The following is a 55,684-nucleotide window of genomic DNA, read 5'->3' as shown; positions in this document are numbered from 1 at the left end:
TCGTAGCATCAGCAATCTCAACAAGTCTCTCGTACTCGAGTACGCGGGTCGTGAGGCTTCTGCTGCACCTGCTTGTGGTTATGCGTCGATGCACGCTGAGCAGCAGGAAAAACTGCTGCAAGACGCCTTTACTGTTTAACGCCTTCGCGCACCTGAAACCGAATTTAAGGACCCACAGATAATGGCTATCGAAATCAAAGCCCCCACCTTCCCGGAATCGGTTGCCGATGGCACCGTTGCCACTTGGCACAAGCAACCGGGCGACGCTGTAAAGCGTGACGACCTGATCGTCGACATCGAAACCGACAAGGTTGTGCTGGAAGTGTTGGCGACTGCTGACGGCGTACTGGGCGCTATCGTCAAGAACGAAGGCGACACCGTTCTGTCCGACGAAGTCCTGGGCTCCATCGAAGCGGGCGGCGCTGCTGCTGCCCCGGCTGCCGCTGCTGCTCCGGCCGCTGCACAAGCTGCTGCTCCAGCCGCTGAAGGCGAAGACGATCCTGTTGCTGCACCGGCTGCTCGCAAGCTGGCTGAAGAAAACGGCATCAACATCGCTTCCGTTGCCGGTACCGGCAAAGGCGGTCGTGTGACCAAGGAAGACGTGGTTGCAGCGGTTGCTGCCAAGAAAGCCGCTCCGGCTGCCGCGCCTGCCAAGGCTGCTGCTCCTGCTGCCGCTGCTCCTGTGTTCGCCGCTGGCGACCGCATCGAGAAGCGCGTTCCGATGACCCGCGTTCGCGCTACCGTGGCCAAGCGTCTGGTAGAAGCTCAGTCGAACATGGCGATGCTGACCACTTTCAACGAAGTCGACATGACCGAAGTCATGGCCCTGCGTTCGAAGTACAAGGACCTGTTCGAGAAGTCCCACAACGGCGTACGCCTGGGCTTCATGTCGTTCTTCGTGAAAGCGGCCACCGAAGCGCTGAAACGCTTCCCGGCTGTCAACGCCTCGATCGACGGTGCTGACATCGTTTACCACGGCTACGCCGACGTTGGTGTTGCTGTTTCCAGCGACCGTGGCCTGGTGGTACCGGTTCTGCGTAACGCCGAACTGATGAGCCTGGCTGAAATCGAAGGCGGCATCGCTACCTTCGGCAAGAAAGCCCGTGACGGCAAACTGTCGATGGACGAAATGACCGGCGGCACGTTCACCATCACCAACGGTGGTACCTTCGGTTCGATGATGTCGACCCCGATCGTCAACCCGCCGCAAGCGGCTATCCTGGGCATGCACAACATTCTGCAGCGCCCGATGGCGATCAACGGTCAGGTCGTTATCCGTCCGATGATGTACCTGGCTCTGTCCTACGATCACCGTCTGATCGATGGCAAAGAAGCTGTGACCTTCCTGGTTACCATCAAGAACCTGCTGGAAGATCCGGCTCGTTTGTTGCTGGATATCTGATAGAAGCGGCCGCAGGTTTCAAGCTCCAGTCTGCACGAAAGGGCAGTCTGGCTTGAGGCTTGCGGCTTCAAGCTTGCAAAAAAGAGGATTTTTTGAATGTCGCAGAAATTTGACGTAGTAGTGATCGGCGCGGGCCCTGGCGGCTACGTAGCTGCCATCAAAGCAGCTCAGCTGGGTCTCACCACCGCCTGCATCGAGAAGTACACCGACAAAGAGGGCAAACTGGCCCTCGGCGGTACTTGCCTGAACGTCGGCTGCATTCCATCCAAGGCGCTGCTGGACAGCTCCTGGAAATACAAGGAAGCCAAAGAAGGCTTCGCGATCCACGGTATCAATCACGCTGGCGTGACCATGGACGTGGCGGCCATGGTTGGCCGTAAAGCCAACATCGTCAAAGGCCTGACCTCGGGTGTTGCCACCCTGTTCAAAGCCAACGGTGTGACCTCCATCGAGGGTCACGGCAAGCTGCTGGCCGGCAAGAAAGTCGAAGTTACCAAGCCTGACGGTTCGGTAGAAATCATTGAAGCCGAGAACGTGATCCTGGCTCCAGGCTCGCGTCCGATCGACATTCCGCCAGCTCCGGTTGACCAGAATGTGATCGTCGATTCGACTGGCGCGCTGGAATTCCAGTCCGTGCCTAAGCGTCTGGGCGTGATCGGCGCTGGCGTTATCGGTCTGGAACTGGGTTCGGTCTGGTCCCGCCTGGGCGCAGAAGTGACCGTTCTCGAAGCGCTGGACACCTTCCTGATGGCCGCTGACGCTGCCGTTTCCAAGGAAGCGCTGAAAACCCTGACCAAACAGGGTCTGGACATCAAGCTGGGCGCTCGTGTGACCGGTTCCAAAGTGAACGGCGACGAAGTTGTCGTGAACTACACCGATGCCAACGGCGAACAGACCATCACTTTCGACAAGCTGATCGTAGCCGTTGGTCGCCGTCCGGTGACCACTGATCTGCTGTCCGCTGATTGCGGCGTGACCCTGGACGAGCGCGGTTTCGTGCACGTTGATGATCACTGCGCCACCACCGTACCGGGCGTCTACGCCATTGGTGACGTGGTTCGCGGCATGATGCTGGCACACAAGGCCTCGGAAGAGGGCATCATGGTCGTCGAGCGCATCAAGGGCCACAAAGCCCAGATGAACTATGATTTGATCCCTTCGGTTATTTATACTCACCCGGAAATCGCGTGGGTGGGTAAAACCGAGCAGGCCTTGAAGGCTGAAGGCGTTGAAGTTAACGTTGGCACCTTCCCGTTCGCAGCCAGTGGCCGTGCCATGGCAGCCAACGACACCGGCGGTTTCGTCAAAGTCATCGCCGATGCCAAGACTGACCGCGTATTGGGCGTCCACGTGATTGGCCCGAGCGCTGCAGAACTGGTTCAGCAGGGCGCGATCGGCATGGAATTCGGCACCAGCGCTGAAGACCTGGGCATGATGGTTTTCTCCCATCCGACCCTGTCTGAAGCCTTGCACGAAGCTGCTCTGGCAGTGAATGGCGGCGCCATTCACATCGCCAACCGCAAGAAGCGTTAAGAGACAATAAGAAACCACGGCGGTATGGCCCGTCGTGAGCCTTGCATGCAAGACTCACCGCGGAATATCCGCTGGACGCAGTCTTGCGTAGTTGCACCGGTTGTCCGGAAAGGCTACGCAAGCAGCAGTCACAGGTGGTGCGGCACTTGAACAAGTGCAGCACCGAATGCGCAGTACCTAACGAAGACGGTAATAAGCATGAATCTTCACGAGTATCAGGGTAAGCAGCTGTTCGCTGAATACGGCCTGCCAGTTTCCACCGGTTACGCAGTAGACACCCCGGAAGCAGCAGCAGAAGCTTGCGACAAAATCGGCGGCACCGAGTGGGTTGTCAAAGCCCAGGTCCACGCTGGTGGTCGCGGTAAAGCGGGCGGCGTCAAGCTGGTTCGCAGCAAAGAAGACGCTAAGGCATTCGCACAGCAGTGGCTGGGCAAGCGTCTGGTGACTTACCAGACTGACGCCAATGGTCAGCCAGTCACCAAGATCCTGGTTGAATCGTGCACTGATATCGCTAAAGAGCTGTACCTGGGCGCTGTCGTTGACCGTTCGAGCCGTCGTATCGTGTTCATGGCTTCCACCGAAGGTGGCGTGGACATCGAGAAAATCGCTCACGACACTCCAGAAAAAATTCTGAAGGCCACTATCGATCCACTGGTTGGCGCTCAGCCATTCCAGGGTCGCGAGCTGGCATTCCAGTTGGGTCTGGAAGGCAAGCAAGTTGCTCAGTTCGCCAAGATCTTCGTAGGTCTGGCCAAGCTGTTCAAGGATCACGACCTGGCTCTGCTGGAAGTGAACCCGCTGGTGATCAAGGCTGACGGCGATCTGCATTGCCTCGACGCCAAGATCAACATCGACGCCAACGCCATGTACCGTCAGCCTAAGCTGAAGACTTTCCACGATCCGTCGCAAGACGATCCGCGCGAAGCGCACGCTGCCAAGTTCGAACTGAACTACGTAGCACTGGAAGGCAACATCGGTTGCATGGTCAACGGTGCTGGCCTGGCCATGGGTACCATGGACATCGTCAACCTGCATGGCGGCAAACCAGCCAACTTCCTCGACGTGGGCGGCGGTGCTACCAAAGAACGCGTTACCGAAGCGTTCAAGATCATTCTGTCCGACACTAACGTCGCAGCAGTATTGGTCAACATCTTCGGCGGCATCGTTCGTTGCGACATGATTGCCGAAGGCATCATCGGCGCAGTGAAAGAAGTCGGCGTGAAAATCCCGGTTGTTGTTCGCCTTGAAGGCAACAACGCTGAGCTGGGCGCTAAAGTACTGGCAGAAAGCGGTTTGAACATCATCGCTGCTACCAGCCTGACCGACGCTGCTCAACAAGTCGTTAAAGCTGCGGAGGGCAAATAATGAGCGTCCTGATCAATAAAGACACCAAAGTTATCTGCCAGGGTATTACCGGTTCGCAAGGTAGTTTCCACACCCAGCAAGCTCTGGAATACGGCACCAAGATGGTTGGCGGCGTAACTCCGGGCAAAGGCGGCACCGAGCACCTGGGTCTGCCAGTGTTCAACACCGTGAAAGACGCTGTAGCTGCCACTGGCGCCACCGCCAGCGTGATCTACGTTCCAGCTCCTTTCTGCAAGGACTCCATCCTGGAAGCAGCATTCGGCGGCATCAAGCTGATCGTTTGCATCACCGAAGGCATTCCTACCCTGGACATGCTGGACGCTAAAGTTAAGTGCGACGAGCTGGGCGTAGTCCTGATCGGCCCTAACTGCCCAGGCGTGATCACTCCAGGCGAATGCAAGATCGGCATCATGCCAGGTCACATTCACTTGCCAGGCAAGGTCGGTATCGTTTCCCGTTCCGGCACCCTGACCTACGAAGCTGTGAAGCAGACTACTGACGCCGGTTTCGGTCAGTCGACTTGCGTCGGCATCGGCGGTGACCCGATCCCGGGTTCGAACTTCATCGACATCCTGAAGCTGTTCCAGGAAGACCCGAAGACCGAAGCGATCGTCATGATCGGTGAGATCGGCGGTTCGGCTGAAGAAGAAGCGGCTGCCTACATCAAGGCACACGTGACCAAGCCGGTTGTTTCCTACATCGCTGGTGTGACTGCCCCTGCGGGCAAGCGCATGGGCCATGCTGGCGCAATCATCTCTGGCGGCAAGGGCACTGCAGACGAGAAGTTTGCTGCCCTGGAAGACGCAGGCGTTAAAACCGTGCGTTCGCTGGCAGACATCGGCAAGGCTTTGTCCGAGCTGACCGGTTGGGCGATGAAGTAAGCCTCGCGCTTAATTCACGCTTCACCAAACAAAGGCCACCTTCGGGTGGCCTTTGTCGTTTCTGGCATGTGTGTTGTTAGCGCCGGCCCCTTCACGAGCAGGCTCGCTCCCACATTTGATCTCGGGTGTTCACAAATGGTGTGTTCATTGAAGATCTCCTGTGGGAGCGAGCCTGCTCGCGAAGGCGGACTTACAGGCGACAACCATTAACATGCAAAAACGCGACACAGAAACGTCGCGTATCGGATAGTTCGCCCTCTAACAGTGCGTTTCCAGGCCAAATTCGTTAGGCTAGCCGCCATTTTTGCGTCCGCGACCCACAAGGTTGCTACGCGCTAAAGGGTTGGTCCTATACGGACCGACAGCATTTCCCTCACCCCACAGGGAAATCCCTCTCTAAATTCCGATTCAGTAGTGTGGTATTTCCTTAATGAAAGTGTTGAAAGGCCAGGACATCCTGGCACTTGGTTTTATGACGTTTGCCCTGTTTGTCGGGGCTGGCAACATCATCTTCCCGCCTATCGTCGGTTTGCAGTCCGGGCCTAATGTCTGGATGGCGGCGCTGGGCTTTTTGATCACAGCAGTCGGTTTGCCGGTGATAACGGTTGTCGCGCTGGCGAAAGTCGGTGGTGCGATGGATGCCCTGAGCAGCCCGATCGGCAAAATCGCCGGTGGTTTGCTGGCTGCCGCGTGCTACCTCGCCGTCGGCCCGCTGTTCGCCACACCGCGCACCGCGACCGTGTCGTTCGAAGTAGGCCTGGCGCCGCTGACCGGCGAGAGCCCGCTGGCACTGTTCCTCTACAGTTCGGTGTACTTCCTGCTGGTATTCTTCATCTCGCTGTATCCCGGCCGTTTGCTGGATACCGTAGGACGTTTCCTCGCACCGATGAAGATCATCGCCCTGGCAGCACTCGGCATTGCCGCGTTCGCGTTGCCGGCCGGTGATATTGGCCAGGCCACGCCTGAATATGTAGCGGCACCATTCTCCCAAGGCTTCATCAATGGTTACCTGACCATGGATACCTTGGGCGCCTTGGTGTTCGGCATCGTCATCGTCAACGCGATCCGCTCCCGAGGTGTTGAATCGCCGGTGTTGATCACTCGTTACGCGATCATTGCCGGGCTGATTGCCGGCGTCGGTCTGGCACTGGTTTACATCAGCCTGTTCCGCCTCGGTTCGGGCAGCCATGAAGTGGCCGCCGGTGCAACCAACGGCGCTGCGGTCTTGCACGCCTACGTTCAACACACCTTCGGTTCGTTGGGCAGCGGTTTCCTTGCGGTGCTGATCTCGCTGGCTTGCCTGGTGACTGCGGTAGGTCTGACCTGTGCCTGCGCCGAGTACTTCAGCCGTGTGCTGCCACTGTCCTACAAGACCTTGGTGATCATCCTGGCGGTGTTCTCCTTGTTTGTGTCCAACCTGGGCCTGACCAAGCTGATTGCGTTCTCGATCCCGGTACTGACCGCGATTTACCCGCCGTGCATCGCCTTGGTAGCGCTGAGCTTCTGCAAGGACTTCTGGCATGAGCAGGGCCGCATCGTTGGTCCGGTGATGCTGGTGTCGTTCATCTTCGGCCTGATCGACGCGCTCAAGGGCGCAGGTCTGGCGGACTGGATGCCGACTCAGTTGTCGCACCTGCCGCTGAGCGAGCAAGGCCTGGCGTGGCTGGTGCCGTGCGTCATGACCCTGGTGGTCGCAGTGGTTTGCGATCGCCTGCTGGGCAAGCGCGAAGAAGCGCTGGCTTGAGTCGCTGAACGGCCCGCCACAAGCGGGCCATCAAGCAGAAACAGAAATGCCCCGTATCAATCGATACGGGGCATTTTTTTTGGAGTCAGTGCAGTGTCTTTTTCCTTGAGCTAACGTCGAAGCACTGCAAAGACCTTATGTGGGAGCGAGCCTGCTCGCGAAAGCGGAGTGTCAAACAACACAATGTTGATTGATAAATTGCTTTCGCGAGCAGGCTCGCTCCCACAGGTCTCGGTGCTTCTTAAACACATCACAAGGACCTGCATGTCGTTCATCCACGCCAACATCATCCATATCCTCGCCGCGCTCTGGTTTGTCATCTGCTGGGGCGGTTACACCCGGTACGCCTCGTGGAAGGGCCGCGACACCGCGTGCCTGGCCAGTGTGTTGCATCTGTACCGCGAAGACTGGATGCGCCGCATGCTACTGCGCGACAACCGCATCGCCGACGCCAGCGTGATCGGCAACCTGGAGCGCAACGCCTCGTTCTTCGCCTCCAGCACCTTGATTATCCTGGCCGGCATTCTCACTGTGCTCGGTGCGTCCGAAAGGGCGGTGTCGTTGCTGGCGGATATTCCGATGGTGCAACAGGCGTCCCAGGGCATGTCCGAGATCAAGTTGCTGTGCCTGGCGCTGGTGTTTGTCTACGCGTTCTTCACGTTCAGCTGGTGCATGCGCCAGTACAACTTCGCGGCGATTCTGGTGGGCTCGGCGCCGATGGTGGGTGAGCGCCACGTCTCCGAACAGGAACGCAAAGCCTTTGCCGCTCGTGCGGCTCGGGTCATCTCGATGGCGGCCAACCAGTTCAACTTCGGCCTGCGGTCCTATTATTTCGGCATGACCATGCTGGCCTGGTTCGTCAGCCCATGGCTGTTCATGCTGATGAGTGCCGGCGTAGTGCTGGTGTTGTATCGCCGGGAGTTTCATTCCGACGTTCTCGACGTGATGGTCTATACCCCTACAGAGGCACCCTTGCCCGAGGCGAACAGAGAGGTCGCTTGATGAGTATTCCGTTCTGGTGTGTGTTTATCAGCGCATTACTGATTTACGTGGCCCGCATGCCGGTGGCCAAGGCGATGAAAGAGCAGGGCGGTTACAACAATCACGCCCCACGGGAGCAACAGGCGCACCTCACGGGCTTCGGCGCCCGTGCCGTGGCCGCGCACCAGAACTGTTTCGAAGCCTTTATATTGTTTGCGGTGGGGGTGTTGATGGCGCACACCACGCAAACGGCGGGATGGCTGATCGACCTGCTGGCGATCATCTTTGTGATCACACGTGTTATTTACCTGCTGTGTTACTGGGGCGATTTGCCCTGGCAGCGCAGTCTCGTGTGGTTTATCGGTTTCGTGTGTTCATTGTTACTGATGATTAGTCCGACTTTTAGAACCGTTTTGCTCTAGCGGGGCAAATCGCAGGCAAAAGAAAACCCGCACTAGGCGGGTTTTCTTTATCACGCTAAAAACTGATTTAGTTCTTAGGTGCTTCTTTTGCGGCGGCTTCGTTCGATTCAGTCTGAGCTTTGGCAGCTTCGGCGTTTTCTTTCGCAGCGTCGTTCACTTTATCCTGAGCTTTGTTCATGTCTTGCTGAGCTTGCTCAGCATGTTTAGTAGCATCTTGAGCTTTGTCCTCGGATTTTTTATCGCAAGCAGCGAGACCGAGGGAAGCGGTCAACATCAAGGCAATAGCTAAAGTCTTACGCATGGGGTGTTTCTCCTTATGGAAATAACTACTGGCCTTTCGAGCACAGCCCACAGCGTTAAGTTCCTCAATTCGTTCAGATATATAAGTTTGTGATGCAATGGAACTTTTGCTCCGTGGCGAGCTACTTTGATCGAGCACTAAGAAGAGTTTTAAGAAATGGCCGAAAACCCTGTTTTTGAGCGTGCGACGCGATTCATGTCGGCGTTGCGTCATTGTCAGGTCCTCGGACTGCGAGTTCACAGCGCCAGTAATGACGGACTAACGGTCATCTTGCCCTACAGCCCGCAAATCGTCGGCGACCCGCAATCCGGAGTCATTCATGGCGGTGCGCTGACATCGCTCATGGATACCGCGTGCGGCATGTCGACCCTGTGCGTGCTGCCCGAATTCGAGGTGTGCCCGACCCTCGATTTGCGCATCGATTACATGCACGCCGCCGAACCACATAAAGACGTCTACGGCTTCGCCCAATGCTACCGAGTGACCACTGACGTGATCTTCGCCCGTGGTTTTGCCTATCAGAATGATCCCGAGCACCCCATCGCCCACGTCGTCGGCACGTTCATGCGCATGGGCAAAGGCATCAAAGGCACCAAAGGCTTTGGCGGCGTCATCGCTGGAGGTGCGCAATGACCGATTCCTTCAAGGAACAACTGCAGCAGGCCCACGAGAAGGGCGACTACGCCTCGCTGCTGCACCTGATTCCCTACGCCAAACTGATCGGCGTCGAATGTTCGCGGGTGGGGGATGATCTGCTGTTTCGCCTGCCAGCCAACAAGGACAACATTGGTAACCCTTTACTGCCGGCGATTCATGGCGGCGTGATCGCCGGGTTCATGGAACTCTCGGCGGCGCTGCACCTGTTGATTCTCACCGGTTCACCGGGCGTGCCGAAAATCATCGACTTCTCCCTCGACTACCTGCGCGCCGGGCAGTTTCGCGATACCTGGGCCAAAAGTCAGGTGTGCCGCCAGGGGCGCCGGGTCGCCAACGTGGCCGTTACCGCCTGGCAAAGCACCGAAGCCGAACCGATTGCGACGGCCCGCGCTCATTTCAAAATCGAAGAGCCCTTGAAATCCTGAACACAGCCCCCAACTTTGATGACATCCCGCCGTCGACCTTCAAGGTCGCGGCTTAGCCATCTGATTGGAGTTTGATGACCATGAGTGTGGAAACTCAAAAGGAAACCCTGGGCTTCCAGACCGAGGTGAAGCAACTGCTGCACCTCATGATCCATTCGCTGTATTCCAACAAGGAAATTTTCCTTCGCGAATTGATCTCGAACGCCTCTGACGCTGTCGACAAATTACGTTTCGAAGCCCTGTCCAAGCCTGAGTTGCTGGAAGGTGGCGCCGAACTGAAAATCCGTGTGAGCTTCGACAAGGACGCCAAAACCGTCACCCTCGAAGACAACGGCATTGGCATGAACCGTGAAGAAGCGATCACTCACCTGGGTACCATCGCCAAATCCGGCACTGCCGATTTCATGAAACACCTGTCTGGCGACCAGAAGAAAGATTCGCACCTGATCGGTCAGTTCGGTGTGGGTTTCTACTCTGCCTTCATCGTCGCCGACAAAGTCGACGTGTTCAGCCGTCGTGCCGGTGATGCCGCCAGCGAAGGCGTGCACTGGTCGTCCAAGGGCGAAGGCGATTTCGAAGTCGCCACCGTCGAGAAAGCCGAGCGCGGCACGCGCATCGTCCTGCACCTGAAGTCCGGTGAAGACGAGTTCGCCGATGGCTGGCGTCTGCGCAACATCATCAAGAAGTACTCCGACCACATCGCCCTGCCGATCGAGTTGCCAAAAGAAGTGGCCGCTGCCGAAGGTGAAGAGCAGCCAGCCGCCGAATGGGAAACCGTCAACCGCGCCAGCGCCCTGTGGACCCGTCCTCGCACCGAAGTGAAGGACGAGGAATACCAGGAGTTCTACAAACACATCGCTCATGACCACCAAAATCCGGTGAGCTGGAGCCACAACAAGGTCGAAGGCAAGCTCGAATACAGCTCGCTGCTGTACGTGCCGGCCCGTGCTCCGTTCGACCTGTACCAGCGTGAAGCGCCGAAAGGCCTGAAGCTGTACGTGCAGCGTGTGTTCGTGATGGACCAGGCCGAGTCGTTCCTGCCGCTGTACCTGCGCTTCATCAAAGGCGTGGTCGATTCCAACGATCTGTCGCTGAACGTGTCGCGGGAAATCCTGCAAAAAGACCCGATCATCGATTCGATGAAGTCGGCGCTGACCAAGCGCGTTCTGGACATGCTGGAAAAACTGGCGAAGAACGAGCCTGAGCAATACAAGAGCTTCTGGAAGAACTTCGGTCAGGTCATGAAAGAAGGCCCGGCAGAAGACTTCGCCAACAAAGAGAAGATCGCTGGCCTGCTGCGTTTCGCATCGACCAACGGTGATGAAGGCGAGCAAGTGGTTGGCCTGGCCGAGTACCTGGCTCGCGCCAAGGAAGGTCAGGACAAGATTTACTACCTGACCGGCGAAACCTACGCACAAGTCAAAAACAGCCCGCACCTGGAAGTCTTCCGCAAGAAAGGCATCGAAGTGCTGCTGCTGACCGATCGTATCGACGAGTGGCTGATGAGCTACCTCAACGACTTTGACGGCAAGAGCTTTGTCGACGTGGCACGCGGTGACCTCGACCTGGGCAACCTGGATTCGGAAGAAGACAAGAAAGCCGCGGAAGAAGTCGCCAAGTCCAAAGAAGGTCTGGTTGAGCGTCTGAAAACCGCGCTGGGCGATTCCGTGGCTGAAGTGCGGGTTTCCCACCGTCTGACCGACTCCCCGGCGATCCTGGCCATCGGCGAGCAGGACCTGGGCATGCAGATGCGTCAGATCCTCGAAGCCAGCGGTCAGAAGGTTCCGGACTCGAAGCCGATCTTCGAATTCAACCCGGCTCACCCGCTGATCGAGAAGCTCGACAACGAGCAGAGCGAAGAGCGCTTCGGCGACCTGTCGCACATTCTCTTCGATCAGGCGGCCCTGGCTGCCGGTGACAGCTTGAAGGACCCGGCCGCGTATGTGCGCCGTCTGAATAAGCTGCTGGTTGAACTGTCGGTTTAACTGCGTTGTAAAAAAACCCGCTTCGGCGGGTTTTTTTCATTCTGGTGTCTTCAAGCAGGAGTGAGTCATGAGCCAAATTACTGTTCGTTCTGTCGTTTATCAGATTGATGGCCAGCCCTATGAAGGCCGCCTGGCGTTCGACGCTGACCATCAAGGCCCGCGTCCGGGCTTGCTGATGGCGCCGAACTGGATGGGTGTCAGCGCCGGGGCGGAAGTGATTGCCAAGTCAGTGGCGTCCAAGGGTTATGTGGTGCTGATTGCAGACGTGTACGGTCAATCGGTTCGTCCGCAGAACGGCGACGAGGCGGGCGCGGCGATGATGCCGCTCAAACACGACCGTCCATTGTTGCGCAAACGCCTGCAAGCGGCGTTCGAACAGCTGCAAAGCCAAGGCGAAGCTGCGGTCGATACCTCGAAACTGGCGGCATTCGGTTTCTGTTTTGGTGGTTGCTGCGCCCTGGACCTGGCCCGCACGGGCGCACCGTTGAAAGCGGCGGTTTCGTTCCATGGCACACTGGATTCGCCAAACCCGGCGGATGCCCAGAACATCAAGGGTTCTGTGTTGGTGCTGCACGGTGCGGCGGATCCGTTGGTGCCTAAAGAGCAACTGCCGACATTTGAAGCGGAAATGGATGCCGCAGGCGTGGACTGGCAATTGCTGAGCTACGGCGGCGCGGTGCATTCCTTTACCGATCCGCATGCCAATGTGCCGGGCATGATGATGTATGACGCGAAGATTGCGGCACGGGCGTTTACGGCGATGCACAATTTGCTGGATGAAGTGTTTAAAGGCTGATCAATGATTCTGCCCTGACATCCATGGTGCTTGGGCTGGCCTCATCGCGAGCAGGCTCGCTCCCACAGGGAAATGCATTCCAATGTGGGAGCGAGCCTGCTCGCGAAGGCGGTGTAACGATCACCGAGGCATTGAAGGCAATTCGATCCGCTCACTTTCCCCCGGCACTGTCGGCCAATCTCCAGCCGCCCAGCGCCGCCGCGCCTCATCGATAACCGCAGGATCACTCGCGACAAAATTCCAGTTGATCCGCCGTGGCCCGTCCAGCGGTGCGCCGCCGAACAACACGGCATGACAGTCGCTCTCGGCAAACAGCGTCATCTCTTCCCCCGCAGGCAACACCACCAGCGAATTCAGCTCAAGCGTTTCGCCATCCAGCCGTGCTTCGCCACTCAAGACATACAACGCACGTTCTTCATGCTCGGTGGGAATCAGCAGCGTGGTCGCCGTCTGCAGGTTCAATTCCGAGTACAACGTAGGAGAAAGCACCGGCACCGGCGATTCCAGGCAAAAGCCTGACCCGGCAATCATGCGGATTTTCACACCAAGGTTATCGCTGACCGGCAACGTGCTCGCCGGATGATGGCTGTAGTGCCCTGGCCCCTGTTCATGCTCCTTGGGCGATGCCAGCCAGATCTGCAACCCGTGCATCGTAAAGCCACTGGCTTTCAACGCCTCGGGTGTGCGCTCGACATGGGCAATCGCGCTGCCGGCGGTCATCCAGCTGACATCACCGGCATTGACCACCTGATCGGAACCGAGGCTGTCCTTGTGCTGGATTTGGCCTTCAAACAGATAAGTGAGGGTCGACAGGCCGATATGCGGATGCTGGCGGATGTTCATGCCTTTGCCCGCCGCATAACGGGTTTCCAGCATGTGGTCGAAAAATACGAAAGGTCCGACGCTGCGGCATTTAGCCGACGGCAGCGGACGAAGAATCGGCTGGCCTTCGACATCTTCGGCGCGGGGGCGAATCACGAGCGGAGTGTTCATGCTGCATTCCAGGCTGAGCGGGTGATGCAGGGAGCATAACCCGCTTGCGCTGCCGTTGCCGCTATTGGCTGAACGCACCTTCGGACAGGTGGGTTTCGATGCTGACGTCGGTGGTGGTCATCAGCTTGTGGACCGGGCAACGGTCGGCTACGCGGTGCAATTCATCGCGCTGCGCATCGGTCAGCACACCCTTGAGGGTCAGTTTGACGTGCAGGGCGTATTTGCCTTTCTGCTCTTCGCTGTTGTCGCGTTTGACCTCGACGGTGACGCCGGTCAGCGGGATGTCCTTTTTCTTGGCGTACATCTTCAGGGTCAAGGCTTTGCACGCGCCCAGGGCTGCATCGAAATAATCGTGGGGTTCTGGCGCCGAGCCTTCGCCGCCGGAAGCGGTCGGCACGTCGGCAAACAGTTCGTGTTCATCGATTTGAACGCTATGGCGAAAACCTTCGGCGGAAACGGTATTGACGGTAACGGTCATGGAAAGCCTCCCAGGCTGGAAAAGTCGTTCGATCAAAAAAGACCTTGAAGTTATAGAGCATTCCTCTGCGGACGCGTTCCACTTTCTTGTGGGTTGATCCTCGTTCGTTGCATGGAAACCGGATTACCGGCCGGCCGTGCGCGGTTGCGAATGAGGCGATCGCGGCCTATGGTCCAAGCGAGGTATTGCCTGCGACTGTCACACAATGACGCGCCGCAGGTTTGTGTCCATCCAGTGCGAAAACCATAGCAAGGTGAAGACATGCCAAACGACTCCCGCCCCGCCGTACTCGAACTGATCGGCAACACGCCGCTGGTGCGTGTCAGCCGCTTCGATACCGGCCCGTGCACGCTGTTCCTCAAGCTTGAATCACAAAACCCCGGCGGTTCGATCAAGGACCGCATCGGCCTGGCGATGATCGACGCCGCCGAGCGCGACGGTCGCCTGCAACCCGGCGGCACCATCGTCGAGGCCACGGCTGGCAACACCGGCCTCGGTCTGGCGTTGGTCGGCCGGGCCAAGGGTTATCGCGTGGTGTTGGTAGTGCCCGACAAGATGTCCACCGAGAAAGTCCTGCACCTCAAGGCGATGGGCGCTGAAGTGCATATCACCCGTTCCGACGTCGGCAAGGGCCATCCCGAGTACTACCAGGACGTGGCCGCGCGGCTGGCCAGGGAAATTCCCGACGCGTTCTTTGCCGATCAATTCAACAACCCGGCCAACCCGCTGGCCCACGAATGCAGCACGGCGCCGGAGATCTGGGCGCAAACCCAGCATGATGTCGATGCCATCGTCGTCGGTGTCGGTTCGGCCGGGACGCTGACCGGTTTGACCCGGTTCTTCAAGCGCGTGCAGCCGAACCTGGCCATGGTGCTGGCCGACCCGGTCGGTTCGGTGATGGCCGAATACAGCCGCAGCGGCACCCTTGGCACGCCCGGTTCGTGGGCGGTGGAAGGCATTGGCGAAGACTTCATCCCCTCGATTGCCGACCTGTCCAGCGTGCGCCACGCGTATTCGATCAGCGACGAAGAAAGCTTCGATCACGCCCGCCAACTGCTGCGCGCCGAGGGCATTCTCGGCGGTTCGTCGACCGGCACCTTGCTGGCGGCGGCGCTGCGTTATTGCCGCGAGCAAACCGAGCCGAAACGGGTCGTGAGTTTTGTCTGCGACACCGGCACCCGCTACCTGTCGAAGGTCTACAACGACCAGTGGATGAACGATCAGGGCTTGCTGCAATACAAACGCTACGGTGATCTTCGCGATTTGATCTCGCGCCGTTTCGAGGACGGCCGGGTGATCAGTGTCGGTCCGGACGACACGCTGCTGACTGCGTTCCAGCGCATGCGTCTGGCGGACGTGTCGCAACTGCCGGTGCTGGTGGACGGCCAACGGCTGGTCGGGGTGATCGACGAGTCTGACATCCTGCTGCGGGTGCATCAGGACGCGTCGCAGTTTCGCTTGACGGTGGCCAGCGCGATGACCGACAAACTGCAAACCCTGCCGGCCGCTGCCAGCCTGGCTGAGCTGCAGGCGGAGCTTGATCGTGGGCTGGTGGCGATCATTACCGATGCCTCGGGCTTCCATGGCCTGATTACCCGCGTCGACCTACTCAATCATCTACGGAGATCCCTGACATGAGTCACGATAAAGATGCTGCGCCCCATGGCTTCGCCACTCGCGTGATCCATGCCGGGCAGGCGCCGGACCCTTCCACCGGCGCGTTGATGCCGCCGATCTACGCCAACTCCACCTATTTGCAGCAAAGCCCGGGCGTGCACAAAGGCCTCGACTACGGGCGCTCGCATAATCCGACGCGCTTTGCGCTGGAGCGTTGCGTGGCGGATCTGGAAGGGGGCACCCGGGCGTTCGCGTTTGCGTCCGGGCTGGCGGCGATTTCCACGGTGCTCGAACTGCTCGATGCCGATTCGCATATCGTCTCGGGCAATGATTTGTATGGCGGCACGTTCCGCCTGTTCGACAAGGTGCGTCGGCGCAGCGCCGGGCACCGCTTCAGCTTTGTCGACCTGACGGACCTGTCAGCCTTCGAAGCAGCGCTGCAGGACGATACGCGCATGGTCTGCGTCGAGACGCCGAGCAATCCGTTGCTGCGCCTCACGGACCTTGCCGCCATTGCGCGCATCTGCCGCCAGCGCGGGATCATTTGTGTGGCCGACAACACCTTCGCCAGCCCGTGGATCCAGCGTCCGCTGGAGCTGGGCTTCGATGTCGTGGTGCACTCGACCACCAAGTATTTGAACGGCCACTCCGACGTGATCGGCGGCATCGCGGTGGTTGGGCAAAACGCAGAGTTGGCCGAACGACTGGGCTTTTTGCAAAACGCGGTGGGGGCTATTGCCGGGCCGTTTGACGCCTTCCTCACGTTACGCGGCGTGAAGACCCTGGCATTGCGCATGGAGCGTCACTGCAGCAACGCACTGGCGCTGGCGCAATGGCTGGAACAACAGCCGCAGGTCGCGCGGGTCTACTACCCGGGATTGCCGTCACACCCACAACATGAACTGGCGCGGCAGCAGATGCGCGGTTTCGGCGGGATGATTTCACTCGACCTGAACACCGACCTGGCGGGTTCCAAGCGTTTTCTGGAGAACGTGCACATCTTTGCGCTGGCGGAGAGCCTGGGCGGGGTGGAAAGCCTGATCGAGCACCCGGCGATCATGACCCACGCGACGATTCCCGCCGACACCCGTGCGGAGCTCGGCATCGGTGATGCGTTGGTGCGATTGTCCGTGGGGGTCGAGGATGTCGAAGACCTGCGCGCCGATCTGGCGCAGGCGCTGGCGCGGATCTGACGGTTCAGCAGGCAAAAAAGATCCGGAACCCTTAGCGGATTCCGGATTTTTGTGTCGATCGCCGATTAGCTGCCTTTGACAGACTTACCGTTGACCGTACCGTCGAGGAGCATGATGTTGTACTCCTTGCCGTCGGTTTCAACTTGTTGCAGGCGGACCAGCAGGTAATCCCAGTCCTTGGCGAACCACAGGACGGTGATGCGCTTGCTTTGTGTCGGGTCGCGCACGCGCTCGACCTTGATCGCATCGATCTGGCCGGCCTTGGTGTCAACTTTTTCCGAACCCAGTACGCGGAAGTCATAGGTATCGACTTCGCCACCGTCGACGACCTGATAGCTCATGCTTTTCTTGCCGGCGGCCACGTCGTGTTGCAGGGCCAGTTGATACGTGGACTTGTCGACCATGCCACGGTTCAGCGGCACTTTGACCGGATCACCGCGATCGGTGCCGGTGACCATTTTGGTGGTCCAGTCGAAATCCAGGTCAGCCTTTTTCGCTTTACCCAGGCCGCCACGTTCAAAGTGGTAGGACTGAGGCAGCAGGGTGTCCTTGTCCACGGTCAGGGTGCTTTCTTCAGTCAGGCTGGCGATCATCATCGACGCCTTGAAGCTGAGTTTCCAGACGCCGTTGGCTTCCTTGGTCAGGCTGCGTTCAGCGGTGCCGCTCATGGGCAGCTGTTTCCAGTCGGCGGTGTAGCTGGCGGAGAAAGGTTGAAGTTCCGAAGCCTGTGCCAGGGGCAAGGCAAACAGAGCGCAAGCGAAGAGCAGGGCGCGACGCATAATATCTCCTAGTTTCGAATCAAGTGGCCGCTGGCCGCGAGTAACTTCCCATCCAGTAAAGCACCTTGTTCGCCGAGTGATAAACGACCTTCGGCAAACCAGCGTACAGCCAACGGGTAGATCAGGTGTTCCTGGGCATGGACTCGCTGCGCCAGACTCTGCGGCGAATCGTGCAACTCTACCGGTATTACTGCCTGTACGACCAGTGGTCCGCCATCGAGTTCCTCGGTGACGAAGTGGACGGAGCAGCCGTGCTCGGTGTCGCCGGCTTCCAGCGCGCGCTGATGAGTGTGTAACCCTTTGTATTTGGGTAGCAGCGAAGGATGGATATTGAGCAGGCGACCGGCGTAGTGGCGCACGAAGTCAGCGCTGAGAATGCGCATGAAACCGGCCAGTACCACGAGTTTGGGATTGAAGGCGTCGATCAGTTCGATCATCGCGGCATCAAAGGCCTCGCGGCCTTCGAAAGCCTTGTGATCCAGGGAGCGGGTGTCGATACCCGCGTCCCTGGCGCGTTGCAGGCCGTAGGCGTCGGCGCGGTTGGAAATCACCGCAGCGATGCGGACCGGGCTGTCGCCGGTCCGCGTGCTGTCGATCAAGGCCTGCAAGTTACTGCCGGTGCCGGAGAGCAGCACCACGACATCACAGGTGGCGGACATTAGTGCGCCTTAAGGTTCTTCAGTTCGACCTGAGCCGCGCCTTCGGCAGCGGTAGCGATCTGACCGATGACCCATGGCTGCTCGCCTGCTTCACGCAATACGTTCAGCGCGGTTTCAACGTGCTCTTGAGCCACGCAGATGACCATGCCGACGCCGCAGTTCAGCACGCGGTGCATTTCGTTTTCGTCGACGTTGCCTTTTTCTTGCAGCCAGTCGAACACGGCAGGGCGGGTCCAGCTCGCGACGTCAACCACGGCTTGGGCGCCTTTTGGCAGAACGCGCGGGATGTTGTCCAGCAGGCCGCCACCGGTGATGTGGGCCATGGCTTTGACGGCGCCGGTGTCTTTGATCAGCTTGAGCAGCGGCTTCACGTAGATACGGGTCGGGGCCATCAGCAGGTCGGTCAGCGGTTTGCCGTCGAGCTGGATGTTCTCGATGTCGGCACCCGACACTTCGATGATCTTGCGGATCAGCGAGTAGCCGTTGGAGTGCGGGCCGGAAGACGGCAGGGCGAGCAGGGCATCGCCGGCAGCGACTTTCGAACCGTCGATGATTTCGGATTTTTCCACGACGCCAACGCAGAAGCCGGCCAGGTCGTAGTCTTCGCCTTCGTACATGCCAGGCATTTCAGCGGTTTCGCCACCGACCAGGGAGCAGCCGGACAGTTCGCAGCCCGCGCCGATGCCGGTCACGACCTGGGTCGCGGTTTCGACGTTGAGTTTGCCGGTGGCGTAGTAGTCGAGGAAGAACAGCGGCTCGGCGCCGCAGACCACCAGGTCGTTCACGCACATGGCTACCAGGTCGATGCCGATGCTGTCGTGCTTGTTCAGGTTCAGGGCCAGGCGCAGCTTGGTGCCCACGCCGTCGGTGCCGGAAACCAGCACAGGCTGCTTGTAGCCAGCCGGGATTTCGCAGAGGGCGCCGAAACCGCCCAGGCCGCCCATGACTTCCGGGCGCGCAGTGCGCTTGGCGACGCTCTTGATGCGTTCGACCAATGCTTCACCGGCGTCGATGTCTACACCGGCGTCCTTGTAGCTCAGGGAGGGTTGCTTGCTCATGATCCAGGCCTTTAGGGGGGATTCAGGGGTAACGACCGAGTCCAGCGGGGACGCCGAATTCGACGGGGGCGATTGCCTCACGCGAAATTCGAGCCGCCCGGCTGTTGCCGGTCTGCGAAGGCGCGCGATTTTATCAGGCTTGAGGGGCAGCGGCCATCCTCACGCCGACGGCAGGGGCATATCCTATTAAAAAAATTGATATTGAGCGTATTAGCGGCGTCTTGCATGGCTGTATAAGGTATCGCGATTAACCGTCTATCGTTATGACAGTGCGAAAACTTATCGCGGCCGTGTGAATGTTTTGCGCAGGGATGTGGTCACAGCCCTGTTCGATCGTCTTCATGCGGTCTGTTCCAGCCGCTCTTGTCGTCAGGAATCTTCCATGCGTTTTCTTTCTAAATTTTTGTGTGTGAGCTGTTTTTCCCTTTTTAGCCTCGCGAGCCATGCCGAGAACGTGAAAGGTCTTTATCAGGTGCGCGAGCCTGTCACCAGTCAGTCGACTGAGGAACGTGATCAAGCGACCCAGCGGGCGCTGGACACGCTGGTGCTGCGCCTGACCGGCGATCCGAAGGCCGCGCAGAGCCCGGGGTTGGCGGCGCTACGCAAAGACCCTCAGCAGATCATCAGTCAATACGGATTTGATGCGGGGCCGCCGGAAGTGTTGAAGGTCGATTTTGACCCGGCCACCACCGAGCAGGCGCTGCGTCGGGCGGGGTTGTCGTTGTGGGGCGCGAATCGGCCGTCGATCCTCGGCTGGTGGCTGAACGACTCCACCGAAGGTTCGAGCCTGGTGGGCGATGGCCAGGCCAGCGCGGCCCCGCTGCGGCGTGCGGCGCAGCACCGTGGTTTGCCGTTGCGCTTGCCACTGGCGGATTTGAGTGAGCAGTTGGTGGCGACCGCGCCGACGCTTGAAGGCGCGGATGCGACGCCGCTGCACAATGCCTCGGAACGTTACAACGCTGACGCATTGCTCGCGGTGCATGCCAAGGAAGAGGGTGGCCAGTGGCAGGCCAAGTGGAATTTGTGGCTGGGCGACAAGAAAGAAGCGGGCAGTGTGCAAGGCGCGGATCAGGCTGCCGTGGCTGATGCCGTGATGCTGGCGGTCAGCGAGCGACTGGCGCCGCGGTTTGTCGTCAAGGCTGGCGGGGCTTCGGGCGAGCAATTGCTGGAAGTGCAAGGCATGAACCTGGAACGCTACGCGGCGCTGGGGCGCTTGCTCGACCCCTTTGGTGCGCGCCTGCAAAGTGTTGACGGTGATCGCATCCTTTACCGGGTGAACGGCAGCGCCGAGCAGCTGCGCTCGCAGTTGTCGCTGGCCAAGTTGCAGGAAGTGCCGGCCGGTGAGGCGCCTGCGCCCGTCGCCCCGGTTCAGCCAGTGGCGCAAGGTTCGGCGCCGGCCGTAGCGCCGGCTGTGGCGCCGACGCCACAGTTGCGATTCCGCTGGTAAGGTTTTCTTTCTTTATATAGATGCATATGGAGTGGTACATGGCCGATACGCGCCGTTGGTTCTGGTTGGGTGGAGTGGTTCTGCTCTGCGCGTTTGTCTGGCTGCTGCATCCGATCCTGACGCCATTTCTGGTGGCGCTGCTGCTGGCCTATCTGTTCGATCCGCTGGTGGATCGGCTGGAGAGGGCCGGGCTTTCAAGGACGTGGGGCGTGGTGGCGGTGTTTGCGCTGTTCACCCTGATTTTCACCACGCTGCTGCTGGTGTTGGTGCCGCTGCTGGCCAGGCAGTTGTTTCGTTTGTATGAGTTGGCACCGCAAATGCTCGACTGGCTGCAGCACACCGCATTGCCGTGGGCGCAGTCGAAGTTCGGGTTGTCGGAGGGCTTCTGGAAGTTCGACAAGCTCAAGGCCGCAATCAGTGAGCACATGGGCCAGACCAGCGACATTGTCGGTGTGGTGTTGAGTCAGGCCACCGCGTCGGGTCTCGCGCTGATTGGCTGGTTGGCCAATCTGGTATTGATCCCGGTGGTGAGTTTCTACCTGCTGCGGGACTGGGACCTGATGGTGGCGAAGATCCGCAGCCTGCTGCCGCGCGATCGTGAAGAGCGGGTGGTCGAGCTCGCTGGTGAGTGTCATGAAGTGCTCGGCGCTTTCGTGCGCGGGCAATTGCTGGTGATGGTGGCGCTGGGCGTGATCTACGCGTCGGGCCTGATGCTGGTGGGGCTGGAGTTGGGGCTGTTGATTGGCTTGATCGCCGGTCTGGCCGCGATCGTGCCGTACATGGGCTTCGTCATCGGGATTGGCGCGGCGTTGATTGCCGGTCTGTTCCAGTTCGGCGGCGACCTTTATCCGATGTTGGGCATTGTTGCAGTGTTCATGGTCGGGCAAGCACTGGAAGGCATGGTGCTGACGCCATTGTTGGTCGGGGACCGGATCGGCCTGCACCCGGTGGCGGTGATTTTCGCCATTCTGGCGGGCGGCGAGCTGTTCGGTTTCACCGGTGTGTTGCTGGCGTTGCCGGTGGCGGCGGTGATCATGGTGCTGGTGCGCCATGTGCATGATTTGTATAAAGATTCTGAGATGTACAGTGGTGAGGATGAGCCGCAGTTGTAAGGATCACTGAAAGGTTGTCGCGGCCAACCCGGATCATTGCCGGGTTGGCCTGCATCCCTCGCGTGGCTGTCACATGCACCGCCAACAAAACTGTCATAAAACCAGTGCGTTAACGCAAACCTTTGATTTTGCTTGTGGTCTGTCGCATTGTGCGACCAGCGTCACGGGTATAAACTTCGCAAACTTTACACAGAGGCCACTAACGGTTCCTTTGGAACTGTTCAGTCAGCATGAAACCGATTCAGCTGCCCCTAGGTGTGCGTCTGCGTGATGACGCTACCTTTATCAATTACTACCCAGGCGCCAATGCCGCTGCACTCGGCTATGTCGAGCGGCTATGCGAAGCCGACGCCGGGTGGACCGAAAGCCTGATTTATCTCTGGGGCAAGGACGGGGTAGGGCGTACGCACTTGTTGCAGGCGGCCTGCCTGCGCTTCGAGCAGTTGGGAGAGCCGGCGGTGTACCTGCCATTGGCCGAACTGCTGGACCGTGGCATCTCGATTCTCGATAACCTCGAACAATACGAACTGGTCTGCCTGGATGATTTACAGGCAGTTGCCGGCAGGGCGGATTGGGAAGAGGCGCTGTTCCATCTGTTCAATCGCCTGCGCGACAGCGGTCGGCGCCTGCTGATCGCCGCGTCGACCTCACCGCGTGAACTGCCGGTGAAGCTGGCGGATTTGAAGTCGCGTTTGACCCTGGCACTGATCTTTCAGATGCGTCCGCTCTCCGACGAAGACAAATTGCGTGCCTTGCAATTGCGTGCGTCGCGTCGTGGGCTGCACCTGACCGATGAAGTCGGGCATTTTATTTTGACCCGCGGTACTCGCAGCATGAGTGCGCTGTTCGAGCTGCTTGAGCGTCTCGATCAGGCCTCTCTTCAAGCTCAGCGCAAGCTGACCATCCCCTTTCTGAAAGAAACTCTTGGCTGGTAAAGTCTAAGCCTGGCAGGGGTTTCGGCATATTTCAGGCGCCAGGAAATGCGCTTTCCTACAGGGCTGCAGGCTGCGCAAGCGTTTAAAACGGGCTTAAGCGCTTAGATGTTAACGAGAAACCGATAAGTCACATAAAGTTCGATTGAATTTGCAAATGAGGATGATAGCGGGCATAGTCTCGACTTCTTTACAACTATCAGCCACGGTCGTGCCCATGCTAAAGCGCTTCGCACCCCTCGTGCCTCTCGCACTCGTCACCCTGTTGTTCGGTTGCGCTGCTCACTCTCCAGTGTCCCAGCAAGAGCAACAACAGCAGGTTAAAAATTCAGTTACCGCGCAATCCTCTTCCGTTCTTTTCCAGGAAGAGCTGGCCACCGATAAAGAACTGGCTGACTTCGCCGATGGCAAGTCGTACCAGCTTCCGGTTCTGGCAGACAGCATCCTTGAACGTGGCATGTCCCTGATCGGTACCCGTTACCGTTTCGGCGGTACCTCTGAAGCCGGTTTCGATTGCAGCGGCTTCATCGGTTATCTGTTCCGTGAAGAAGCGGGCATGAACTTGCCACGCTCCACTCGCGAAATGATCAACGTTGACGCACCTCTGGTCGCTCGCAGCGCGCTGAAGCCGGGCGACCTGCTGTTCTTCGCCACCAACGGTCGTCGCGGTCGCGTCAGTCACGCCGGGATTTATCTGGGTGACAACCAGTTCATCCACTCCAGCAGCCGCAAAAGCGGTGGTGTCCGGGTCGATAGCCTGGGCGACAGCTACTGGAGCAAGACCTTCATCGAAGCCAAGCGCGCCCTCGCGATGGCCCCGACCGTGGTCACCGCTCGCAAGTAAACTTACAGTTTGTAAGGCGAAGTTAAAGTCTTACTTGAAGTTTGCCGCATAGCCGCTAGAATCCTGATCTATTATTGATGGCAAACCGCCTGCGTCCAACGCAGGCGGTTTTCTTTTCTGTCTTCCCGGCAGAAAAAGCCGCAGCCAGATCAGGATGTTCTGCTTATGACGATGTCGGCCCGCCTCGCACTCATGTTCTTCGCAGCGCTGCTCAGCGCCTGCGCCAGCCGCACACCGCCCCCAGCGCCGGTGGTTCGCGCACCCATCGTCTTTGGTTCTTCCCAGGCATTCTCCCCCGAGGCGGAAGAAGTGTTGTTCCGTGCATTGGGGCTCGTGGGCACGCCTTACCGCTGGGGCGGCAATACACCCGACTCGGGGTTCGATTGCAGTGGGCTGATCGGCTACGTCTACCGGGATGCCGCCGGCATTTCCCTGCCGCGTACCACGCGTGAAATGATCAGCATGCAAGCCGCCAATGTGGGCAAGGAAGGTTTGCAAACTGGTGACCTGATTTTCTTCGCCACCAATGGCGGCTCTCAGGTCAGCCATGCCGGGATTTACGTCGGCGAAGGGCGCTTCGTTCATGCACCCGCCACGGGTGGCACGGTGAAGCTCGACAGCCTGTCCAAGGCGTACTGGCAGAAGGCTTACCTGAGCGCCAAGCGCGTTCTGCAGCCCGAGCACCTGGCGCGTAATCCCTAGTCCCACCGCCGGCGGTTATTTTGTGGCAGTCACGCGCCACACCTTGTTCCCCACATCATCCGCCACCAGCAAGCCACCTTGCTGATCAATCACCACGCCCACCGGCCGGCCCATGGCGTCTTCGTCTTTATTGAGGAATCCCGTCAGCACATCCACCGGTTGCCCGGTCGGTTTGCCACCTGCGAACGGCACGAAAATCACTTTGTAGCCACTGTGCGGCTTGCGGTTCCACGAGCCATGCTGGCCGATGAAGGCGCCTTCCTTGAATTGCGCGGGCAAGGTGTTGCCTTCTGCGAACGTCAGGCCCAACGACGCGGTGTGCGGGCCGACCGCGTAGTCCGGCGCGATGGCTTTGGCCACCAGGTCCGGGTTTTGCGGCTCGACGCGAATGTCGACATGTTGGCCGTAGTAGCTGAAGGGCCAGCCGTAGAACGCGCCATCCTTGACCGAAGTGATGTAGTCCGGCACCAGGTCGCTGCCAATCTCGTCTCGCTCGTTGACCGCCGTCCACAGCGCACCGCTACGAGGCTCCCAGGCCAAACCGTTGGGGTTGCGAATCCCTGAGGCGAATATCCGGTGATTGCCGGTGGCGCGGTCCACTTCCCAGATCGCCGCGCGGCCTTCTTCCTTGTCCAGGCCGTTTTCGCCGACGTTGCTGTTCGAGCCCACGGTGACGTACAGCTTGCTGCCGTCCTTGCTGGCGATGACGTTTTTGGTCCAGTGATGATTCAGCGTGCCTCCCGGCAGATCGACCACCTTGATCGGCGGCGACTTGATCGCGGTGTCACCGTTTTCATAGTGGAAACGCAACAAGCGGTCGGTGTCGGCCACGTACAGGTCATTGCCGACCAGCGTCATGCCAAATGGCGAATTGAGGTTTTCCAGGAACACCGTGCGAGTTTCGGCGATGCCGTCGTGGTCCTTGTCTCGCAGCAGTGTGATGCGATTCGCACTGGGGACGGTGGCGCCGGCGCGGCCCATGGTTTTCTTCATGACCCAGCCACGAATGCCTTTGCCGTCATCGGGTTTGGGCGGCGCGTTGGTTTCGGCCACCAGCACATCACCGTTAGGCAGCACGTAGAGCCAGCGCGGGTGATCGAGGCTTTCAGCGAAGGCCGCCACTTGAGTGCCGGCGGCAGCGGTGGGTTTCGCGCCGGCCGGCCAGCCGATCGCCGGGGCGATGTTCACCGTCGGGATCAGGGTTTTATTCGGTTCGGGCAGCTTGGGTGACGGGCCGGTGCCGTCGGAGACTTGCAGGCTGGAGGTTTCACCACAGGCGGCGAGCCCTCCGGCGAGCACGATGACGAGAACGAGCGGGGGCTTGCGCATGGCGGTCTTCCCTATGAATGCAGTGTCTTAATTCATAGAGAAGATAAACGCAGCGATGGTTCAATGGTCAGCCGCGAGCTTCCTTGAGCAGCACCGCGATACCGGGGTGATAGTTTCCGGCTTCGTTGCGCAACTTGCGGTAGGCGTAAGGGAAATACCAGGCCACAGCGCAGCAGTGTTCCTTTTGCAGGTCGTCGACCATGTCCTGAAGTTCTTCGGGGGTCGCGCTCTGCTGGGCTTTTTGCGGAGCCACGAACAGGCAGCCGAGTTTCAGGTCGCTGGCGTAGCTGATGCGTTTGGCATCGCTGGTGATGTCCTGCAGTGCCTGGGTCAGATTCAGGCTGTTGACCTTGGGCCAGCGTTGAGTGGCCTGAAAGTAGGCGCGCTCTTCGGCGGTGGCGATAAACAGGTCGGCGCGGGCATTGCGCTCGCCTTCTTCGTTCTGTTTACGCGTCGTGGTGTTTTGCAGCGTGACCATTTCCGCCATCCACGCAGCGGCATTGAGCAGGCCAAGGTTGGCCTTTTCGTCATGCCAGTAAGGCGCTTCGTTATCGCCGCGAACCGAGTTGTAGCGGTCGATACAGTCAAACCAGCGTTCCAGCACCGGTCGCAGGAATTCCAGCTTCGGATTGCTGATAATCATGCCTTGCATGTTGCTCACCCTTGTAATTGTGTTGTTGGGTTTGTGGCTCTTTGATATCACTGCTGACAGTGTGGCGCAAGATTGGCGTCAGTAAATGGATCGGCGGCAGTATATCGCTCGCCGGAGCTTTGTCTTCATTTGACGCTCCACCCCCAACCCTCTAACCTTCGCGGCTTGTTTCAGGTGCTCTGTGGCGGTGGCCGACAGAGTGAAACAGGGAAGCCGGTGAGTGACTATCGTCAAGCGACGAAACGTCACGATCCCGGCGCTGCCCCCGCAACGGTAAATGAGTGAAGACTGCGCCTTGAGCCACTGTGTCGAAGCCGACATGGGAAGGCGCGCAGTCCGGCCAACGCCGCTCATGAGCCCGGAGACCGGCCTGATTCATCCAGCGGCATCACGGTGGGCGATGCCAGGCTTCTTGCCGTCTATTCTTGTGCCTGCCCGCCGTTATCCAGCCTCAACGGAGAGCTCCCCCATGACCGATACCCCAGATCGTGACGAACGCCATTTGGCGCGCATGCAGCGCAAAAAAGCCGTGATCGACGAACGCATTGCCAATTCCCCGAACGAGTGCGGCCTGCTGCTGGTGCTGACCGGCAACGGCAAAGGCAAAAGCAGTTCGGCGTTCGGCATGCTCGCCCGCTCCATGGGCCACGGCATGCAGTGCGGTGTGGTGCAATTCATCAAGGGCCGCAACAGCACCGGCGAAGAACTGTTCTTCCGTCGCTTCCCGGAGCAAGTGCGTTTCCATGTCATGGGCGAGGGCTTCACCTGGGAAACCCAGGACCGCCAGCGTGACATTGCCGCCGCCGAAGCCGCCTGGGCGGTGTCCCGCGAATTGCTCAACGATCCGTCGATTGGCCTGGTGGTGCTGGATGAGCTGAACATCGCCCTCAAGCACGGCTACCTCGACCTCGATCAGGTGCTCAGTGATTTGCAGGCACGTCCGCCGATGCAACATGTGGTGGTGACCGGTCGCGGCGCCAAGCCGGAAATGATCGAACTCGCCGACACCGTCACCGAAATGGGCGTGATCAAGCACGCGTTCCAGGCCGGGATCAAAGCGCAAAAAGGCGTCGAGCTGTGAATACTACTTTATGAAAAACAGTCGTCACTGCCCGGCGGTACTGATTGCCGCGCCGGCCTCCGGTCAGGGCAAGACCACCGTCACTGCTGCGCTGGCCCGTTTGCATCGCAATCAGGGGCGCAAGGTGCGCGTATTCAAATGCGGCCCGGACTTTCTCGACCCGATGATTCTCGAGCGCGCCAGCGGTGCGCCGGTGTATCAACTGGACATGTGGATGGTCGGCGAGCAGGAAAGTCGTCGACTGTTGTGGGAAGCCGCCGCTGAAGCCGACTTGATCCTCATCGAAGGCGTCATGGGCTTGTTCGACGGCACGCCTTCCAGCGCCGACCTGGCGCGGCACTTTGGTGTGCCGGTGCTCGCGGTGATCGATGGCACCGCCATGGCCCAGACCTTTGGTGCATTGGCGTTGGGGCTGGCGAAGTATCAGCCGGACTTGCCGTTTGCCGGCGTATTGGCCAACCGCGTCGGCACATTGCGTCATGCGCAACTGCTCGAAGGCAGCCTCACCGAAGGTTTGCGTTGGTACGGCGCGTTGTCGCGGGAAACCGGGATCGAATTGCCGAGCCGGCATCTGGGCCTGGTGCAGGCCAGTGAGCTGAACGATCTCGATCTGCGTCTTGATGCGGCGGCCGATGCGTTGGCCAGCAGTTGCGAAGTCGCGCTGCCGCCAGCAGTTGAATTTGCCGCCCCGGATGTGATCCCTGCCGAGCCGTTGCTCGCGGGCGTGCGAATTGCCGTGGCCCGTGATGAAGCGTTCGCGTTCACCTACGGCGCGAGCCTGGATTTGCTGCGAGCCATGGGCGCCGAGTTGCGGTTTTTCTCGCCGATCCGTGACAGCCAATTACCAGAGGCAGACAGCTTGTATCTGCCGGGTGGTTATCCGGAATTGCACCATGTTGCACTGTCGCAGAACACCACGATGCTCGACGCGATTCGTGCGCATCATACGGCCGGTAAACCGCTGTTGGCCGAGTGTGGCGGCATGTTGTATTTGCTCGACTCGCTGACCGATGTCGACGGCACTCGCGCCGAACTGGTGGGCTTGCTGAAGGGCGATGCGGTGATGCAAAAGCGTCTGGCCGCGTTGGCGTTGCAAGCGGTGGAATTGCCGGAAGGTTCGTTGCGCGGGCACACGTATCACCATTCGCTGACCAGCACCGAGCTTGAACCGATTGCGCGTGGCCTGAGCCCGAATGGTGGGCGGGGAGCGGAGGCGGTTTATCGTGAGGGGCGGATGACGGCTTCTTATGTGCACTTTTATTTTCCGTCAAACCCTTCAGCGGTAGCCGCATTGTTTGCGCCTGACCTTGAGATCGCCATCGCGAGCAGGCTCACTCCTACAATGGATCACCTGAACCCTGTGGGAGCGAGCCTGCTCGCGAAGAGGCCATGACTGACAACGCATTCAGTCAGGTCGAACGCGCAGCGGTCTACCGCGCCATCGGCGAACGCCGTGACATGCGTCACTTCAGCGGCGGCACGGTCGAGCCCGAGCTGTTGCGACGCCTGCTCGAAGCCGCACACCAGGCGCCCAGCGTCGGTCTGATGCAGCCCTGGCGTTTCATCCGCATCAGCGACCGGGTCCTGCGCGGCAAGATCCAGTCGCTGGTGGAAGAAGAACGCATCCGCACCGCCGAAGCCCTCGGCGAGCGCACCGACGAATTCATGAAGCTCAAGGTCGAAGGCATCAGTGACTGTGCCGAAGTGCTGGTCGCCGCGCTGATGGATGATCGCGAGCGTCACATCTTCGGCCGTCGCACCTTGCCGGAAATGGATATGGCCTCGTTGTCCTGCGCGATTCAAAATCTGTGGCTGGCCTCCCGCGCCGAAGGCCTGGGCATGGGCTGGGTGTCGCTGTTCGAGCCGCAAGCACTGGCGGACCTGCTGGGATTGCCGGCCGGGGCCAAGCCGTTGGCGGTTCTTTGTCTGGGGCCGGTCAAGGAATTCTATCCGGCGCCGATGCTGGTACTCGAAGGCTGGGCGCAAGCGCGTCCGCTCAGTGAGTTGCTGTACGAAAATTATTGGGGAGTGAGTCAATGAGTGTGGCGTTATTGAGTGTCGCCGCAGTGGCGCTGGACGCGCTGCTGGGTGAACCCAAACGCTGGCATCCGCTGGTGGCGTTCGGTCGTTTTGCCGAGCGCATCGAGCAACGTTTCAATGGGGGAGGGCGCGGCTGGCGCAGTCATGGCGTCACCGCGTGGGTGATGGCGGTCGTGCCGCTGACCTTGCTCGCCACGGCATTGTCCTGGGCGCCTTATGTCGGTTGGGTCGTCGAGATTCTTGCGCTGTATTGCGCCCTCGGCATGCGCAGCCTCGGCGAACACGTCGAGCCGGTGGCCAAGGCGCTGCGTAGCGATGATCTGGACGAAGCGCGTAAGCGTGTCGGTTATCTGGTCAGCCGCCAGACCAGCGAACTGGACGAGACCGAAGTCGCCCGTGCGGCCACCGAATCGGTGCTGGAGAACGGCAGCGATGCCGTGTTCGCCGCGCTGTTCTGGTTTGCCGTGGCCGGTGCGCCTGGGGTGGTTCTCTACCGATTGAGCAACACGTTGGATGCGATGTGGGGTTATCGCAATGAGCGCTTCGAACGCTTCGGCTGGGCCGCGGCGAAAATCGACGATGTCCTCAATTACATTCCTGCCCGCCTGGTGGCATTGACCTACGCGCTGCTGGGCAAAACCCGGCTGGCGTTGAAATGCTGGCGTACTCAAGGCCCGACCTGGGACAGCCCGAATGCCGGCCCGGTGATGGCGGCGGGCGCCGGTGCATTGGGCGTCGAGTTGGGCGGGGCGGCGATTTATCACGGCGAACTGCATCAGCGTCCGCAACTGGGCGAAGGTGTGCCGGCGGATGCCGACTCCATTGATCGCGGCTGGCAATTGGTCCAGCGCGGGGTATGGTTATGGTTGCTGATTCTCTGCGTGGGGGCTGAATTCTATGCTTGAGCACGGTGGCCGGTTGCGCAAGGCGGCGCTCGAATACGGCATCGCAGAAGGTGATTGGCTCGACCTGTCCAGCGGCCTGGCGCCCTGGCCATTTGCGGTCCCGGAGATCCCGCTGCGCGCCTGGGCACGCTTGCCGGAAACCGATGACGGCCTGGAGCAGGCGGCCTGCGACTATTACAGCGCGGCGCAAGTACTGCCGGTGGCCGGTTCACAAATGGCCATCCAGTTGCTGCCGCGATTGCGCCGTGCCGGCAAGGTCGGCGTGCTGTCGCCGTGTTATGCCGAGCACGCCGAAGCCTGGCGGCGCTGCGGCTACATCGTGCGCGAAGTGCTGGAGCAGGAAGTCGACTTCTTTATCGACAGCCTCGACGTGCTGGTGGTGGTCAACCCGAACAACCCGACCGGCCTGAGTCTGCCCCCGAGTCGCCTGCTCGACTGGCACACCCGCCTGGCCTCGCGCGGTGGCTGGCTGGTGGTGGACGAGGCGTTCATGGACAACACGCCGCAGTTGAGTGTGGCGCCGTTTACCCATCTGGTCGGCTTGATCGTGTTGCGTTCGTTCGGCAAGTTTTTTGGTCTGGCCGGCGTCCGGTTGGGCTTCGTACTGGCGGAACGCAAGCTGCTCAAACTGCTCGCTGAGCAAGTGGGGCCGTGGGCGGTCAGTGGGCCGACCCGAGTGATTGGCCGGGCTTGTCTGCTGGACACCGAAGGTCACGCCCGCCAGCGCCAGCGCAGTGAAGAAGCCAGCGAACGTCTGGCGCGGCTGCTGGAGCAGTTCGGGTTCAAGCCGCAGGGCGGATGCGCCTTGTTCCAGTGGCTGATCACCGATCAAGCCGAGCAGTTGCATGAGTTCATGGCCCGTCAGGGCATTTTGCTGCGTTTGTTTGCGCACAACAGCAGCCTGCGTTTTGGCCTGCCCGCTGACGAAGCGGACTGGACTCGCCTGACGCAAGCCTTTGAAGCGTACGCCAAGGAAACCCGATGACCACGTTAATGGTGCAGGGCACCACGTCCGATGCCGGTAAAAGCACGCTGGTGACGGCGCTGTGTCGCTGGGTGGTGCGCCAGGGCGTAAGCGTCGTGCCGTTCAAGCCGCAGAACATGGCGCTCAACAGCGCGGTGACGGCGGACGGTGGTGAGATCGGTCGTGCGCAAGCCGTGCAGGCCCAGGCCGCCAACCTTGAACCGCACACCGACATGAACCCGGTGCTGCTCAAACCCAACAGCGACACCGGCGCCCAAGTGATCATTCACGGGCGTGCGGTCACGACCATGAATGCCGTTGCCTATCACGACTACAAAGCCATCGCCATGCAAGCGGTGCTGGCTTCTCACGAACGCTTGAGCGCGGCGTATCCGGTGGTGATGGTCGAAGGTGCGGGCTCGCCGGCCGAGATCAATCTGCGGGCCGGCGATATCGCCAACATGGGCTTTGCCGAAGCGGTGGATTGCCCGGTGGTGTTGATCGCCGACATCAATCGCGGCGGGGTGTTCGCGCATCTGGTGGGCACGCTGGAGCTGCTGTCGCCGACCGAACAGGCGCGTGTCAAAGGCTTCATTATCAATCGTTTTCGTGGCGACATCGCCTTGCTGCAGCCCGGTCTCGACTGGCTCGAAGAACGCACCGGTAAACCGGTGATCGGTGTCCTGCCGTATGTGATGGATCTGCATCTGGAGGCTGAGGATGGCATCGATCAGCGCCAGACCGACAAGGCTGATCAGGTGCTGAAGGTCGTGGTGCCGGTGCTGCCGCGCATCAGCAACCACACCGATTTCGATCCACTGCGTTTGCATCCGCAAGTCGATCTGCAATTCATCGGCCCCGGCCAGACGATCCCGCCGGCCGACCTGATCATCCTGCCCGGCTCGAAAAGTGTGCGCAGCGACCTCGCGTATCTGCGGGCCAATGGCTGGGATTCGGCGATCAGTCGTCATCTGCGTTACGGCGGCAAAGTGCTGGGGGTTTGCGGCGGTTTGCAAATGCTCGGCGAGCACGTACACGACCCGTTGGGTCTGGAAGGTGAACCAGGTTCCAGCGCGGGTCTGGGGTTGCTGGCGTTTGCAACGCAGCTCGAGGAAGAGAAGCAGCTGCGCAATGTGCGCGGTCGTCTGGCGCTCGAAGATGCGGCTGTCAGCGGCTACGAAATTCACGCCGGCGTGACCACCGGGCCGGCGTTGGAAAACGCCGCCGTGCAGTTGGCCGATGGTCGCTGCGATGGCGCGCAAAGTGTGGATGGGCAGATTTTCAGCACGTACCTGCATGGCCTGTTTGAATCGCCGGCGGCGTGCAGTGCGTTGCTGCGCTGGGCGGGGTTGCAGCATGTGCAGGAGGTCGATTACCACGCGTTGCGCGAGCGCGATATCGAACGGCTGGCGGATCTCGTGGAGAAGCATCTGGATACCGGGTTGTTGCGTGAACTCTGCGGGATATAGGGTGGTTTTGCTGGCCTCTTCGCGAGCAGGCTCGCTCCCACAGTTGACCGCATTCCACTGTGGGAGCGAGCCTGCTCGCGAAGACGGACGTCGCCTCACCGCACATTTATAGGATGTCACCATGCTTCAACTGATCCTCGGCGGCGCCCGCTCCGGCAAAAGTCGACTGGCCGAAAAACTCGCCACCGACAGCCAACTGGCCGTGACCTACATCGCCACCAGCCAACCGCTGGACGGCGAAATGAACGACCGCGTCGCCCATCACCGTGCCCGTCGCCCAGCCGAATGGGCATTGATCGAAGAACCGGTAGAACTCGCCCGCGTCCTGCGCGAAACCGCCAGCGCCAATCGATGCCTGTTGGTGGATTGCCTGACGCTGTGGATGACCAATCTGCTGATGCTCGACGACGCGGAACGCCTCCACGCTGAGCGTGAAGCCCTGCTGGACTGCCTGGCTTCGTTGCCGGGTGAAATCATTTTTGTCAGCAACGAGACCGGAATGGGTGTCGTGCCGCTGGGCGAATTGACTCGCCGCTATGTCGATGAAGCCGGTTGGCTGCATCAAGCCTTGGCCGAGCGCTGCCACCGTGTCGTCCTGACCGTCGCCGGCCTGCCCCTGACTTTGAAAGGAACTGCGTTATGACTCAATCCTGGTGGCTGAACCCGTGCAAGCCGATCGATGCGCAAGCCGTCGAACAGGCGCAGGCGCGTCAACAGCAGCTGACCAAGCCTGCCGGCTCCCTCGGTCGACTGGAATCGGTGGCGGTGCAATTGGCCGGGTTGCAGGGGCAGGTCAAGCCGAGCCTGGAGCACCTGTGGATCGCGATTTTTGCCGGCGACCATGGTGTCGTGGCCGAAGGCGTGTCGGCGTTTCCTCAGGAAGTGACCGGGCAGATGCTGCACAACTTCGTCACCGGCGGCGCGGCGATCAGCGTGTTGGCGCGGCAGTTGGGTGCTTCCCTGGAAGTGGTGGACCTGGGCACGGTGACGCCGACCTTGAGTCTGCCCGGCGTACGCCATTTGAACGTGGGCCCCGGTACGGCGAATTTCGTCAAAGGCCCGGCCATGACGGCAACCCAGGGCGAAATCGCCCTGCAGGCCGGTCGCGACAGTGTGCAGCGCGCCATCGCAGCCGGGGCGCAGCTGTTCATCGGCGGTGAAATGGGCATTGGCAACACCACCGCCGCCAGTGCATTGGCCTGTGCCTTGCTCGATTGTCCGGTGGTGCATCTGGCCGGGCCGGGCACCGGTCTGGATGCGGCGGGCGTCAGCCACAAGGCTCAGGTCATCGAGCGCGCGTTGGCCCTGCACAGTGCTCAGCGCGGGGACGCGTTGCAGACATTGTTCAATCTGGGCGGTTTTGAAATTGCCGCCCTGGTGGGTGCCTATCTGGCGTGTGCGCAGGAAGGTGTGGCGGTGCTGGTCGATGGATTCATTTGCAGCGTCGCGGCACTGGTGGCAGTGCGCTTGAATCCGGAGTGCCGCGCGTGGCTGCTGTTCGGCCATCGCGGTGCCGAGCCGGGTCATCGTCATGTGCTGGAAACCCTGCACGCGGAACCGTTGCTGGACCTTGGCTTGCGACTCGGCGAGGGCAGCGGTGCCGCGTTGGCCGTGCCGTTGCTGCGTCTGGCCTGCGACCTTCACGGGCAGATGGCGACCTTCGCCGAAGCGGCGGTTGCGGACCGTCCGGCATGACGTTGCACCTGGACCTGTTGCGCCATGGCGAGACCGAGCTCGGTGGCGGATTGCGTGGCAGTCTCGATGACGCGCTGACCGCAAAAGGCTGGGCGCAGATGCGCGCGGCGGTGATCGAACAGGGGCCGTGGGATCGATTGGTCAGTTCGCCGTTGCAGCGTTGTGCGCGCTTCGCTGAAGAGCTCGGTGCGCAACTGGGTTTGCCGGTTCACCTGGACAAAGACCTGCAAGAACTGCACTTCGGTGCCTGGGAAGGGCAGAGCGCAGCGGCGTTGATGGACACCGATGCTGAGGCATTGGGGCTGTTCTGGGCTGATCCCTATTCGTTTACGCCGCCGGATGGCGAGCGGGTGGCGGACTTTTCCGTTCGGGTATTGGCGGCCATCGAACGGCTGTCAGTTGCGCACGCAGGCGAGCGGGTTCTATTGATCAGCCATGGTGGGGTCATGCGTTTATTGCTGGCTCAGGCGCGGGGGTTGGCGCGTGAGCAGTTGCTCAATGTCGAAGTCGGTCATGGGGCGTTGTTTTCGTTGCGCGTCTCACCCGGCGTCATTCTCAAGGAAGCGATCTGACCATGCTGCCCTTCTGGATCGCCCTGCAATTTCTGAGCAGTCTGCCGATTCGCCTGCCCGGCATGCCGACGCCTCAGGAACTGGGCCGTTCGCTGCTGTTTTATCCGCTGGTGGGGCTGCTGTTCGGCGCGATTCTGTGGGCGCTGAATGGGTTTTTGCTGGGCGCACCGTTGTTATTGCATGCAGCGTTGTTGCTGACGGTTTGGGTCTTGCTCAGCGGCGGGTTGCACCTCGACGGGCTGGCCGATAGCGCCGACGCGTGGCTGGGTGGTTTTGGTGATCGGGAGCGCACGCTGACGATCATGAAGGACCCGCGCAGTGGACCGATTGCCGTGGTGACTTTGGTGTTGGTGTTGTTGCTGAAGTTCGCGGCGTTGCTGGCGTTGATCGAGCAGCAGCACGGTATTGTCCTGATCATCGTTCCGCTGATTGGCCGCAGCGCGATGCTGGGCTTGTTCCTGACCACGCCGTACGTGCGCGCAGGCGGGCTGGGGCAGGCACTGGCGGACCATCTGCCGCGATTGGCGGGTCAGCAGGTGTTGGCGGTCAGTGCGGTGGCGTGTGTGCTGATTGCGGGGCTCAGCGGTGTTTGGGCGCTGGTGCTGGCGGCAGTGGTTTTTGTGTGGCTGCGGCGGGTGATGCTGCGTCGATTGGGCGGGACGACGGGGGATACGGCGGGGGCGATGCTGGAGTTGCTGGAGATGGCGGTGCTGGTAGGATTGGCGTTGGTCTGATGGTTTATGTGCGGGATGTGCTGGCCTCTTCGCGAGCAGGCTCGCTCCCACAGTTGATCGCATTCCCCCGTGGGAGCGAGCCTGCTCGCGAATACGGTCCGTCAGATACATCGATATCTTGATTTAACTCAACCGCGGGTATATACACGCACCATGCTCGATTCCCAATGTTTATGCATCAACCTGCGTCGCGCTGCCCGTGGCGTCAGCAGGCATTACGACGGCGCTCTCGACGGCTTCGGGATCAACGTTGCCCAGTATTCTTTGCTGTGCAATTTGCAGCGCCTGGATCAACCGAGTATTTCCACCCTCGCCGAAGCCATGGGCCTGGACCGCAGCACCCTCGGGCGCAATTTGCGTGTGCTGGAGGGCGAAGGGCTGGTGAAGCTGGTCGAGGGCGAGGACATGCGCAATCGCATCGTTCGCCTGACCGAGGCCGGTGCCGAACGCCTGGAGGCCGCCTTGCCGGCCTGGGAAGCAGCTCAACAACGGTTGATTGACCGACTGGGCGCTGAAAAACGCGAAACCTTGCTGCGACTGCTGGACGAACTGGCCTGAAGCCGGTTTTTCCGATCTTAAGCGGGTATATACCCGCTACCGGAGAACAAGAAATGACATCGATGTGGCGTACGTGTGGTTGGGTGTTGGTGGGGAGTGCGCTGATCCTCGCGTTGTCGTTGGGCGTGCGCCACGGCTTCGGGCTGTTTCTGGCGCCGATGAGCGCCGAGTTCGGCTGGGGGCGTGAGACCTTTGCGTTTGCCATCGCCTTGCAGAACCTGATCTGGGGCTTGGCGCAGCCCTTCACCGGCGCACTGGCCGACCGCTTCGGGGCGGCGAAAGTGGTGCTGGTCGGTGGTGTGTTCTATGCGCTGGGCCTGGTGTTCATGGGGATGTCCGACTCTGCCGTGACGCTGTCCCTGAGTGCGGGCCTGTTGATCGGCATCGGTCTGTCCGGCACTTCGTTCTCGGTGATCCTCGGTGTGGTCGGACGTGCGGTGCCACCAGAGAAGCGCAGCATGGGCATGGGTATCGCCAGTGCCGCCGGCTCGTTTGGCCAGTTCGCGATGTTGCCCGGCACGTTGGGTTTGATCGGCTGGCTCGGCTGGTCAGCCGCGCTGTTGGTGCTGGGCCTGTTGGTGGCGTTGATCGTGCCGCTGGTGAGCATGCTCAAGGACAAGCCGCTGCCGACACTCGGTCATGAACAAACCCTCTCCGAGGCGCTGCGCGAAGCTTGCTCTCATTCGGGGTTCTGGCTGTTGGCGTTCGGCTTTTTCGTTTGCGGTTTCCAGGTGGTGTTCATCGGCGTGCATTTGCCGGCGTATCTGGTGGATCAACACCTTCCGGCCACGGTCGGCACCACGGTGCTGGCGCTGATCGGGTTGTTCAACATCTTCGGAACGTACACCGCCGGATGGCTAGGCGGGCGCATGTCCAAACCGCGTTTGCTCACCGGTTTGTACCTGTTGCGTGCGGTGGTGATCACGCTGTTCCTGTGGGCGCCGGTCACGACGACCACGGCGTACCTGTTCGGCATGGCCATGGGGTTCTTGTGGCTGTCGACCGTACCGCTGACCAACGGCACCGTGGCGACCTTGTTCGGTGTGCGCAACCTGTCCATGCTTGGCGGGATTGTGTTCCTGTTTCACCAGCTCGGTTCGTTTCTTGGCGGCTGGTTGGGCGGGGTGGTGTATGACCGGACCGGGAGCTATGACTTGATCTGGCAAGTGGCGATTCTCTTGAGCCTGTTGGCCGCCGCTCTGAACTGGCCGGTGCGTGAGCAGCCGGTGGCGCGCCTGCAAACACAGATGAGTGCGATATGAACAGTCTCTGGCCGCGAATCGCTGTGGCGGCTGTCTGCGCCTTGTTGCTGGCATTGTCATGGTGGGGCTGGCATCAGGGCGGCCTGGCGCTGATGCAGTTGGGCATGGGTGCTTGCTAGCGAGCGGTGAGGGCGAGTAACTTCGTTTTTGACGACTTATCAAGGATGCACCGACATGCTGATGCGCTGGATTACCGTCCCCGCGTTGCTGATGGCAATGACCGGGCTGGCTCAGGCCGAGTGCCCTGAACTGCTGCAAGGTTCATTGCAAAAACTGCGGGCCAAGGAATCGATCGACCTGTGCCAACGGTTCGAGGGTAAACCGCTGGTGGTGGTCAATACCGCGAGCCACTGCGGTTTCGCCCCACAGTTCAAAAGCCTTGAGGCGCTCAATCAGCGCTTCAAGGGAGAGGGGCTGGAGGTGATTGGCGTTCCGTCCAACGATTTCAAGCAAGAGTCCAAGGACACCGCCGAAACCGCCAAGGTTTGTTATGTGAATTACGGCGTGACCTTCACCATGACCGAACCTCAGGCCGTGCGAGGCGACAACGCGACGCACCTGTTCAAGGTCCTGGCCGCGCAGAGCAGCGCACCGAAGTGGAATTTCTACAAATACGTGGTCGATCGCAAAGGCCAGGTAATCGCCAATTTCTCAAGCCTGACCAAACCCGATGATCCGGAGTTCATTGCCGCGGTGCAGCAAGCCCTGGCTTCCCAACCCTGATCAGCGGCCATTAAAAAGCCCCGCCTCTGTACAAGAGAGCGGGGCTTTTTTTGATTCAGCAGGCGAGGGGTTCAGCCTCGCGTTGAATCATCAGAAGCGGTAGGTCGCGCCGACACCGAAACCGTTCGCCCAGTTTTCATACTTGGCGTTGTAGGTCTGGCCACGGTCGTTGGTGTTGTTGATCTTGACCGACTCCTCGCGCAGGTACGAGTACGCCAGGTCAATGGTCAGGTCGTCGGTTGGGCTCCAGCCAGCGCCCAGGCTGAAAATCTTGCGATCGCCAGTCGGGATGCGTGGGGAACGGTCGGTGTTGTTGGTCGGCGCCTGGTCAACGGACAGACCGGTACGCAGTACCCATTCCTTGTTCAGCTGGTAGGACGCGCCGATGGCGTGAGCCCAGGTGTCGTGCCAGTCCTGTTCTTCGGTGATGGTACCGAACTGACCGTTCAGAACAGCCGGAACACCTTTGCTTTCGACGGTGATTTCTTTCAGGCGGCTCCAGCGAGTCCAGGTGCTGCCTGCGTAAAGAGTCCACTTGTCGTCGAGCTGGTGAGTGACCGAGAAGTCCACCGATTCAGGCGTGGTCAGGTCCAGCGAAGCGTCGTACTTCTGGCTTGGGTTCTGGCCGATCAGGCCCAGCACGTTGTAGTTGACCTTGGTGTCACCGTCGAGCTTGTACTTCACTTTCGAGTGGTAGGTCAGGCCGACGCGAGTGCTGTCGGTGGCTTGAACCAGCACGCCGATGTTGTAGCCCAGCGCGGTGTCGTCACCCTTGATCTTGACCTTGCCATCTGGCGCGGCCTGGGTGATCGACAGGTTCGATTCCAGGGTGCCGTCGATGCGGTTGATGGTCGGGCCGAAACCGATGGACACCTTGTCGTTGAAGGCGTAGCTGACAGTCGGTTGCAGGGTGACGATCTTGACTTCGCTCTTGCTGCCGAAGTAACGACCGGCAAAGCCGTTTTCGTAGTCGGTTACCAGGCCGAACGGTGCGTACACACCGATACCGAATGCCCAGTGGTCGTCGATTGGCTTGACGTAGTAGCCCATCGGCACGCCCATGAAAGGGACCATGTCACCTTTGTTGGTACCGCCATTCGGACTGGAGCTGGCGTTGCTGATGTCAGTGTGTGCGTCGATGAATGCAACACCGCCGGTGACTTGTTCGCGCTTGATGCGGGACATGCCGGCAGGGTTGCCAACAATGGTGGATGCGTCGTCGGCAGAAGAAGATCGCCCGGCAAAACCTGTACCCATCCCGCTGATGCTTTGTTCGTTGAGGGCAAAGCCACTTGCAAAGAGCTGGGTGGATGCCAGGGTAACGGCGAGGCTAAGGGTGGTTTTGAGCATTACTTTTTTCATTATTAGAACTCCTGGTGATCACCGGGGCGAAAATTACCAACATTTTCGTCCCAGCGCTATAGGCTGTATGGCTTGAGTTAGAGCGGTTTTGTAGGACAATCCGACCGGATTCGCGGCCAGATGCACGATCTTGTGAAACCGGTGGGTCAGCAGGCGACCTGATTCAGCGGTGAAACACAGGTTTGCCAAGCGTAAGTGAAGTCGCGCAGGCGTCCCTGAGGCTGAAAGGTCTGACGCCAGATTCGGGCCATGCCCAACAAATCATCGGCGGCGGGGAGGGGGGTGTTCTGTTCTTCCACCAGCAGCCAGGCAATGGCGGTGGCGTAACGCAGGTTAACGGTCAATTCCAGGTGCGGCCCGGTGAGGAAGGCATGTTGGCTGGCCAGGCCTCGAACGAGACTTGCGCGATCCGGGTCCAGTGCCAGGTAATGATCCCAGAGTGCCTGGTGGCGGGGCTCGGCAATTCGGTACAGGCCGTGTCCACGGCGGTCATGCAGGGCGGAACCAAGGGCTGACTGACTGGCGGCGATACCCAGCAGCAAGGATTCGGCAGTTGCGCTATGGCGTCCGAGGTAAATCAAGGTCGGACGAATCACATAACGGCACAGTTCGCTGGCAGCGATACCCATAAAGCCCTCGAAACATGAAGTGGGCGGCGATACCTGAAGGGGGCCTTGGCAGCGGTGGATCGAATCAGGCTCGCCGGAAGCGGATCAAGCCGCTTGAGTTGAAGTGTAGTGTCATATTCACGCTGTAAAGGACTGTTTTTAAAATATTTCCAGCTTCGAGTTATAACCGTTATATCGGTTAGTGCTTAGTGAGTTGCAGGGAAAAGGGAAATATCGGGCAATAAAAAGCCCCGCTTTTTGAGCGGGGCTTTTGGTTTTTCAGTCTTTCTGGCGTCTCAGGCAATCAAGGCCTGGCGGGTACGCTCGATCACGGCCTGCAGCGGCTCTGCGCTGGAGTATTGATCGGGGTACAGGCGTTCGCTGTGACGAGCGATGCCGTGTTCGTTGACCAGAGTGAAACTGAAGCAGCCTTTGCGAGCAGCCATGATCAGGCAGTTCATTGGGGCAAAAGCGTTGGTTAGGGTGCGGATGGCATCCTGAGTGTGGATTTGAGTAGACATAGTGTTGGTGTTCCTACAAGCGACACGGATAAGAGCCGTGCAAAATTAAAACGTTCCAGTGACGACGACCACCATTGGTCGAACGAAGAACCCGACTGGAACAAAGCAGCCAGTTTGAAGCGCTGATAATTGGCGCGCTTGGGCTGGCAGGTAGGTACTTAGGAGGGCAGGCAACACATCAAGGGCAAAGGTTCTGGGCCCGGGGTGAAGATCCTGATCAATTTGCAGGCTGGTTCGGTCAGAGTAAGTGAGCTTCGCAACACCCTTCGCTTTGTTCGAAGGCTGTGTTGGCGCAAGGTTTACCTGGAAACCATCGAGGTGGTCGATCCTGTTTTGTCGGTGGAGGCTTCTCTTGAGGGAAGGCTGACCGCGAGGATTTGTTCGACCAGAATTGACTTTCAGCTTGGTACTAACGCCGCGGATACTAACGGATTGAATTTGAGAATGGAAGTGTGTTAGCAAAAAAGATCGAAGAAGCTGGGTCTCTCGCCCTGCAATGGCTCACATTCCGACCGGTGGTGGCTGTCACTCATCGGCTCGCAATCTGCCTGGATCAAGGGTTTTGCCGATTTATCCCCAGAGGCCATACAAAAACGCGCCGAAAAAGTGCATCCATATAACCGCCGCCAAGGTACTTGTGCACATAAGTTGCGCAGACTGTAACCCCACTGTCATCCAGGCCTCACCCGCAGTGGGTGCCTGTATTGAAAATTTAAGTCAATGAAAAACATCGCTTTTTTTTACTGGTGAAAAAATCGTCAGTTTGACTGCGAGCCCCATTCCACAGGGCTTTGCGCGAGTTCAAGGGCGGTTGTCCACTGAGTTATCCACAGCTTCTGTGGATTGTCCCGAGCGCTTGCTCTAGCACGGGCGTGCCGGGTTTTTTTAGGCTTTACCTGTAAGAAAAAAAGAGTAGAGTTGCGCGCCTTCCGATCTGTCCCACAGTGCTTTATGAAGTTTCGCTCAGTATCAATCTCTGCTACCTCCACACCTCCACGTGTTACCCCACCCAAGCGCTTTTCGATGCGAGTCGCCGAATGGCTGCTGGACAGTCCGCGTCTTGGGGATAACCGCAACGTCAAGCACTTCGCCGGGCGCTTGCTCAAACAGCCTGCCCGTGAAGGCGTGGTGGCTGCGCAAAGTCGCCTCGGACAACTGATGTGCCGCGAATGTGGCAATGCCCGTGATCGCCGTATCGGTCAGGACCTGCTGCGTCAGGCCGCCCGGGCAGGGGACACGCGCGCCCAGCAGGAACTGGGCCTGATCGAAGACTGAGCTGTCCAAGTCAGGTGGCCTTGGTTAACCTTCAAGCTTTATCTCATCGGCAGGAATCTCTATGGCTATGGACTTGACCAGCCTATTACTCGGTCTGGCGGGCGCGGGCCTGCCATTGCTGGTACTGGCCTGGCAAATTCAGCGCCGTGCGAGCGGCGCGCAAGCCGAGGCCGCTCTGCTGGAAGAGCGTCTGGCCATGGCCCAACTGGCGCAGGACGGCCTGAACGCCCAACTCGACGCCTGTCGCGATGAAATCGGTGATCTGAGTCAGGCCAATGCCGCCAAGCAAGCGGACCTCGCTGCCACGCGCCGTGAAGTCGAGCTGCTGCAAATCGAGCGTGACGACGCCCGCGATGCCTCTCACGCCTGGAACATCGAACGCGCCGGTAAAGAGGCTGAGCTGCGTCGCCTGGACACGCTGGCGGCCTCACTCAATGCCGAGCTGCGCGAGCAACAGGAAAGCCATCAGCAACGCCTCAGTGACCTGCAGGGTTCGCGAGACGAGCTGCGAGCGCAGTTCGCCGAACTGGCGGGCAAGATTTTCGACGAGCGTGAGCAGCGCTTCGCCGAAACCAGTCAACAGCGGCTAGGCCAATTGCTCGATCCGTTGAAAGAACGCATTCAGTCTTTCGAAAAACGCGTCGAGGAAAGTTATCAGGCCGAAGCCCGCGAGCGTTTCTCGCTGGCCAAGGAACTGGAACGCCTGCAACAGCTGAACTTGCGCCTGAGTGACGAAGCCACCAACCTCACTCGCGCCTTGAAAGGGCAGAAGACCCAAGGCAACTGGGGCGAGCTGATTCTCGAGCGAGTGCTTGAACACGCGGGCCTGGAGAAGGGCCGCGAGTATCAGACCCAGGTCACTCTCAAAGGCCCGGATGGCGAGCGCTTCCAGCCGGATGTGATTATTTACCTGCCGGGCGACAAGCAGGTGGTGGTCGACTCCAAGGTCAGCCTGACGGCCTATCAGCAATACGTGGCGGCCGAAGACGACGCCATCGGCCAGATCGCCATCAAGCAGCACGTTCTGTCGCTGCGCAATCACGTCAAAGGCCTGTCGGGCAAGGATTACAAGCGGCTCGACGGCTTGCACAGCCTGGATTTCGTCTTGCTCTTCGTGCCGATCGAAGCGGCGTTTTCCGCGGCTTTGCAGGCAGAACCGACGCTGTTCCAGGAAGCTTTCGACCGCAACATCGTGATCGTCAGCCCCACCACCTTGTTGGCGACTCTGCGGGTCATCGACAGCTTGTGGAAGCAGGAGCGCCAGAGCCAGAACGCCCGGGAAATCGCCGAGCGTGCCGGGTGGCTGTACGACAAGTTCGTGTTGTTCATTCAGGATCTGGATGAAGTCGGCAATCGCTTGCAGCAACTGGACAAAGCCTACAGCTCTGCGCGCAACAAGCTGACAGAAGGCCGTGGCAATCTGGTCAGTCGCAGCGAACAGCTGAAGTTGCTCGGCGCACGAGCCAGCAAGAGCTTGCCGGCGGATTTGCTGGAGCGGGCGATGACCGATGTGGATGGCTTGGCCGAGTTGCCGGAGTAATCTTTCAGCACTGCACTGCTTTTGTGGCGAGGGAGCTTGCTCCCGCTCGGCTGCGTAGCAGTCGTCAATCAGGCAGCGCTTTTTTTCCTGAGTAAATCGGTGATTGGTTTTGGGGCTGCTTCGCAGCCCAGCGGGAGCAAGCTCCCTCGCCACACGTTGTGTAAAGCCAAATGGCCGCGCTACAACGGCAAATGCCGACTCAACAATGCCCGTAACGCCGCCGGTTTCACCGGTTTGGCCAGATAATCCAGCCCCGCCGCATGCACCTGCGCCACCGTCTCGGGCCGGCCATCGGCGCTGATCACCACCCCCGGCACCGGTTCTCCCAATTGAGTGCGCAGCCACGCCATCAGCTCGGTCCCGGTTTCGCCATGGTCCAGGTGGTAATCCACCAGCGCCAGTTGCGGACGAACCCCGTCGTTGAGCAGCGCTGCACATTCCTCTCGGTTACGCGCCGTCCAGACCTGGCAACCCCAGCGCGTCAGCAGACTGTTCATGCCGATCAGAATGCTGTCTTCATTATCGATGCACAGCACCTGCGCGCCGCTCAGCACATGGCCGTTGAGTTCGGCGGTCTTGGGCGCCACCACGGTTTGTGCCCGAGCCAGCGGCACACTGACGCTGAACACACTGCCGCGCCCCGGCCAGGAGCGAACTTGTAGCGTATGTCCCAAGACGCGGCACAATCCATCGGCAATCGCCAGGCCCAATCCCAGGCCTTTCTCCGCGCGGGTCTGGTGACTGTCGAGGCGTTTGAATTCTTCGAAGATCACCTGCAGTTTGTCCTGCGCAATGCCCGGCCCGCGGTCCCAGACCTCCAGGCACAATTCACCCTTGCGCCGGCGAACGCCCAGCAGCACCGGGCCTTTGGCATAGCGGAACGCATTGGTCAGGAAGTTTTGCAGGATCCGTCGCAGCAATTTGATGTCGCTGTCGATCCGTAATGTGCTGCTGCGAACCCGGAAGGCCAGCCCTTGTTCCTGAGCCTGCGCCTTGAATTCGGCGGCGAGGGGGGCGAACAGTTCGTTGAGCGCGAACGGTTTGGTGTCCGGGTTGATCTTGCCGTTTTCCAGGCGGGAAATATCCAGCAGGTCACTGATCAAGTCCTCGGCCGAACGCAACGAACTGTCCAGGTGATGGACCAGTTTTTGCGCCTCGCCCGACAGGCCATCGTCCTGGTGAGACAGCGCGGCGGAGAACAGGCGCGCAGCGTTCAGCGGTTGCATCAAGTCATGGCTGACGGCGGCCAGAAAGCGGGTTTTCGACTGGTTGGCAGATTCGGCAGTGCCCTTGGCTTCGGTCAATGCCACGTTGAGTTGCGACAACTCGTGGGTACGCTCGGCCACCCGTTGCTCCAGGCCTTCATTGGCTTCGGTCAGCGCTTGTTCGGCTTCGCGGAACGCGGTGATGTCGGTGAAACTCATGACGAAACCACCGCCGGGCATCGGATTGCCGATCAGCTCGATCACCCGCCCGTTGGGGAACAGTCGTTCCGAGGTATGGGCGCGGCCCTGACGCATCCAGTGCAGGCGGCGGGCAACATGCACTTCGGCTTCCCCTGCACCGCACAAGCCGCGTTCGGCGTTGTGGCGAATGATGTCGGCAATCGGTCGACCGACGCTGATCAGGCCGTCCGGGTAGTTGAACAGCTCCAGATAACGCCGGTTCCAGGCCACCAGTTTCAGCGACTGGTCGACCACGCTGATGCCCTGGGTGATGTTTTCGATCGCGCCTTGCAGCAGGGCTCGGTTGAACTGCAGCACTTCCGACGCTTCGTCGGCGATCCGGACGACATCTTCCAGCTGCATTTCCCGACCTTCGATGGCGGCTTTTACTACCGCCCGCGTCGAGGATGCGCCGAGGACGCCCGCCAACAAGCGTTCGGTGTGGGCGATCCATTCACCGTCGGCGTTCTGATTCGGATTGAAACCTTTGCCTTGGCGGTAGGCGAAACGGATGAAGCTCTGACGGGCCCGTTCTTCGCCGACGAAACGGGCGGCCAGTTGCAGCAAATCATCGATCTGCACGGCGAGCATCGAGCGGGCGCTTGGGCGGGCGCTGATTTCCTGGCCGATAAAACGACCGGCCTGCCAGTGCTCGGAAACCCGCGTCCGGGACAGTACCGAGACCCAGGCAAACAAGGTGAAATTACCGGCCAGCGACAGCACCACGCCTTGGGTCAGCGGGGTGATCGGCAGGTTCATCGGGTTGCTGTGCAACCACGCGAGACCCGGGAAACTTTCGAGTGGCCAGCCGAGGCTACGGGCCGCAATCGGCAAGATCAGCGTGTAGAACCACAGGAATGTCCCGGCGGCGAGGCCGGCGAATACGCCGCGGCGGTTGGCCTGTTTCCAGTACAGCGCGCCGAGCATGGCCGGGGCCAGTTGCGTCACGGCGGCGAAGGCGATCTGGCCGATGGTTGCGAGGCTGGCGGTCGAGCCCAGCAGGCGATAGCTGACGTAGGCCAGCAGCAAAATCACCACGATGGTCACCCGGCGTACCGAGAGCATCCATTGGCGAAACACTTCGAATGGTCGCTCGGCGTTGTTGCGGCGTAGCAACCACGGCAGCAGCATGTCGTTGGACACCATGGTCGACAGCGCCACGCTGGCGACGATCACCATGCCGGTGGCCGCCGAAGCGCCGCCGATAAACGCCAGCAAGGCGAGGGCGGGGTGAGCCTCGGCCAGCGGCAGACTGATGACGAACGAGTCCGGCAGCACCGAGCTGGGCAGCAGCATCTGGCCGGCGAGGGCGATCGGTACGACAAACAATGCGGCCAACGCCAGGTAGGCCGGAAACACCCATTTGGCCAGGCGCAAATCCTGAGGATCAATGTTCTCCACCACCGTCACATGGAACTGCCGGGGCAGACAGATGATTGCCATCATCGCGACGCCCGTCTGCACCACCATCGACGGCCAGTTGATGGTTTCCTTCCAGTATTCTTCGAGGCGCGGAGCGAGCATGGCCTGGTTGAACAGGTCGTCGAAACCGTCGTACAGGCCGAAGGTCACGAAGGCGCCGACGGCGAGAAACGCGAACAGTTTGACCAGTGCCTCAAACGCGATGGCCAGCACCATGCCACGGTGGTGTTCCGTTGCATCAAGGTTGCGGGTACCGAAGACAATGGTGAACAGCGCCAGCACCAGCGACACAATCAATGCGGTGTCCTGTGCTCGAACCCCCATCGCGTCGGCGCCCGCGCCAATCAGCAGGTTCACTCCGAGCACAATGCCCTTGAGCTGCAAGGCGATGTAGGGCAACACGCCGACCAGACAGATCAGCGCGACCACAATCGCCAGCGACTGGGATTTACCGTAGCGGGCGGCAATGAAGTCGGCGATGGAGGTGATGTTTTCCTGCTTGCTGATCATCACCATTTTTTGCAGGACCCACGGCGCACCCACCAGCAGCAGGATCGGCCCGAGGTAGATTGGCAGGAACGACCAGAGCTGTTCCGCCGCCTGGCCGACGGCGCCAAAGAATGTCCAGCTGGTGCAGTAGACCGCCAGCGACAGGCTGTACACCCACGCGCGCACGCGCGGCGGCAACGGCGTGCTGCGACGGTCACCGTAGAAGGCGATGGCGAACATGATGGCCATATAGGCCAGGGCGACGGCGGCGATCAGCCCGCTGGACAGCGACATGGGAACTCCAGACGAAAGACAACCGGGACTCCCGCCCGGTCAGACAGTCTCGCACGACCGCCCCGGTTAGTCAGTGTCGACCAAGGTCGTGGCGTGGCGGGGTGTCGCAGGCGGTTGGAATGCTATTCCCTGTGGGAGCGAGCCTGCTCGCGAAGGGGCCATCACTGATTCAACGCAATCCCGATCAACCGATGCAATTCCTCAACCTCCAACGGCGCCTCGGAAAACAGGATACGAAACACGATAGGCGCCGCCACCATGTTGATCAGCCGATCGACACCCGGTTTCGGTTCGTTCGGATAACGATCCAGAATCATCTGCAACTGCCCGCCAATGATCGTCGCGCAATAGCTCGGCCTGAGGCTCGCTTGCACGTCGCGCAGCATGTTGCGGCCCGGTTCGGAGCTCATCTCGTCCAGATACTGTTCCGCCCAGACTTGTACATCACCGCGCAGGCTGCCGGTATCGGCCGCTGCGGTTTCCGGCTGCATGCGGGCGAGGGCGACGTCCGCCAACAATGCCGACAAATCACCCCAGCGCCGATAGATAGTCGACGGCGTAACCCCCGCACGCGTGGCGATTTGCGGCACGGTCACAGTGGCGCGGTCCTGCTCTTCGAGCAGTTCGCGCACAGCCTTGTGAATCGATTCCTGTACCCGGGCACTGCGGCCGCCGGGACGTAAAGTGGGGCCTGTCATTAGCTGTTTCCTGTTCTCGCCGAGACATGCCGTCAGGCAACGCCCCGGCTCTAAAAGCCATGCATCGGACCTTAACACAAAGAATTTGCTTTAAGCGTCAACCAGTAGCACACTCCGCAAAAGCGAAAAGTTAGCTTTTGCGGAGTGTGCCGATGTCCAGTTCTCAATCAAATCGTGCAAGCCTGTGGTTTCTGGCGATCACTTTACTCAGTTTTCTCGCGGCCTCCACAGCGCCGACGCCGTTGTATCGCTTGTACCAAGAGCAGATGCACTTCTCGGCCGCGACCCTGACCCTGATTTTCGGTGTCTACGCGTTCAGCCTGCTGGCGGCGCTGCTGACGGTCGGTTCGCTGTCGGATCACCTGGGGCGCAAACCGGTGATTTTCACCGCCGTGGTGCTGAATATTCTGGCGATGTTGCTGTTTATCAAGGCTGACAGCGTCGCGTGGCTGATCAGTGCCCGAGTGCTGCAAGGGTTTGCCACCGGCATGGCGACCGCGGTGCTGAGTGCCACGCTGCTGGACATCGACCGTCAGCAGGGGCCGCTGATCAACAGCGTTGCGCCGTTGCTCGGCATGGCCCTGGGCGGATTGGGTTGTGGTTTGCTCGCCGAATTTGCCCCTGCGCCGTTGCACCTGACTTATTGGCTGCTGCTCGTCCTGTTTGCGTTGCAGGCGCTCTACATCTGGCGCTTGCCGGAAAGTGTCTCCCGTCAACCGGGAGCATGGGCGTCATTACGGCCGACCCTGCATGTGCCGGTTCAAGCGCGCTCGACCTTATGGCGGGTATTGCCGCTGAATACGGCGACGTGGGCGCTCGGCGGTTTTTATGCCTCCCTGGCACCTTCGTTGGTGCGCACGGCCACGGGTTCAACTTCGAACCTGATTGCCGGGTCGACCGTCGCCGCGCTGACGGTGACAGGGGCGTTGATGATTTTCACCCTGCGCAATCGTCCCGCCGCTCTGGCGCTGCATTGGGGAGCAAGCCTCCTGCCAATCGGTATCGTCATGGTGTTACTGGGTGTGCACAGCGCCAGCCTGCCATTGTTTTTCTTCGGCACACTCGTCGCCGGTTGTGGTTTCGGTGCCGGTTTTCTCGGGGCCGTGCGCAGTCTGGTGCCGCTGGCGTTACCCCATGAACGCGCGGGGCTGATGTCGTCGTTTTACGTGCTTAGTTACCTGGCGTTCTGTTTGCCATCGTTGTTGGCCGGGAACCTGACGCGCACGTTCGGCCTGGTCGCAACCACCGACGGCTATGGCGCCGTGCTGATCGTGCTCTCCGTTGGCGCTTTGCTGGCGTTGATCCGTCAGCGCTCGTTGAAAGCCTGTGGCGCTGATGTGCGTTGATCGCTAGCCTTGGCTTCACCATTCATTTCGACGGACCGCCCCATGAAGATTATCCGCAGCAAATCCTTCACCGCTGAGCGTGCCTGGGGCGCGTTGGACATCGCCAACATGAACGGCATCACCACCCGTTTGCACTGGACCGATCAGCCTTACAAATGGCACGTCAACGATGGCCAGGAAGTGTTCGTGGTGCTGGATGGACAGGTGCAGATGCGCTATCGCGAAGAGGGCATCGAGAAGCAGGCTCTGCTGGACGTCGGCGACATCTTTTATGCCTCCGTCGGCACCGAGCATGTGGCGCATCCGCAGGGCGCGGCGCGGATTCTGGTGATCGAATCGGAAGGCAGTGTCTGAGGCTATATCTGCAAAACAGATAAGTTATAGAGATATTACCCGTTATATAGATATTCGATTCAGTTCTACCATGGGCTCCACCTCACCAGAGGACAGGAGTTCGCCATGACATGCCCTAACAGCATCAAAACCGGTATCAAACCGTTCAGCCATTTGCAGCACCCGCGTGAAGTCATCCGTCAATTCACGCCCAACTGGTTCGCCGCGACCATGGGCACCGGGGTGCTCGCGCTGGCGCTGGCGCAATTGCCACTTGCCATTCCCGGTTTGCGCGCGTTCGCCGAAGGGTTGTGGCTATTCAATATTTTCCTGTTCGCCGTCTTCACCGCCGTGTACACCGCGCGCTGGGTGCTGTTCTTCGACGAAGCGCGGCGAATTTTCGGTCATTCCACGGTCTCGATGTTCTTCGGCACCATTCCCATGGGCCTGGCGACCATCATCAACGGCTTTCTGGTGTTCGGCCTGCCACGTTGGGGCGATGGCGTGATTCATATCGCCGAAATGCTCTGGTGGCTGGATGTGGCGATGTCGCTGGCGTGTGGTGTGCTGATTCCCTACATGATGTTCACCCGTCAGGAACACAGCATCGACCAGATGACTGCAGTCTGGTTGTTGCCGGTTGTGGCCGCTGAAGTCGCGGCGGCCAGCGGTGGCCTGCTGGCGCCGCACCTGGCGGATGCTCATTCGCAACTGGTGGTGCTGGTGACGAGCTACGTGCTCTGGGCGTTTTCCCTGCCGGTCGCCTTCAGCATTCTGACTATCCTGTTGCTGCGCATGGCGCTGCATAAATTGCCTCACGAAAACATGGCCGCTTCGAGCTGGCTCGCGTTGGGTCCGATTGGCACCGGGGCGCTGGGCATGTTGCTGCTGGGGGCGGACGCGCCGGCCATCTTCGCTGCCAACGGTCTGCCGGGCATCGGTGAAATCGCTGCGGGGCTGGGACTGGTAGCCGGGATCACCCTGTGGGGCTTCGGTTTGTGGTGGATGCTGATCGCGGTGCTGATTACCTTGCGTTACCTGCGCGCCGGCATCCCGTTCAACCTCGGCTGGTGGGGGTTTACCTTCCCGTTGGGCGTCTACTCGCTGGCGACGTTGAAACTGGCCAGCACCTTGAACCTGACGTTTTTCAGTGTCTTTGGCTGCGTGCTGGTGGCTTTGCTGGCGGTGATGTGGCTGATCGTTGCCCGGCGCACATTGCAAGGCGCGTGGCGCGGTGAGCTGTTTGTCTCGCCGTGCATCGCAGGATTAAAGAAATAACCTGCCAGGATTAGGTAATGTGTGGCCTGGATCGACGTTCGGCATTCCAATAAACGTATCCACGCCACTCGTTACCTAACCTCAGGGACACATGGAAGATGAGTCACCCCTCACAGTTCACCTTGCTCCGCACCCGGCGTTTCCTGCCGTTTTTCGTGACCCAGTCCCTCGGGGCGTTTAACGACAACATCTTCAAGCAGTCGTTGATCCTCGCCATTCTCTACAAACTGACCATCGACGGTGACCGCTCGATCTACGTCAACCTCTGTGCGCTGCTGTTCATCCTGCCGTTCTTTCTGTTCTCGGCGCTGGCCGGGCAGTTCGGCGAGAAGTTCGCCAAGGACCGCTTGATCCGCCTGATCAAACTCGGCGAAATCGCGATCATGACGGTCGGCGCAGTGGGTTTCGTCTTTGATCATCTGTCGCTGATGCTGATCGCACTGTTCGCCATGGGCACGCACTCGGCGCTGTTCGGGCCGGTGAAATACTCGATCCTGCCTCAGGCCCTGCGCGAAGAAGAGCTGGTCGGCGGTAACGGGTTGGTGGAAATGGGCACTTTCCTGGCGATTCTCGCCGGGACCATTGGTGCCGGGATCATGATGTCGTCCAGTCACTACGCGCCCATCGTCTCCAGCGCGATCATCGGCGTTGCGGTGCTGGGTTATCTGGCCAGTCGCAGCATTCCGCGGGCGGCGGCCGCTTCGCCGGAAATGCGCCTGAACTGGAACATCTTCAGTCAATCCTGGGCCACGTTGAAATTGGGCCTTGGGCAGACCCCGGCGGTGTCGCGTTCGATTGTCGGCAACTCGTGGTTCTGGTTCGTCGGGGCGATATACCTGACGCAGATCCCGGCCTATGCCAAAGAGTGGATGCACGGCGACGAAACCGTGGTGACGCTGATTCTGACGGTGTTCTCGGTGGGTATCGCGCTCGGCTCGATGCTCTGTGAAAAGCTCTCCGGGCGCAAAGTCGAGATTGGCCTGGTGCCGTTCGGCTCGTTTGGTCTGACCGTGTTTGGTCTGTTGCTGTGGTGGCATTCCGGCGGGATTCCGGACAGCGCAACCGGCCATGGCTGGGTCGAAATCCTCGGCTTTGGTCACACCTGGCTGGTATTGATCGACATCCTTGGCCTGGGGATCTTCGGTGGTTTCTACATCGTGCCGCTGTATGCGCTGATCCAGTCACGCACCGCCGAGAACGAGCGGGCGCGGGTGATTGCTGCCAACAACATTCTTAATGCGTTGTTCATGGTGGTCTCGGCGATTGTCTCGATCATCTTGTTGAGCCTGGTCAAGCTGTCGATTCCGCAGCTGTTCCTGGTGGTGTCGCTGCTGAACATCGGCGTCAACGCCTACATCTTCAAGATCGTCCCCGAATTCAGCATGCGCTTCATGATCTGGCTGCTCAGCCACTCCATGTACCGCGTGGAGCATCGCAATCTGGAGCTGATTCCCGATGAAGGCGCAGCGCTGCTGGTGTGCAATCACGTGTCCTTTGTCGATGCGCTACTGATCGGCGGCGCAGTCCGTCGGCCGATTCGCTTTGTGATGTACTACAAAATCTACAACCTGCCGGTGCTGAACTTTATCTTTCGCACGGCCGGGACGATTCCGATAGCGGGGCGTCAGGAAGACATTCAAATCTACGAAAGAGCCTTCAAGCGGATTGCGCAGTATCTGAAGGATGGCGAGTTGGTGTGTATCTTTCCGGAAGGCAAATTGACTGCTGACGGGGAGATCAATGAGTTCAAGGGTGGGCTGACGCGGATTCTTGAAGAGACACCAGTGCCGGTGATTCCGCTGGCGTTGCAGGGGTTGTGGGGGAGTTTCTTCAGCCGCGATCCGGGCAAGGGGTTGTTTCGCCGGTTGTGGTCGCGGGTGACGTTGGTGGCGGGGCCTGCAGTGGCGGTTGAAGTAGCGGAGCCGGCGAAGTTGCAGGCGATGGTTGGCGAGTTGCGCGGCACCGTTAGATAGCCGGTGAATGTGCTGGCCTCATCGCGAGCAGGCTCACTCCCACAGGGGAATTGTGATCGACACAGATCATATGTGGGAGCGAGCCTGCTCGCGAAAACGGTAGTGGCCTAGGCGCTAACCTTGAGGCCGATCAACCCGGCAATGATCAGCGCCACACTGGCCAACCGAAACAGCGCCATCGACTCACCAAACAGAATGATCCCGGCAATCACCGTGCCGACCGCACCCACGCCCGTCCAGATCGCATAGGCGGTGCCCAGCGGCAATTCCTTCATCGCAAGGCCCAGCAAGCCAAGGCTGATGGCCATGGCCGCAACGGTCAACGCGGTGGGCAGGGGACGGCTGAAACCGTCGGTGTACTTCAGGCCAACGGCCCAGCCAACTTCGAACAGGCCGGCGAAAAACAGGATGATCCAGGACACGGAAGACCTCCATCGATTGACGGGGTCGTCCCCAGATTAATGACTCGATCGAGCCGCGAGGTCGTCCTCGCGTTGCGCCATAGAGTGCCCATCATTAATCCGGGGATCAAGTTTTCGGCTTATTCGGTGGCCTGTCGCGCAGCGATTTCCCGGTCTTCTTTCTCGCTCATTCGACGGAAATACGTCGAGAGCAGCGCCCCGGAAATGTTGTGCCACACGCTGAACAACGCACTCGGCACTGCCGCCAGCGGCGAGAAATGGGCACTGGCCAGCGCGGCGCCCAGCCCGGAATTCTGCATGCCGACTTCCAGCGCCAGGGATTTGCGTTGGGCCAATGGCAGCTTGAACAGGCGCCCGGTGAAGTAGCCCAGCAGATAGCCGAAGCTGTTGTGCAGCATGACCACGGCCATGATCAGCAGGCCGGACTCGGCAATCTTCGCCTGGCTGGCGGCGACCACGGCGGTGACGATGATCACGATGCTCACCACCGAAATCAGCGGCAACACTTCTACCGCGTGGCGCACCCTGGCGCCGAGCACGCGTTGCGCAACCACACCGAGGATGATCGGCAACAGCACCACTTGCAGGATCGACCAGAACAGCTCCATGAAGGACACCGGCAACCACGCCGAGGCCAGCAGCCAGATCAGTGCCGGGGTCAGCAGCGGGGCGAGGAGGGTGGTGACGGCGGCGATGGCCACCGACAGGGCCAGATCGCCGCGTGCCAGCCAGGTCATGACGTTCGACGAGGTGCCGCTTGGGCAGCAACCGACCAGAATGACCCCGACAGCGATTTCCGGCGGCAGGTGAAACGCCTGGCAGAGCAACCACGCCACACCGGGCATGATCACGAAATGGGCAACCACGCCAAGGGCCACGCGCCACGGATGGCGGGCGACTTCGGCGAAGTCTTCGAGTTTGAGGGTCAGGCCCATGCCGAACATCACCAGCCCCAGCAGTGGCACGATCGCGCCTTTGAGGCCGATGAACCACGCCGGTTGCAGGAATGCCACGACCGCGAAAATCAGTACCCAGTAAGCGAAGGTGTTGCCGACAAAACGGCTTAATGCAGCGAGTGCGCGCATGACCTGATCCTTATTATTAAGTAGCGTCACAAAACCCAATGTGGGAGCGAGCCTGCTCGCGAAGGCAGTGTGTCAGTCACTATATTTGTCGACTGGCACTCCGCCTTCGCGAGCAGGCTCGCTCCCACAGTTGAGATCACAAGCGTTTAGATCCCCTGCGGCGTCTCTTCGCCGCCCAACGCTTCAACCAGCGCCGGCAGGAAGTCGCCGAAGGTCAGCATCATCAGGGTGAAGCTGGCGTCCAGTTGGCCGAGGGCCTCTTCGCCGCCGTCCTGTTCCGCTTGATCCTGCAGCAGGTCTTCGAATTTCAGGCGCTTGACCACCATCTTGTCGTCGAGGACGAACGACAGTTTGTCTTGCCAGGCCAGCGACAGCTGAGTGACCACTTTGCCGGTGCTCAGGTGCAGCTGGATTTCTTCGCTGGTCAGGTCCTGACGCTTGCAACGCACGATGCCGCCGTCTTCGTGGGTATCACGCAGCTCGCACTCGTCCAGCACAAAGAAGTCGTCCGCAGCTTTCTGGGTGGTGACCCATTCAGTCATGGTGGCGGTTGGCGACATTTTTACGGTCAGTGGACGTACCGGCAGGGTGCCGATCACTTCGCGCAGAGTGGACAGCAGGTCTTCGGCACGTTTCGGGCTGGCCGAGTTGACCAGGATCAGGCCTTGTTTCGGCGCGATGGCGGCGAACGTCGACGAGCGACGAATAAAGGCGCGAGGCAGGAACGCCTGGATGATTTCATCCTTGATCTGGTCGCGTTCCTTCTTGTAGACCTTGCGCATTTGCTCGGCTTCGATCTCGTCGACCTTTTCCTTCACAGCGTCACGCACGACACTGCCCGGCAGGATGCGTTCTTCTTTACGCGCCGAGACCAGCAGGAAGTCGCCGCTGACGTGGACCAGCGGTGCATCTTCGCCTTTGCCGAATGGCGCGACGAAACCGTAGGTGGTCAACTCCTGGCTTGCACATGGACGCGCCAGTTTGGTGGCCAGTGCAGTTTCCAACGCCTCGGCATCAACAGGCAGATCTTGGGTCAGGCGATAGATAAGCAGGTTTTTGAACCACATGGGGTAAGTCTCTCCTTATATACAAAGGGGGGCATTATTCTCTTAGCGGCGCCATAGGCCAACCCTTCGCTAAGCCTTTGGAAGGCCTGAGAAAATTATTTAAAAAAGTGCTTGCCAGAGGTGGGGTCGCTCCGTAGAATGCGCGCCACACCGAACGTGAAGGGTGATTAGCTCAGCTGGGAGAGCGTCTGCCTTACAAGCAGAATGTCGGCGGTTCGATCCCGTCATCACCCACC

Annotated in this window: 55 protein-coding genes, 1 tRNA gene and 1 riboswitch (1 of these 57 cut by a window edge); of the genes, 40 read left to right on the top strand and 16 right to left on the bottom strand. The window is 60.0% G+C overall.

Annotation, left to right across the window (positions count from 1 at the left end):
• From AC07N8_RS08685 to AC07N8_RS08650, 8 genes are all read left to right on the top strand, one after another.
• Positions 1-139 carry the final stretch of a 2-oxoglutarate dehydrogenase E1 component gene (locus AC07N8_RS08685; RefSeq protein WP_483840811.1) on the top strand. It extends 2,693 nt beyond the left edge of the window, so only the last 139 of its 2,832 coding nucleotides appear in the window; its start codon lies beyond the left edge, outside the window; it ends in the stop codon at positions 137-139.
• A 42-nt stretch (positions 140-181) separates the two neighbouring features.
• On the top strand, positions 182-1,402 hold the full coding sequence (gene odhB / locus AC07N8_RS08680; protein ID WP_033056077.1) for a 2-oxoglutarate dehydrogenase complex dihydrolipoyllysine-residue succinyltransferase: 1,221 nt from the start codon (positions 182-184) through the stop codon (positions 1,400-1,402).
• Positions 1,403-1,498: 96 nt separating this feature from the next.
• Positions 1,499-2,935 (top strand): dihydrolipoyl dehydrogenase, encoded by a 1,437-nt coding sequence (gene lpdA, locus AC07N8_RS08675; RefSeq protein WP_483840812.1) that lies wholly within the window; start codon positions 1,499-1,501, stop codon positions 2,933-2,935.
• 198 nt (positions 2,936-3,133) lie between these two features.
• Entirely contained in the window at positions 3,134-4,300 is a 1,167-nt protein-coding gene (sucC, locus tag AC07N8_RS08670) for an ADP-forming succinate--CoA ligase subunit beta (protein ID WP_007898980.1), read from the top strand.
• A complete protein-coding gene (gene sucD / locus AC07N8_RS08665; protein ID WP_027922418.1) occupies positions 4,300-5,181 on the top strand; it encodes a succinate--CoA ligase subunit alpha in 882 nt (293 codons plus the stop codon). The genes sucC and sucD overlap by 1 nt, the downstream gene beginning before the upstream one ends.
• A gap of 430 nt (positions 5,182-5,611) precedes the next feature.
• Entirely contained in the window at positions 5,612-6,925 is a 1,314-nt protein-coding gene (gene brnQ / locus AC07N8_RS08660) for a branched-chain amino acid transport system II carrier protein (protein ID WP_493143083.1), read from the top strand.
• 264 nt (positions 6,926-7,189) lie between these two features.
• Positions 7,190-7,927, top strand: coding sequence for a DUF599 domain-containing protein (locus tag AC07N8_RS08655; protein ID WP_493143081.1), 738 nt, complete (start codon positions 7,190-7,192; stop codon positions 7,925-7,927).
• Entirely contained in the window at positions 7,927-8,328 is a 402-nt protein-coding gene (locus AC07N8_RS08650; RefSeq protein ID WP_483840815.1) for an MAPEG family protein, read from the top strand. The genes AC07N8_RS08655 and AC07N8_RS08650 overlap by 1 nt, the downstream gene beginning before the upstream one ends.
• A gap of 67 nt (positions 8,329-8,395) precedes the next feature.
• On the opposite strand, the gene AC07N8_RS08645 is transcribed toward AC07N8_RS08650, so the two are convergent.
• Positions 8,396-8,629: a hypothetical protein gene (locus AC07N8_RS08645; protein ID WP_483840816.1), complete on the bottom strand. Its 234-nt coding sequence runs from the start codon at positions 8,627-8,629 to the stop codon at positions 8,396-8,398.
• Positions 8,630-8,785: 156 nt separating this feature from the next.
• Here AC07N8_RS08645 and AC07N8_RS08640 point away from each other — a divergent pair, with 156 nt between their 5' ends.
• The 4 genes from AC07N8_RS08640 (at position 8,786) to AC07N8_RS08625 (ending at position 12,492) form a co-directional block, all read left to right on the top strand.
• Complete coding sequence (locus AC07N8_RS08640) at positions 8,786-9,262, top strand: PaaI family thioesterase (protein ID WP_483840817.1); 477 nt, start codon at positions 8,786-8,788, stop codon at positions 9,260-9,262.
• Positions 9,259-9,711: a PaaI family thioesterase gene (locus AC07N8_RS08635; protein ID WP_483840818.1), complete on the top strand. Its 453-nt coding sequence runs from the start codon at positions 9,259-9,261 to the stop codon at positions 9,709-9,711. Before AC07N8_RS08640 ends, AC07N8_RS08635 begins: the two co-directional genes overlap by 4 nt.
• 80 nt (positions 9,712-9,791) lie before the next feature.
• Complete coding sequence (gene htpG, locus AC07N8_RS08630) at positions 9,792-11,696, top strand: molecular chaperone HtpG (RefSeq protein WP_483840819.1); 1,905 nt, start codon at positions 9,792-9,794, stop codon at positions 11,694-11,696.
• Positions 11,697-11,763: 67 nt separating this feature from the next.
• Complete coding sequence (locus tag AC07N8_RS08625; protein WP_493143078.1) at positions 11,764-12,492, top strand: dienelactone hydrolase family protein; 729 nt, start codon at positions 11,764-11,766, stop codon at positions 12,490-12,492.
• A gap of 120 nt (positions 12,493-12,612) precedes the next feature.
• Here the strand turns inward: AC07N8_RS08625 and AC07N8_RS08620 are convergent, their stop codons facing one another.
• Positions 12,613-13,485 carry a pirin family protein gene (locus tag AC07N8_RS08620; protein WP_493143076.1) on the bottom strand — a complete coding sequence of 291 codons (873 nt, stop codon included), beginning with the start codon at positions 13,483-13,485 and terminating at the stop codon, positions 12,613-12,615.
• Between the two features lie 61 nt (positions 13,486-13,546).
• A complete protein-coding gene (locus tag AC07N8_RS08615; RefSeq protein WP_140670619.1) occupies positions 13,547-13,963 on the bottom strand; it encodes an OsmC family protein in 417 nt (138 codons plus the stop codon).
• 261 nt (positions 13,964-14,224) lie between these two features.
• Between AC07N8_RS08615 and AC07N8_RS08610 the strand changes: the two genes are divergently transcribed.
• Together AC07N8_RS08610 and AC07N8_RS08605 are read left to right on the top strand one after the other, a co-directional pair.
• Positions 14,225-15,601 carry a pyridoxal-phosphate dependent enzyme gene (locus AC07N8_RS08610; protein WP_493143074.1) on the top strand — a complete coding sequence of 459 codons (1,377 nt, stop codon included), beginning with the start codon at positions 14,225-14,227 and terminating at the stop codon, positions 15,599-15,601.
• Positions 15,598-16,773, top strand: coding sequence for a trans-sulfuration enzyme family protein (locus tag AC07N8_RS08605; RefSeq protein ID WP_493143072.1), 1,176 nt, complete (start codon positions 15,598-15,600; stop codon positions 16,771-16,773). Before AC07N8_RS08610 ends, AC07N8_RS08605 begins: the two co-directional genes overlap by 4 nt.
• A 65-nt stretch (positions 16,774-16,838) precedes the next feature.
• On the opposite strand, the gene AC07N8_RS08600 is transcribed toward AC07N8_RS08605, so the two are convergent.
• The 3 genes from AC07N8_RS08600 to purM are packed head-to-tail and all read right to left on the bottom strand — an operon-like array spanning position 16,839 to position 19,269.
• The gene (locus AC07N8_RS08600) at positions 16,839-17,552 is read right to left on the bottom strand and encodes a DUF3108 domain-containing protein (protein WP_123434104.1); all 714 of its coding nucleotides are present in this window, start codon (positions 17,550-17,552) and stop codon (positions 16,839-16,841) included.
• Positions 17,553-17,560: 8 nt separating this feature from the next.
• A complete protein-coding gene (gene purN, locus AC07N8_RS08595) occupies positions 17,561-18,211 on the bottom strand; it encodes a phosphoribosylglycinamide formyltransferase (protein ID WP_483840825.1) in 651 nt (216 codons plus the stop codon).
• Positions 18,211-19,269: a phosphoribosylformylglycinamidine cyclo-ligase gene (gene purM / locus AC07N8_RS08590; protein WP_010456810.1), complete on the bottom strand. Its 1,059-nt coding sequence runs from the start codon at positions 19,267-19,269 to the stop codon at positions 18,211-18,213. The genes purN and purM overlap by 1 nt, the downstream gene beginning before the upstream one ends.
• 382 nt (positions 19,270-19,651) lie before the next feature.
• Here purM and AC07N8_RS08585 point away from each other — a divergent pair, with 382 nt between their 5' ends.
• The 5 genes from AC07N8_RS08585 to AC07N8_RS08565 all read left to right on the top strand — a co-directional run bounded on the left by AC07N8_RS08585 (position 19,652) and on the right by AC07N8_RS08565 (position 24,306).
• Entirely contained in the window at positions 19,652-20,716 is a 1,065-nt protein-coding gene (locus AC07N8_RS08585; protein ID WP_493143069.1) for a DUF2066 domain-containing protein, read from the top strand.
• 38 nt (positions 20,717-20,754) lie between these two features.
• Positions 20,755-21,828 (top strand): AI-2E family transporter, encoded by a 1,074-nt coding sequence (locus AC07N8_RS08580; RefSeq protein ID WP_493143068.1) that lies wholly within the window; start codon positions 20,755-20,757, stop codon positions 21,826-21,828.
• Positions 21,829-22,058: 230 nt separating this feature from the next.
• Positions 22,059-22,763, top strand: a complete 705-nt coding sequence (gene hda / locus AC07N8_RS08575; protein ID WP_010456804.1) for a DnaA regulatory inactivator Hda — start codon at positions 22,059-22,061, stop codon at positions 22,761-22,763.
• 214 nt (positions 22,764-22,977) lie between these two features.
• Positions 22,978-23,604 carry a C40 family peptidase gene (locus tag AC07N8_RS08570; protein ID WP_027922435.1) on the top strand — a complete coding sequence of 209 codons (627 nt, stop codon included), beginning with the start codon at positions 22,978-22,980 and terminating at the stop codon, positions 23,602-23,604.
• A gap of 165 nt (positions 23,605-23,769) precedes the next feature.
• A complete protein-coding gene (locus AC07N8_RS08565) occupies positions 23,770-24,306 on the top strand; it encodes a C40 family peptidase (RefSeq protein WP_027922436.1) in 537 nt (178 codons plus the stop codon).
• Between the two features lie 15 nt (positions 24,307-24,321).
• Here AC07N8_RS08565 and AC07N8_RS08560 read toward each other — a convergent pair whose 3' ends face one another.
• Entirely contained in the window at positions 24,322-25,635 is a 1,314-nt protein-coding gene (locus tag AC07N8_RS08560) for a PQQ-dependent sugar dehydrogenase (RefSeq protein WP_483840828.1), read from the bottom strand.
• A gap of 67 nt (positions 25,636-25,702) precedes the next feature.
• Complete coding sequence (locus AC07N8_RS08555) at positions 25,703-26,287, bottom strand: hypothetical protein (protein ID WP_027922438.1); 585 nt, start codon at positions 26,285-26,287, stop codon at positions 25,703-25,705.
• 155 nt (positions 26,288-26,442) lie between these two features.
• Positions 26,443-26,675: riboswitch (cobalamin riboswitch) on the top strand.
• An 81-nt stretch (positions 26,676-26,756) separates the two neighbouring features.
• On the opposite strand from AC07N8_RS08555, the gene cobO reads away from it, so the two are divergent.
• The 14 genes from cobO to AC07N8_RS08485 all read left to right on the top strand — a co-directional run bounded on the left by cobO (position 26,757) and on the right by AC07N8_RS08485 (position 38,290).
• Positions 26,757-27,368, top strand: coding sequence for a cob(I)yrinic acid a,c-diamide adenosyltransferase (gene cobO / locus AC07N8_RS08550; RefSeq protein ID WP_140670593.1), 612 nt, complete (start codon positions 26,757-26,759; stop codon positions 27,366-27,368).
• A 10-nt stretch (positions 27,369-27,378) separates the two neighbouring features.
• Positions 27,379-28,761 carry a cobyrinic acid a,c-diamide synthase CobB gene (locus tag AC07N8_RS08545; RefSeq protein WP_483840829.1) on the top strand — a complete coding sequence of 461 codons (1,383 nt, stop codon included), beginning with the start codon at positions 27,379-27,381 and terminating at the stop codon, positions 28,759-28,761.
• Positions 28,758-29,408 carry a 5,6-dimethylbenzimidazole synthase gene (gene bluB / locus AC07N8_RS08540; RefSeq protein WP_483840830.1) on the top strand — a complete coding sequence of 217 codons (651 nt, stop codon included), beginning with the start codon at positions 28,758-28,760 and terminating at the stop codon, positions 29,406-29,408. Before AC07N8_RS08545 ends, bluB begins: the two co-directional genes overlap by 4 nt.
• A complete protein-coding gene (gene cbiB / locus AC07N8_RS08535; protein ID WP_493143063.1) occupies positions 29,405-30,313 on the top strand; it encodes an adenosylcobinamide-phosphate synthase CbiB in 909 nt (302 codons plus the stop codon). Before bluB ends, cbiB begins: the two co-directional genes overlap by 4 nt.
• Positions 30,306-31,298 carry a threonine-phosphate decarboxylase CobD gene (gene cobD / locus AC07N8_RS08530; protein WP_493143061.1) on the top strand — a complete coding sequence of 331 codons (993 nt, stop codon included), beginning with the start codon at positions 30,306-30,308 and terminating at the stop codon, positions 31,296-31,298. The genes cbiB and cobD overlap by 8 nt, the downstream gene beginning before the upstream one ends.
• Positions 31,295-32,746: a cobyric acid synthase gene (locus AC07N8_RS08525; protein ID WP_493143059.1), complete on the top strand. Its 1,452-nt coding sequence runs from the start codon at positions 31,295-31,297 to the stop codon at positions 32,744-32,746. Before cobD ends, AC07N8_RS08525 begins: the two co-directional genes overlap by 4 nt.
• 121 nt (positions 32,747-32,867) lie before the next feature.
• The gene (gene cobU / locus AC07N8_RS08520) at positions 32,868-33,389 is read left to right on the top strand and encodes a bifunctional adenosylcobinamide kinase/adenosylcobinamide-phosphate guanylyltransferase (protein WP_493143058.1); all 522 of its coding nucleotides are present in this window, start codon (positions 32,868-32,870) and stop codon (positions 33,387-33,389) included.
• Positions 33,386-34,441: a nicotinate-nucleotide--dimethylbenzimidazole phosphoribosyltransferase gene (cobT, locus tag AC07N8_RS08515; RefSeq protein ID WP_493143056.1), complete on the top strand. Its 1,056-nt coding sequence runs from the start codon at positions 33,386-33,388 to the stop codon at positions 34,439-34,441. The genes cobU and cobT overlap by 4 nt, the downstream gene beginning before the upstream one ends.
• Entirely contained in the window at positions 34,438-35,013 is a 576-nt protein-coding gene (gene cobC, locus AC07N8_RS08510; RefSeq protein WP_493143054.1) for an alpha-ribazole phosphatase family protein, read from the top strand. Before cobT ends, cobC begins: the two co-directional genes overlap by 4 nt.
• A gap of 2 nt (positions 35,014-35,015) precedes the next feature.
• Complete coding sequence (locus tag AC07N8_RS08505; RefSeq protein ID WP_493143052.1) at positions 35,016-35,747, top strand: adenosylcobinamide-GDP ribazoletransferase; 732 nt, start codon at positions 35,016-35,018, stop codon at positions 35,745-35,747.
• A gap of 153 nt (positions 35,748-35,900) precedes the next feature.
• Entirely contained in the window at positions 35,901-36,305 is a 405-nt protein-coding gene (locus AC07N8_RS08500) for a MarR family winged helix-turn-helix transcriptional regulator (protein ID WP_483840838.1), read from the top strand.
• Between the two features lie 53 nt (positions 36,306-36,358).
• Positions 36,359-37,567: an MFS transporter gene (locus AC07N8_RS08495; protein ID WP_493143050.1), complete on the top strand. Its 1,209-nt coding sequence runs from the start codon at positions 36,359-36,361 to the stop codon at positions 37,565-37,567.
• Positions 37,564-37,686, top strand: a complete 123-nt coding sequence (locus AC07N8_RS08490; RefSeq protein ID WP_007977581.1) for a hypothetical protein — start codon at positions 37,564-37,566, stop codon at positions 37,684-37,686. Before AC07N8_RS08495 ends, AC07N8_RS08490 begins: the two co-directional genes overlap by 4 nt.
• Before the next feature lie 55 nt (positions 37,687-37,741).
• Positions 37,742-38,290 (top strand): glutathione peroxidase, encoded by a 549-nt coding sequence (locus AC07N8_RS08485; RefSeq protein ID WP_483840840.1) that lies wholly within the window; start codon positions 37,742-37,744, stop codon positions 38,288-38,290.
• A 90-nt stretch (positions 38,291-38,380) separates the two neighbouring features.
• Here the strand turns inward: AC07N8_RS08485 and AC07N8_RS08480 are convergent, their stop codons facing one another.
• The 3 genes from AC07N8_RS08480 to AC07N8_RS08470 form a co-directional block, all read right to left on the bottom strand.
• Complete coding sequence (locus AC07N8_RS08480; RefSeq protein WP_493143047.1) at positions 38,381-39,652, bottom strand: OmpP1/FadL family transporter; 1,272 nt, start codon at positions 39,650-39,652, stop codon at positions 38,381-38,383.
• A 146-nt stretch (positions 39,653-39,798) separates the two neighbouring features.
• Positions 39,799-40,281: a hypothetical protein gene (locus AC07N8_RS08475; protein WP_493143045.1), complete on the bottom strand. Its 483-nt coding sequence runs from the start codon at positions 40,279-40,281 to the stop codon at positions 39,799-39,801.
• Between the two features lie 275 nt (positions 40,282-40,556).
• On the bottom strand, positions 40,557-40,781 hold the full coding sequence (locus AC07N8_RS08470) for a hypothetical protein (protein WP_019407963.1): 225 nt from the start codon (positions 40,779-40,781) through the stop codon (positions 40,557-40,559).
• A 951-nt stretch (positions 40,782-41,732) separates the two neighbouring features.
• On the opposite strand from AC07N8_RS08470, the gene AC07N8_RS08465 reads away from it, so the two are divergent.
• Complete coding sequence (locus tag AC07N8_RS08465) at positions 41,733-42,056, top strand: sel1 repeat family protein (protein WP_493143042.1); 324 nt, start codon at positions 41,733-41,735, stop codon at positions 42,054-42,056.
• 175 nt (positions 42,057-42,231) lie between these two features.
• Positions 42,232-43,596, top strand: coding sequence for a DNA recombination protein RmuC (locus AC07N8_RS08460; RefSeq protein ID WP_170219178.1), 1,365 nt, complete (start codon positions 42,232-42,234; stop codon positions 43,594-43,596).
• Positions 43,597-43,775: 179 nt separating this feature from the next.
• Here AC07N8_RS08460 and AC07N8_RS08455 read toward each other — a convergent pair whose 3' ends face one another.
• Both AC07N8_RS08455 and AC07N8_RS08450 read right to left on the bottom strand, forming a co-directional pair.
• Positions 43,776-47,246, bottom strand: coding sequence for a hybrid sensor histidine kinase/response regulator (locus AC07N8_RS08455; protein WP_483844123.1), 3,471 nt, complete (start codon positions 47,244-47,246; stop codon positions 43,776-43,778).
• A gap of 161 nt (positions 47,247-47,407) precedes the next feature.
• Positions 47,408-47,944 carry a TetR/AcrR family transcriptional regulator gene (locus AC07N8_RS08450; protein WP_493143040.1) on the bottom strand — a complete coding sequence of 179 codons (537 nt, stop codon included), beginning with the start codon at positions 47,942-47,944 and terminating at the stop codon, positions 47,408-47,410.
• A 152-nt stretch (positions 47,945-48,096) separates the two neighbouring features.
• Between AC07N8_RS08450 and AC07N8_RS08445 the strand changes: the two genes are divergently transcribed.
• The 4 genes from AC07N8_RS08445 (at position 48,097) to AC07N8_RS08430 (ending at position 52,874) form a co-directional block, all read left to right on the top strand.
• Positions 48,097-49,290 carry an MFS transporter gene (locus AC07N8_RS08445; RefSeq protein WP_483844121.1) on the top strand — a complete coding sequence of 398 codons (1,194 nt, stop codon included), beginning with the start codon at positions 48,097-48,099 and terminating at the stop codon, positions 49,288-49,290.
• Between the two features lie 42 nt (positions 49,291-49,332).
• Positions 49,333-49,644, top strand: coding sequence for a cupin domain-containing protein (locus tag AC07N8_RS08440; RefSeq protein WP_123434128.1), 312 nt, complete (start codon positions 49,333-49,335; stop codon positions 49,642-49,644).
• A gap of 105 nt (positions 49,645-49,749) precedes the next feature.
• Positions 49,750-50,901, top strand: a complete 1,152-nt coding sequence (locus tag AC07N8_RS08435) for a TDT family transporter (protein WP_493143037.1) — start codon at positions 49,750-49,752, stop codon at positions 50,899-50,901.
• Positions 50,902-50,999: 98 nt separating this feature from the next.
• The gene (locus tag AC07N8_RS08430; protein ID WP_483844119.1) at positions 51,000-52,874 is read left to right on the top strand and encodes an MFS transporter; all 1,875 of its coding nucleotides are present in this window, start codon (positions 51,000-51,002) and stop codon (positions 52,872-52,874) included.
• A gap of 107 nt (positions 52,875-52,981) precedes the next feature.
• On the opposite strand, the gene sugE is transcribed toward AC07N8_RS08430, so the two are convergent.
• From sugE to rdgC, 3 genes are all read right to left on the bottom strand, one after another.
• Positions 52,982-53,296 (bottom strand): quaternary ammonium compound efflux SMR transporter SugE, encoded by a 315-nt coding sequence (gene sugE, locus AC07N8_RS08425; RefSeq protein WP_010456757.1) that lies wholly within the window; start codon positions 53,294-53,296, stop codon positions 52,982-52,984.
• 119 nt (positions 53,297-53,415) lie between these two features.
• Positions 53,416-54,381, bottom strand: a complete 966-nt coding sequence (locus AC07N8_RS08420) for a bile acid:sodium symporter family protein (RefSeq protein ID WP_483844118.1) — start codon at positions 54,379-54,381, stop codon at positions 53,416-53,418.
• A gap of 146 nt (positions 54,382-54,527) precedes the next feature.
• Positions 54,528-55,448 carry a recombination-associated protein RdgC gene (rdgC, locus tag AC07N8_RS08415; protein WP_046032934.1) on the bottom strand — a complete coding sequence of 307 codons (921 nt, stop codon included), beginning with the start codon at positions 55,446-55,448 and terminating at the stop codon, positions 54,528-54,530.
• 161 nt (positions 55,449-55,609) lie between these two features.
• Between rdgC and AC07N8_RS08410 the strand changes: the two genes are divergently transcribed.
• Positions 55,610-55,682, top strand: a tRNA-Val gene (locus AC07N8_RS08410).
• The last annotated feature ends 2 nt before the right edge of the window (positions 55,683-55,684 follow it).

It is taken from the genome of Pseudomonas sp. GW821-FHT10C09 (assembly GCF_059415465.1).
The sequence above is the reverse complement of the archived record's forward strand: the minus strand, read 5'-3'. Positions and strand labels throughout refer to the sequence as shown.

Bases quoted from the DNA above. Each gene is read 5' to 3' on its own strand.
- odhB (WP_033056077.1), top strand. From the start codon at position 182: ATGGCTATCGAAATCAAAGCCCCCACCTTCCCGGAATCGGTTGCCGAT.
- lpdA (WP_483840812.1), top strand. From the start codon at position 1,499: ATGTCGCAGAAATTTGACGTAGTAGTGATCGGCGCGGGCCCTGGCGGC.
- sucC (WP_007898980.1), top strand. From the start codon at position 3,134: ATGAATCTTCACGAGTATCAGGGTAAGCAGCTGTTCGCTGAATACGGC.
- sucD (WP_027922418.1), top strand. From the start codon at position 4,300: ATGAGCGTCCTGATCAATAAAGACACCAAAGTTATCTGCCAGGGTATT.
- brnQ (WP_493143083.1), top strand. From the start codon at position 5,612: ATGAAAGTGTTGAAAGGCCAGGACATCCTGGCACTTGGTTTTATGACG.
- AC07N8_RS08655 (WP_493143081.1), top strand. From the start codon at position 7,190: ATGTCGTTCATCCACGCCAACATCATCCATATCCTCGCCGCGCTCTGG.
- AC07N8_RS08650 (WP_483840815.1), top strand. From the start codon at position 7,927: ATGAGTATTCCGTTCTGGTGTGTGTTTATCAGCGCATTACTGATTTAC.
- AC07N8_RS08645 (WP_483840816.1), bottom strand. From the start codon at position 8,629: ATGCGTAAGACTTTAGCTATTGCCTTGATGTTGACCGCTTCCCTCGGT.
- AC07N8_RS08640 (WP_483840817.1), top strand. From the start codon at position 8,786: ATGGCCGAAAACCCTGTTTTTGAGCGTGCGACGCGATTCATGTCGGCG.
- AC07N8_RS08635 (WP_483840818.1), top strand. From the start codon at position 9,259: ATGACCGATTCCTTCAAGGAACAACTGCAGCAGGCCCACGAGAAGGGC.
- htpG (WP_483840819.1), top strand. From the start codon at position 9,792: ATGAGTGTGGAAACTCAAAAGGAAACCCTGGGCTTCCAGACCGAGGTG.
- AC07N8_RS08625 (WP_493143078.1), top strand. From the start codon at position 11,764: ATGAGCCAAATTACTGTTCGTTCTGTCGTTTATCAGATTGATGGCCAG.
- AC07N8_RS08620 (WP_493143076.1), bottom strand. From the start codon at position 13,485: ATGAACACTCCGCTCGTGATTCGCCCCCGCGCCGAAGATGTCGAAGGC.
- AC07N8_RS08615 (WP_140670619.1), bottom strand. From the start codon at position 13,963: ATGACCGTTACCGTCAATACCGTTTCCGCCGAAGGTTTTCGCCATAGC.
- AC07N8_RS08610 (WP_493143074.1), top strand. From the start codon at position 14,225: ATGCCAAACGACTCCCGCCCCGCCGTACTCGAACTGATCGGCAACACG.
- AC07N8_RS08605 (WP_493143072.1), top strand. From the start codon at position 15,598: ATGAGTCACGATAAAGATGCTGCGCCCCATGGCTTCGCCACTCGCGTG.
- AC07N8_RS08600 (WP_123434104.1), bottom strand. From the start codon at position 17,552: ATGCGTCGCGCCCTGCTCTTCGCTTGCGCTCTGTTTGCCTTGCCCCTG.
- purN (WP_483840825.1), bottom strand. From the start codon at position 18,211: ATGTCCGCCACCTGTGATGTCGTGGTGCTGCTCTCCGGCACCGGCAGT.
- purM (WP_010456810.1), bottom strand. From the start codon at position 19,269: ATGAGCAAGCAACCCTCCCTGAGCTACAAGGACGCCGGTGTAGACATC.
- AC07N8_RS08585 (WP_493143069.1), top strand. From the start codon at position 19,652: ATGCGTTTTCTTTCTAAATTTTTGTGTGTGAGCTGTTTTTCCCTTTTT.
- AC07N8_RS08580 (WP_493143068.1), top strand. From the start codon at position 20,755: ATGGCCGATACGCGCCGTTGGTTCTGGTTGGGTGGAGTGGTTCTGCTC.
- hda (WP_010456804.1), top strand. From the start codon at position 22,059: ATGAAACCGATTCAGCTGCCCCTAGGTGTGCGTCTGCGTGATGACGCT.
- AC07N8_RS08570 (WP_027922435.1), top strand. From the start codon at position 22,978: ATGCTAAAGCGCTTCGCACCCCTCGTGCCTCTCGCACTCGTCACCCTG.
- AC07N8_RS08565 (WP_027922436.1), top strand. From the start codon at position 23,770: ATGACGATGTCGGCCCGCCTCGCACTCATGTTCTTCGCAGCGCTGCTC.
- AC07N8_RS08560 (WP_483840828.1), bottom strand. From the start codon at position 25,635: ATGCGCAAGCCCCCGCTCGTTCTCGTCATCGTGCTCGCCGGAGGGCTC.
- AC07N8_RS08555 (WP_027922438.1), bottom strand. From the start codon at position 26,287: ATGCAAGGCATGATTATCAGCAATCCGAAGCTGGAATTCCTGCGACCG.
- cobO (WP_140670593.1), top strand. From the start codon at position 26,757: ATGACCGATACCCCAGATCGTGACGAACGCCATTTGGCGCGCATGCAG.
- AC07N8_RS08545 (WP_483840829.1), top strand. From the start codon at position 27,379: ATGAAAAACAGTCGTCACTGCCCGGCGGTACTGATTGCCGCGCCGGCC.
- bluB (WP_483840830.1), top strand. From the start codon at position 28,758: ATGACTGACAACGCATTCAGTCAGGTCGAACGCGCAGCGGTCTACCGC.
- cbiB (WP_493143063.1), top strand. From the start codon at position 29,405: ATGAGTGTGGCGTTATTGAGTGTCGCCGCAGTGGCGCTGGACGCGCTG.
- cobD (WP_493143061.1), top strand. From the start codon at position 30,306: ATGCTTGAGCACGGTGGCCGGTTGCGCAAGGCGGCGCTCGAATACGGC.
- AC07N8_RS08525 (WP_493143059.1), top strand. From the start codon at position 31,295: ATGACCACGTTAATGGTGCAGGGCACCACGTCCGATGCCGGTAAAAGC.
- cobU (WP_493143058.1), top strand. From the start codon at position 32,868: ATGCTTCAACTGATCCTCGGCGGCGCCCGCTCCGGCAAAAGTCGACTG.
- cobT (WP_493143056.1), top strand. From the start codon at position 33,386: ATGACTCAATCCTGGTGGCTGAACCCGTGCAAGCCGATCGATGCGCAA.
- cobC (WP_493143054.1), top strand. From the start codon at position 34,438: ATGACGTTGCACCTGGACCTGTTGCGCCATGGCGAGACCGAGCTCGGT.
- AC07N8_RS08505 (WP_493143052.1), top strand. From the start codon at position 35,016: ATGCTGCCCTTCTGGATCGCCCTGCAATTTCTGAGCAGTCTGCCGATT.
- AC07N8_RS08500 (WP_483840838.1), top strand. From the start codon at position 35,901: ATGCTCGATTCCCAATGTTTATGCATCAACCTGCGTCGCGCTGCCCGT.
- AC07N8_RS08495 (WP_493143050.1), top strand. From the start codon at position 36,359: ATGACATCGATGTGGCGTACGTGTGGTTGGGTGTTGGTGGGGAGTGCG.
- AC07N8_RS08490 (WP_007977581.1), top strand. From the start codon at position 37,564: ATGAACAGTCTCTGGCCGCGAATCGCTGTGGCGGCTGTCTGCGCCTTG.
- AC07N8_RS08485 (WP_483840840.1), top strand. From the start codon at position 37,742: ATGCTGATGCGCTGGATTACCGTCCCCGCGTTGCTGATGGCAATGACC.
- AC07N8_RS08480 (WP_493143047.1), bottom strand. From the start codon at position 39,652: ATGAAAAAAGTAATGCTCAAAACCACCCTTAGCCTCGCCGTTACCCTG.
- AC07N8_RS08475 (WP_493143045.1), bottom strand. From the start codon at position 40,281: ATGGGTATCGCTGCCAGCGAACTGTGCCGTTATGTGATTCGTCCGACC.
- AC07N8_RS08470 (WP_019407963.1), bottom strand. From the start codon at position 40,781: ATGTCTACTCAAATCCACACTCAGGATGCCATCCGCACCCTAACCAAC.
- AC07N8_RS08465 (WP_493143042.1), top strand. From the start codon at position 41,733: ATGAAGTTTCGCTCAGTATCAATCTCTGCTACCTCCACACCTCCACGT.
- AC07N8_RS08455 (WP_483844123.1), bottom strand. From the start codon at position 47,246: ATGTCGCTGTCCAGCGGGCTGATCGCCGCCGTCGCCCTGGCCTATATG.
- AC07N8_RS08450 (WP_493143040.1), bottom strand. From the start codon at position 47,944: ATGACAGGCCCCACTTTACGTCCCGGCGGCCGCAGTGCCCGGGTACAG.
- AC07N8_RS08445 (WP_483844121.1), top strand. From the start codon at position 48,097: ATGTCCAGTTCTCAATCAAATCGTGCAAGCCTGTGGTTTCTGGCGATC.
- AC07N8_RS08440 (WP_123434128.1), top strand. From the start codon at position 49,333: ATGAAGATTATCCGCAGCAAATCCTTCACCGCTGAGCGTGCCTGGGGC.
- AC07N8_RS08435 (WP_493143037.1), top strand. From the start codon at position 49,750: ATGACATGCCCTAACAGCATCAAAACCGGTATCAAACCGTTCAGCCAT.
- AC07N8_RS08430 (WP_483844119.1), top strand. From the start codon at position 51,000: ATGAGTCACCCCTCACAGTTCACCTTGCTCCGCACCCGGCGTTTCCTG.
- AC07N8_RS08420 (WP_483844118.1), bottom strand. From the start codon at position 54,381: ATGCGCGCACTCGCTGCATTAAGCCGTTTTGTCGGCAACACCTTCGCT.
- rdgC (WP_046032934.1), bottom strand. From the start codon at position 55,448: ATGTGGTTCAAAAACCTGCTTATCTATCGCCTGACCCAAGATCTGCCT.